The sequence below is a fragment of the Streptomyces sp. NBC_00878 genome (genome assembly GCF_026341515.1).
Taxonomy (GTDB): Bacteria; Actinomycetota; Actinomycetes; order Streptomycetales; family Streptomycetaceae; genus Streptomyces.
In genome coordinates, this window is the sequence record NZ_JAPEOK010000001.1 from 4,079,603 (window position 1) to 4,137,273 (window position 57,671).

Here is a 57,671-nt window from a genome sequence, read left to right on the forward strand (position 1 = left end):
CGGCACAGCTCGTGTACCGCGACTACTACACGTGCGTGAACGACTCGCTCACGAACACGGCCAAGAAGTCCTGCGACAAGCTGCTGCCGGAGGAGCTGCGGGGACTGCTGGGGACACAGAACTGACGGGTCCCCTCCGTACAGGTCTCCTCCGTACAGGTCTCCTCCGTACAGGTCTCCTCCGTACAGGTCTCCTCCGTACGGGTGGCCCGCGAGTCGGCAGGGTTATGGCCGGGGGCAGCCGAAGACAGCCGAAGACAGCCAACTGCAGGCCGTGGGTTGACTTCGAGTGCGCTTCAAAATCCATGCTCCTCTCAACGTCCGCCGCTCGGCGGGCCGTAAGGGGAGGACACCCGCATGCGCTACCGCACGATCGGCACGGCCCCGGAGACCCGCCGTGAGGTGAGCGTCCTCAGCCTCGGCGCGATGCTGTTCGGCACGGTCACGGACGAGGCGACCTCGTTCGCGATCCTCGACCGTTTCGTCGAGGCGGGCGGCACGTTCATCGACACGTCCGACAACTACGCGTTCTGGGCCAACGGTACGCAGGGCGGTGAGAGCGAGGCCCTGCTCGGCCGCTGGCGGCGCAGCCGTGGCATCGGCGACGAGATAGTCATCGCCACGAAGCTGGGCGCACGGCCGCTCGCCCCGGGCACGAGCTACCTCGACAACCCGGAGGGCCTGTCCGCCAAGGCCATCCGCGAGGCGGCGGAGGGCAGCCGCGAACGGCTCGGCGTCGCGAAACTGGACCTTCTGTACGCCCACATCGAGGACACGGCCGTGTCCCTGCGGGAGACCGTCGAGGGCTTCGCCGAACTAGTCGCCGAGGGCACGGTCGGGCTGCTCGGCGCCAGCAACCACTGGACCTGGCGCCTGGAGCGGGCGCGGAACCTCGCCGCGGCGGCCGGCCTGCCCGGCTACGAGGTCCTCCAGTACCAGCACAGCTATCTGCGCAAGCGCGCCGACCTGCCCAGCCGGCTCTCGCCGGACGGCGACCAGGGTGTGACCGGCGGTCACCTGCTCAGCTATCTGCGCGCCGACCCGTCCCTCACGCTCGTCGCCTACACCCCGCTCCTGTCCGGCCGTTACGTCCGCGAGGACAAGCCGCTCGGTCCCGAGTTCGACCACGCGGGCACCCCGGCCCGGCTGGCCGCACTCCGCTCGGTCGCCGAGGAGACCGGCGCGACCGTCAACCAGGTGGTCCTGTCGTGGCTGATCGGCGGCGAGATCCCGGCGATCCCTCTCGTCGGCTGCTCCTCACTGGCCCAGCTGAACGAGAACCTGGCAGCGGTGGACCTGGAACTGACGGCGGAACAGCGGGCCCGGCTGGACGCGGCCCGCTGACCCTGTTCAGCCCGTTCGATCCCCTCGGTCCCTTCCATTCAGGGGATCGATGGGGGTGGACGCCTGCTTGAGAGCAGCCCAGCGGGTCTCCCGCGAGGCGTCGTCGTGCCAGAGCGAGCCGAACGAGTCGGAGGGCGGCAGGAAATCGTACGGCTCGAAGTCCGGGTCCGGGGTGGTGCGGCGGCTCTCGGCGGGGATGGCGGGCGGTGTCTCCGGACGCCGCCGGAACCGTACGCGCGAGAACCAGCTGGTTCGTGGGGTGCGCGGGGGCTCGGAGTTGTCGGGGTTGAGGGCCGGCTCGGAGGGTTCGTCGGCCAGGAGCGAGGTTCCTGACGGCTCATGGCCCGGGGGCCGCGCCTGCGGCTCCTGGGCCGTCGGCTCCCGGAGAGACAGCTCCACGGCTGAAGTCATCCGGACTCTCACCGGAGGCTCATGCGCTGGAGGTTCCTGGGCCGAGGGTCTCTGGGCCGGGTGTTCGTGGGCTGGGGGTTCCTGGGCCGGGTGTTCCTGGGCTGGAGATTCCTCGACCGGGGGTTCCTGGATCCGTCGGCTACGGCTGAGCGTCCAGGGCCTCCGTACCCAGGACGCCCGACCCCCGAGCCCACGCGCACGAGAAGCCCGTACGCGAGGGACCTTCGCCTGAGGCGCCTTCACCCGAGGCGTCTTCACGCGAGGCGTCCTTACCCGAGGCACCCGTACCCGAGGCTCTCGCAGTCGCCATGCCCGCAGGGTCAGCGCCACGGGCACGCCCACCGCCGCGGTCCAGCCGGCCGCCGCGGGCCCCGTCTGCCACCAGACGGGGCCCAAGTCGGCGAGTGCGTGGGTACCGAGGGGGCCGTCCGCCAGCGTGGCGAGCGCGGCGAGGGCCAGCCCGCAGAGGAGCGCCGCGAGCGTCACGTTCCCGGCGGTCCGGGCGCGTGACCACGCCCCACGCCGGAGGGCCGCCGTCGGCACTTGGCCCTCTTTCTCCCCCCGCCTCTCCCCCTGGGCCTCCCCCTGACTCTCTCCCTGGCTCTCTCCCTGTCCCTTTCCCTCCGCCGCGTTCTTCCGTGCCGGCACCCCCGCTCTCACCGTGAACCAGGCCACCACCACCCCCGCCACCAACGGCACAGCCCCCGCCGCCCAGTTCACCGGAGTGCCAGGACCCGCTCCCGGAATCGCCGCCAGCAAGGGGAAAGGCGGAAGCGTCGGACCGGGCGACGACACCAAGGGATCCACCGCGTGCCCGGCCCCGAGCACGAAGCCGGGGCCGAGGGCGTACGCGGCCCCCCACACGGCCGCGTTCGGCACGAGGGCCAGTGCCAGCAGCAGCACCGCGAACCGGCCCGACCAGCTCTCCGTGACCTGCAAGAACGACGCGCGGGCCAGGCCCCCGTGCCACACCACCGAGGCACCGACCAGCACGGCCCCGCCCCCGACGAGCGCCGCCGCACCCGCACTAGCGGCGCGCACGGCGACCGGGAGCCGCGTTCCAGCGGCGGACGAGGCGAAGGGGAGGGCGCGGAGAGCCCGGCGCACGCGCGGCGGCAGGGGCCCCCGCGGGCGCCCGTACGCCGTCCACACGCCCACCCCCGCGGCGGTCACCACGAGCAGCGGCGGCCATACGGCGGCCGATGCCCACGCCGGACGCAGCGCACCGCCCGAGGCGTACACCACGGCGGCCGCGCCGACCGTCAGATAGCCCGCGACGACACCGCCCCAGGCCGTACGGACGGCGGGCGGTGCCAACTCCTCGTCGCCGTCAGCCGCGTCGCGTCCCGCGCGGTGCAGCAGCCACGCGGGCAGCACTACCAGGAGCAGCGGAGTCACACCTACGGGCGCGGGTACGCCGGACAGCGTGTCCGTGCGGACGAGTTCGCCGCCGTGCGCGAGCAGCCACAGCCCGGCGGCGACGTGCAACGCCCCCTCGGGACCGCTGTCCGGGTAGGGCGAACTGATCCACAGGACCATGACAAGTACGGTCACTGCCCCGAGTCCGAGCCCCGCCGCGAGCACGCCGCCGACCAGGCTCGCGGCCAGTCCGGGCGACCTCACACGCGATCGGGCGGGCGGGGGCGGCAGGGAGGGAGTGCGGTCCGGGCTGCGGTCGGTCGTCTGGGTCACGCCGCCATGCTCCCAACGACACGCGCTTTCTTCGCGTAACAGCTGAACTCCGGATGTGTCGCTCAACATACGTTTTATGCATTTTTACGCACGAAGGGGCGCCCGGTGACGCTGACCGCTGTTCCTGCCGATACCGACGCCGATACCGACGCCGATGTCGAAGCCGATGTCGAAGCCGATGCCCACGCCGATGCCCACGCCGACGCCAATGCCGCGGCTCGCCCTGCCGATCTGACGCCCGCTCAGGCCTTCGACGCCCTCTACGCGTTCGCGGCCCCCGACCTCGTACGGCAGGCCTATCTGCTCACCGGGCGGCGCGAGTTGGCGCGCGAGTGCGTGCAGCGGGCCTTCCAACTGGCGTGGCAGCACTGGCCGGAGGTGGCGGTCGACCCGGATCCGGCGGGGTGGGTGCGGGCGGCGACGTACGAGTACGCGATGTCCCCCTGGCAGCGGCTGAGTCTTCGTCACCGGCTCCCGGAGCCGCCACCCCTCGCCACGGACGACCGGTGGCTGCTCTCCGTACTGCTCAGCCTGCCGCCCTCGTACCGCCGCACCCTGCTCCTCTGCGACGGCCTCGGCATCGGGCTGCCGGAGACCGCGGCCGAGACGGAGGCGAGCACGCCCGTGGCGGCGCACCGGCTGCTGCACGCGCGCGAGGCCGTCGCCGCGCGCGTGCCCGAGCTGGCGGATCCGCGGGAGCTGCGGCGGAGGCTGACGGAGCTCGGCAGCAAGGAGTCGCTGCGGACCCCCGCGAAGCCTGTCGTGGTGCGTTCGGTGAGCGAGTGCCGCGCCCGCCGCTGGACCCGTACGGCCATCGCCCTCACGGTCCTGCTCATCGGTTCCACCGCGCTCACGCTCCGTACGGCGCCCGACCACTACGAGGCCCCCCAGGCGCCCGCCGCGACGATCAGCGGAGTTCCGCCGCGGTCGGGCCCCGGCCCGCTGTCCGAGTCGGAGCGGAAGCTCCGCACCAAGCTTCGCTGGATGTTCGAGTCGGGTCCGGAGAGGCTCCGGCCGGAGCTCCGCTGAGGAAGCCGAGGAGGCTGAAGAGGCTGAAGAGGTCGAGGATGTCGAGGAGGCTGGGGGGCCGAGCAGCGCGAGCAGGAGCTGGTGCCGGAGGACCGCCGAACGCCCACTCGGCAACTCGGCAACGCCGATGGGCCCGCACCCCCGTATTCCAGGAGTGCGGGCCCATCCGCGTACGGCCCGCAGGCAGCCGTGCTATGCCGTGCTGTGCTGAGCTCAGCCGGCGAGGATGGCGCGGGCCAGCTTCGCCGTCTCGGTCGGCGTCTTGCCGACCTTGACGCCGGCGGCCTCAAGGGCCTCCTTCTTCGCGGCGGCCGTGCCGGAGGAGCCGGAGACGATGGCGCCGGCGTGGCCCATGGTCTTGCCCTCGGGCGCGGTGAAGCCGGCGACGTAGCCGACGACCGGCTTCGTCACGTTCTTCGCGATGAAGTCCGCCGCGCGCTCCTCGGCGTCGCCGCCGATCTCACCGATCATGACGATCAGGTCGGTGTCGGGGTCCGCCTCGAACGCGGCGAGCGCGTCGATGTGCGTCGTACCGATGATCGGGTCACCGCCGATACCGACGGCCGACGAGAAGCCGATGTCACGGAGCTCGTACATCATCTGGTACGTCAGCGTGCCGGACTTCGAGACCAGGCCGATACGGCCCGGCTTCGTGATGTCGCCCGGGATGATGCCGGCGTTGGACTGGCCCGGGGTGATGAGACCGGGGCAGTTCGGGCCGATGATGCGGGTCTTGTTGCCCTTCGACTTCGCGTACGCCCAGAAGGCGGCGGAGTCGTGGACGGCGATGCCCTCGGTGATGACGACCGCGAGGGGGATCTCGGCGTCGATGGCCTCGACGACGGCGGCCTTGGCGAAGGCCGGCGGCACGAAGAGGACGGAGACGTTGGCGCCCGTCTTCTCGATCGCCTCGGCGACCGTGCCGAAGACCGGGATCTCGTTGCCGTCGACGTCGACCGAGGTGCCCGCCTTGCGCGGGTTCACACCGCCGACGATGTTCGTCCCGTCGGCCAGCATGAGCTTGGTGTGCTTCATGCCGGTGGCACCGGTCATGCCCTGGACGATGACCTTGCTGTCCTTGTTGAGGAAGATAGCCATGGCTGTGGTTTTCCCTCGTCCCTTACTTGGCCGCGGCCAGCTCGGCGGCCTTGTCGGCCGCGCCGTCCATGGTGTCCACGCGCTGCACCAGCGGGTGGTTGGCGTCGGACAGGATCTTGCGACCCAGCTCCGCGTTGTTGCCGTCGAGACGGACGACCAGCGGCTTGGTGACTTCCTCGCCCTTGTCGGCGAGCAGCTGCAGCGCCTGGACGATGCCGTTGGCGACCTCGTCACAGGCGGTGATGCCACCGAAGACGTTGACGAACACGGACTTGACGTCCGGGTCGCCGAGGATGATCTCCAGACCGTTGGCCATGACCTGCGCCGAGGCGCCGCCACCGATGTCCAGGAAGTTGGCGGGCTTGACGCCGCCATGGTCCTCACCGGCGTACGCGACGACGTCGAGGGTGCTCATGACGAGCCCCGCGCCGTTGCCGATGATGCCGACCTCGCCGTCGAGCTTGACGTAGTTGAGGTTCTTCTCCTTGGCGGCGGCCTCCAGCGGGTCGGCCGCTTCCTTGTCCTCCAGGGCGGCGTGGTCGGCCTGGCGGAACTCGGCGTTCTCGTCCAGGGAGACCTTGCCGTCCAGCGCCAGGATGTCGCCGGAGGCGACCTTGGCGAGCGGGTTGACCTCGACGAGGAGCGCGTCCTCGGCGATGAAGGTGTCCCACAGGGTCACGAGGACCTCGGCGACCTTCTCGGCGACCTCGGCCGGGAACTTCGCCTGGGCGACGATCTCGCGGGCCTTCTCGATCGAAACACCCTCGACGGCGTCGACCGGGACCTTCGCGAGGGCCTCGGGGGTCTTCTCCGCGACCTCCTCGATGTCCATGCCGCCCTGTACGGACGCCATGGCGAGGAACGTGCGGTTCGTGCGGTCGAGGAGGTACGAGACGTAGTACTCCTCAAGAATCTCCGGAGCCGTCTCGGCGATCATCACCTTGTGGACCGTGTGGCCCTTGATGTCCATGCCGAGGATGTCCACCGCGCGGGCGACGGCCTCGTCCGGGGTGGCGGCCAGCTTCACGCCGCCGGCCTTGCCGCGGCCACCGACCTTGACCTGGGCCTTGACGACGGACTTGCCGCCAAGACGCTCGGTCGCCGCGCGCGCCCCCTCAGGCGTGTCGATGACTTCACCGGCCAGCACCGGTACACCGTGCTTGGCGAAGAGGTCCCTCGCCTGGTACTCGAACAGGTCCACGCGCGTCCGTCCCTATCAGTGATCTCGCCGCTCTGCGGTTAGCTGTCTGCGTGGGCGTGCCGCGAGGGCAACGTGACTGCGCGGTCACAAGGAGGGCGTGGGCACGATGGCCGACACGCGGCATGTCCGCCTCGCAGGTTATCCCCGCTCGTGGTGGGGTCGTAAATCGCAGGTCACACCTGGGCGGTGATTACGGTCACAGACTGCCAAGCAAAAGGGCCTCACCAGGCTGGGGTTTGCCTGGTGAGGCCCCTCGAACAGCCCCTGAGGCTGACCTAAGGGGCGCAGGGCGGCCGGTCCCCACCCCAATGAGGACCGCCCGACCCGGACCGCAGGGTTTCGGTCGCACGGACCGACGGATTTCGGCCGTACGGGGCCGTCGCCCTGCGGGGTCGGATGGGTGCCGTACGACCGGCCGCCGGGCACGGTCGTACGGCGGGGGCGTCGGTCAGACGCCGTAGGGGGAGCCGTGCTGCCCGTACGGAGCGGTCGGCGCGTGACTCGGAGTGATCCCGTACTGGGTGGTCGGCAGATAGCTCGGGGTGACGGACTCGGCGACGTCCTCGACTCCGCCGACGGCGTTTTCCGCCAGCGGGCCCGCGGCCGACTCGACGGTTCCGGTCACGTTCCGCGCGAACGGCCCGACCTGTCCGGTCACGTGGGCAGCGAACGGGGCAACCTCGCCGACGACACCGTCCGCGAAGGGGCGCACGTCGCCCGTGACGCCGTACGCCAGCGTCGTGGCGCTCCCGCCGACCCCGTCCACGACGGGCCGGACGTACTGGACGACCGTGTCCACGACCGGCCGCACCGCGCCGACGGCGCCCTCGGCGAACGGCGGCACCTGGCCGACGACGCCCTGCGCGAACGGGTCGACCTCGCCGACCACGCCGTACGCGAGCGGCGGCACCTCGCCGACGACGCCGCCCACGAAGGGCCGCACGTCACCGACGACACCGTCGGCGAGCACGGTCGCGTCACCGACCGCCTGCCCGGCGACGGGCACCACACCGTCCACCAACGTGGCGGCGACGGGCGGGAGCACGGAGTCGACGGTCTCGTCGGTGACCTGGGTGACCACGGCGGTGGCGTACGGGGGGACGTCCGCGACCACGCCCGTCGCGTACGGGGCAACATCGCCGACGACGCCGGTCGCGTACGGGCCGACGTTCCCGACCACGCCCGTCGCGTACGGGGTCACGTCGCCGGTGACGCCGTCGGTGTAGGTGCGCACGTCGGCCACCACTTCGTGGGCGAGACCGGTGGCGTTGCCCACGGCCTGTCCGGCGACCGGGACCACGCCGTTCACGGCGCCGGTGGCGACCCGGGTGACTCCGGTCACGGCCTGGTCGGCGACGGGGGTGACACCGGCGACGGCCTGCCCGGCTATCGGGGTGACGCCGTGCACGGCGGTGGCGGCGACGGGTGGCAGCGCGGCGGCGGCCGTCTCGTCGACGACCGGGGTGACGGACCGAGTGACGGTCCCCTGCATGCCGCGGACGGCGGAGGGGAGGCCGGTGACGGTGGCGGCCGCGTCGGCCTTCACGGAGGTCACGGTGGCCTGGGCCCGGCTGCCGAACGTGGCGACGGTGCCGCGGACTTGGCCCTTCGCGCCGGTGACCGTGTTCTGGAGGCGGGTGGGGGTGGTGTCGAGGGTGACCTGGAGCCGGGCGGGCACGTCGTTCGCGGTGGCGCGGGCGTCGGGGACGGTCCGGCCGGCGGTGGCGACGGTCTGCCACACCTCGGCACGGGCGCCGGAGGGGACGGCGGTTGTGGTGCGCCGGGTGGCCCCGAGCTTCGTCTGCATAGCGGCGAGGGCCTGCTCCAACTCCGGCGCGAACGCGGAGAGGGGGCCGAAGAGGTAGTCGACCTCGCCCTGGGGACAGGGGCCGCAGGCATCGGACATTGCGTCGGTGGCCACGGCGGTCGTGTCGGCGGCGGACTCGGCGACAGTCTCGGCCTTGGCCTTGGCCTTGGCCTGGGTCTGGGTCTGGGTCTGGGTCTTCTGGGCCGGCAGCTCGGCATCGACGTACCGGCGGGCCTGGTCGGCCGCCTTCGTCTTCGTGTCGGCGGCCGGCTGGGTCCTGGCGATGGTGTCGGTGCTCGTGCCGGTGACGTCGGTGACGGTGTCCTGCGCCTTGGCGGTCGTGCCGCCGGTGACGTCGGTGAGGGTGTCCGTGGTCGTGCCTGTGGCCGGGGAGACGTCGGTGCGGACGTCACCGACCACCCCGTCGACGGTGTCGGTGACCGTGCCGACCACGTCGTCCACGGAGAGGGACGCGTCGGGTACGGAGGCGGACGTGGCGGGCAGTTCGTCCGCGCCGGCGACGGTTGAGCCGAGCGCCCAGGCGCCGGTGACACCGGCGGCTATGACGACGGAACGGCGGATGTTCTTGTGCATGCGTGCGTCAGTCCTTCGGAAGACAGGGAGTTCGGGACGTGGTGTGGGCAGGGACCGGGCGTCCGGATGGGCCGATGCGCCCCGTCGGTGAGGGGAGTCGAGCACCGACGGCCTTGGCAGCGGCCCGCGTCCGGGGTGTGTCCGGCCGATCGCGTCCGGAGAGATCGGAGGGATGTCCGGACGGGTGCGGGCAGACCTGTTCCGCCCCCGCGCGGCAGGTCTCAGCGGGGGAAGGCCGGCCCCAGGGCCTGTCTGACAATTCCCGTCGTCGCCCGGAGGGCGGCCTCGCGGCGTCCGGTGCGTGCTCTCGGGGTGCCGGGCGTAGATCCTCGTACTGGACGTACTTGGGTCTGCGCCGGTGCGGCGAGAGTGTGTGCATGGCGTCGCGAGACTGGGGGCACTTCCCGGCCGGAGGCTGGGGGCTGGGGGCTGGGGGGAGGGAATTGTCAGACAGGCCCTAGCCGGGGAATGCCGGAATGTCCCGGTGCCTGTCCCGGATCCCGGCCGCGGTGACGTCCGCGGCGGCGCCGGGCACCAGCGTCGGCCGGGCCCTCTCGTTCAACGCGACGGCCTGCGCGTCGCCGTGCCGCGGCGACCCGTTGTCGACCGCGGAATGACGCCCCAACGCACCGGTGGGGTCGCCGTCGGGAACCTGGTGCACGGGTGCCTGCACGGCCCGCGTGCCTCGGGTGTCCGCGTGGTGGCGTACGTCGTCACCGGCCGCCGTGTGGCCACCGGCGAGCTGCGGCCCGTACGCCGTCGCCGCGCTCTCGTCCCGCGACTGCTTCTCGGCAGCCCGGTGGTTGTCCGTCGCCCCGCCGGGCTGCTGCGGCGCCGTACCGACCGGCAGGGTCTGACCGGGAACCGCGGGCAACGGCAGGCCTGGCAACTCCGGCAGCCCGGGAAGGCCCGGCAGCGCGGGCAGTTGAGGCAGCGACGGCCACCACTGCGGCGGGGCCGGCCGCTCGACGATCCCGCCGGTGATCTGATCCACCAGATCACCAATGGGCCGACCGATGGGCCGTACGACGTCCTCGACGGCCGGCGCTGTCACGCGCTCGGTGACCGGGCGCACCACCTGCTCGGTGACCGGCCTTACGACGCGCTCGGTCACCGGCCGCACGGCAGGCTCAGTGACCGGCCGTACGACTCGCCGGACTTCGTCGGTCACGGGCGTGATCGCCTTGGCGAGTCCAGGCTGTTCGGAGCCAGAGCGGGAGCCGGAGTCAGCGGTGGAAGCGGAGCCGGGGGCAGCGGTGGAAGCGGACGGCGGCAGGGCGGCCGGCGATGGTGAGGTGGCCGACGAGGCGGTCGCGGACCGGGAGTTCGAGTCCGGGGACTGCTCTCCGAACCGCTGCGGCAGCTGCTGCCGCTCCGAACCCTTCGCCATCTGCGTCTGCTCGGCCGAACTCGTCACCGACCGCACGACCTCTGCGGGCTTCCAGGCCGGCACGACACCGTCCGCCGCGCGCGCCTGCTCCCCGCAGAGGAGCCCCAGCACGAACAACCCGCCCACCAGCAACGCCACTTGCAGCGCACGCCGTGCCGCCGCCGTGCGCGTCACGCGCAGGGCGACATCGGGCAGTACGGCTGAAGGGGCCAAGGCGGCGAGAGCCTCCCGTGCGGAGGGACGAGGTGAAGCGCGACGGAGCGGGGCGGGATGGAGCGGCCTGGGGCGCGGCTACCAGGCTGCGCGCCCCCTGAAGACGCGCCGATCCTTGCACGGGACTCCCGAGGTTGCGCAAGTCCCCTGCTACCGATGGACACTCATGTCCGCTTTTTCCGTCGTCTTTCAGCTCCGCCGCGTCTCCCCCGCTGCCGCCTCTACTGCCCCGGGTTCCCGGCGTCCGGTATCGGCAGCGGGCGCTTCTCGATCGCCGCGGCCATCACGTCCGGGAAGAGGTCGGGCGTACAGGCGAACGCCGGTGCGTCCAGCGCCGCGAGCGCCGCCGCGTGCTCACGGTCGTACGCGGGAGCCCCCTCGTCGGACAGCGCCAGCAGCGTCACGAACTGCACCCCCGATGCCTTCATCGCCGCGACCCGCTTCAGCATCTCGTTCCGGATGCCGCCTTCGTAGAGGTCGCTTATGAGGACGACCACGGTGTCGGCCGGGCGCGTGATCTGCGACTGGCAGTACGCCAGCGCCCTGTTGATGTCCGTACCGCCGCCGAGCTGCGTACCGAACAGCACGTCGACCGGGTCGTCGAGTTGGTCGGTGAGATCGACGACCGCCGTGTCGAACACTACGAGCCGGGTGTTGATGGACCGCATGGAGGCGAGCACCGCACCGAACACGGACGCGTAGACGACCGACGCCGCCATCGACCCCGACTGGTCGATGCAGAGGATGACCTCCTTCTTCACCGACTGCGACGCGCGCCCGTACCCGATGAGCCGCTCGGGCACGATCGTGCGGTACTCGGGCAGGTAGTGCTTGAGGTTGGCCGAGATCGTGCGGTTCCAGTCGATGTCGTGGTGGCGTGGCCGGTTGATACGGGCACTGCGGTCGAGAGCACCGGTGAGCGTGGCCCTGGTACGGGTCGCGAGCCGCTTCTCCAGGTCCTGAACCACCTTGCGTACGACCGCTCGTGCCGTTTCCTTGGTCGTCTCGGGCATGGCCTTGTTGAGCGACAACAGCGTGCCGACCAGGTGGACGTCCGCCTCCACCGCCTCCAGCATCTCCGGCTCCAGGAGCAGGGCGGACAGGCCGAGCCGGTCGATGGCGTCCCGCTGCATGACCTGGACGACGGAGGACGGGAAGTACGTCCGGATGTCCCCCAACCACCGGGCAACGGACGGCGCCGACGCCCCGAGCCCCGCCGAACGCTCCCTCCCCGCCCGCGCCGTGCCCCCCTTGCCGTTCCCGTACAACGCACCGAGCGCCCCGTCCATCGCGGCGTCCTGCCCGGCGAGCGAGCACCCAGTGCCGTCCGCGTCCTCCCCACCCAGCACGAGCCGCCAACGCCGAAGTCGCTCGTCGACGGCGAAGGCGAAGGCGAAGGCGTCGGCGTCGGCGTCGGCGTCGGCCGGATCGGGCGCGCCGGCCTCGTCAGCCGCTTCCGTGTTCACCGCTCCCGCGCTCATCGGCCCACCCCCACAAGGTCGTTGTCATCGGCGTCGTTGTCGTTGGTGCTGGTACTGGTGCTGGTGTCATTGGTGCTGCTGTCATTGGTGCTGCTGTCGGCGGCGGCGTCCGCGGCTTCGTCCAGCCCCAGCAACATGCGCAGCACCGGCAGCACCGCGTCGGCGCGCCCGGTGTCGAGATCGGGCGCGAAGCCAGGTATGCCCGAGGCGGCGGCCGTGGCGCTGCCGCGGGTTCCCGGTCCGCGCCGGACCAGTTCGCCAAGGGTGCGGCGCACTCCGGGCTCGTACGCCGAGAAGGTGCGCCGCAGCAACGGCAGCACGTCGGTGAACGCGTCCCCCGGCACCCCCGTCAGCCAGGCGTCGACCAGCCCGAGCAGCCGCTCGTCGTGCACGAGCAGCAGCCCGCCCCCGGAACCCCCGCCGACGAACCCCTCGATCCACGCCGCCGCGTCCCCCGGCTCCGTCCCCGGCGACAGCACGAGCCCCATGAGCCGCGCAGCCTCCTCCTGCCCCAACTCCCCGTCGTCCAGCAGCAACCGCACAGCCCGCCCCCGGATGACCCCGGGAACCGTGTCCCGCCCGGACAGCGTGCCCAGAACGCCGTGCCAACGGCCACGTATACCCACACGGGAGCCGCCCCCTGTCCGGGCCCTCTCCCCGGCCCGCGCGGAGGCGTCCTCGGCCCGCGCGGAGGCATCCTCGTCCCCCTCCCCCAGCAACCCCACTGCCCCGTGGACCGCGTCCACATGGCCCCGCATCTCCTCCGCGGCCTCCGTGTCGAGCGCGGCGCAGGCCGGGGGCAGCCCGACGAAGACGCGCTCGGCCAGCCCCGCGGCGACCTCGGCCAGGGCCTGCGTACCGGTGCCGCGCACGTCGCCGTAGCGGAGGGAGCGGACCAGGGCGGGCAGTGCCTGGGCGAGGTGCCCGACGTCGGTGTCCAGGGCGGCGCGGTCGGCGAGGATCCGCATCACCACCGGGAGCGCGTCCGGGAGTTCGGCGAGGAGGCAGCGCTCGGCGAGGCCCGTGACGTCGGCGAGGGAGCGTGCGCCGACGGCGTCCGCCTCGGCCTTCGCGGTCGCGGCAGCGATCACGGTCGTGCCCCACACCCCGGCCTCGGCCACCCGCACCGCCAGCTCCGGCTCCCACCGCAGCCGCCAGGTCTCCCGGAACGTACCGGTGCTGCCGCGCGACGCGGCCGGCTCGCCCCACTCGACGCCCAGAAGGCGCAGCCGGTGCAGCAGCCTGCTGCGCCCGGCGTCGTTCTCCTTGCGCAGGTCGAGCTCCAACTCCCGCTCCTGCGCCTCCGGTTTGAGCCGCAGCCGCCGCTGGAGCCGGTCGAGGTCTCGCTGCAACGGCACGGCGGGCGCCGCCGCGGGCACCTCGCCCAGGACATCACCGACGACGAGCCGGTCGTGCACGAGCGCGAGCGGCACGTCCGAGCCCTCGCACATCACGGCCCGTACGGCGTCGGTGGTCTCGGTCAGGCCGGGCAGGGGGCGGCCCCGCATCGCGGCGAGCGTGTCGGCGAGCCGCACCGCCTCTATGACGTGCGCCGACGAGACGAGCCGGTCCTCGTCACGCAGCAGCCGGGCCACCTTCGTCATCCAGCGCTCGATCGGGCGGTCGGCGGCGCCGAACAAGTGCCCGTACCAGCCCGGTGAGTCGATCCCCGCGCCGTAGCCGCTCATCCGCGACAGCCGCCGGTGCGTCCAGGGCACCCACGTCATGTCGGCCTTGGCCTTGGGCAGTCCCTTCAACAGCGCCCGGTCGGCGGCGACGGTGGTCCGCTGCCGCAGCGCGGGCACGTGCCAGGCACCGCACACCACGGCCACGTCGTCCCCGAACTCCCGCTGAGCCGCCCGCACCTGGAGCCGCATGTACGCCTCCCGCACGAGATCCCGCTCGTGTCCGCCGGTTCCGTACGCCTCCCGCAGCGCCCCCATCGCCTCGCCGAGCACCTCGAACGGCACAAACGGTGCCAACGCGTCCCCGTCGTGCGCCCCCCGGTGCTCGATCACGTCCTCCCACCACCGCTCGGGGTCGTCGTACCCGGCGGTGTGGGCGAGCACGGCGAGCGGGTCGATCCGCACGGCCTCCTCGGGCTCGGCCGGAAGTCCGCCCGGCTCCCGCGCCCTCGCCCCCTCCCCTCTCTCCGACGCTTCCTCCTCCGATGCCTCCTTCTCCTCTTTCCCCTCCGTCTCCTCCCGTCCCCATGCCAGCGTGTGCGTGGCCGGGAGGTCGATGAAGCGGGCCGGCACCCCGTGCTCCAGGGCCCAGCGGATGGCCACCCATTCCGGCGAGAACTCGGCGAGCGGCCAGAACGCCGACCGCCCCGGCTCGTCCACGACATGCGCGAGAAGGGCGACGGGCGGCCGCATGTCCTCGTCGGCGGCCAGCGCGATCAACGCGTCGGCCTCCGGCGGCCCTTCGATGAGTACGGTGCGCGGGCCCGCCGCCTCCAGCGCGGCCCGTACGGCCCGGGCCGAGCCGGGGCCGTGGTGGCGCACCCCGAGCAGCAGGGGCCCGGTCGTCCCGTCGCGTCCGCTCACGCGCTCACCTCCCGGCAGGCGCGGTAGAAGTCCTTCCAGCCGTCGCGCTCGCGGACGACCGCTTCCAGGTACTCCTGCCAGATGACGCGGTCGGCCGCCGGGTCGCGGACGACGGCACCGAGGATGCCCGCGGCGACGTCGCTCGCGCGCAGAACTCCGTCCCCGAAGTGGGCGGCCAGGGCGAGCCCGTTCGTGACGACGGAGATGGCCTCCGCGGTGGACAGTGTGCCGCTGGGCGACTTCAGCTTCGTACGCCCGTCGGCGGTGAGGCCGTCGCGCAGCTCCCGGAAGACCGTGACGACACGGCGGATCTCGTCGACGCCGTCGGGCACGGAGGGCAGGTCGAGGGAGCGGCCGATCTGGTCGACGCGGCGCGAGACGATGTCGACCTCGGCGTCGGCGCTCTCCGGCAGCGGCAGGACCACCGTGTTGAAACGGCGGCGCAGGGCGCTGGACAGGTCGTTCACGCCGCGGTCGCGGTCGTTGGCCGTGGCGATCAGGTTGAACCCCCGTACGGCCTGAACCTCCGAGCCCAACTCCGGTATCGGCAGGGTCTTTTCCGACAGGATCGTGATGAGCGAGTCCTGTACGTCGGCGGGGATACGGGTCAGCTCCTCGACCCGGGCCGTCATCCCCTCCGCCATGGCCCGCATGACCGGGCTGGGCACCAGCGCGTCCCGGCTCGGCCCGTTCGCGAGCAGTTGCGCGTAGTTCCAGCCGTAGCGGATCGCCTCCTCCGGGGTGCCGGCCGTGCCCTGCACGAGCAGGGTGGAGTCGCCGCTGACCGCCGCCGCCAGGTGCTCGGACACCCACGTCTTCGCCGTGCCGGGCACGCCGAGCAGGAGCAGGGCCCGGTCGGTGGCGAGCGTGGTGACGGCGACCTCGACGATGCGGCGCGGGCCGACGTACTTCGGCGTGATCACCGTGCCGTCCGGCAGCGTGCCGCCGAGCAGGTAGGTCGCGACGGCCCACGGCGACATCCGCCAGCGGACCGGACGCGGGCGGTCGTCCTGCGCGGCCAGTGCCCCGAGCTCGGCGGCGAACGCGTTCTCGGCGTGCGGCCGCAGCGCCTCGCCCTCCGCTGCTTCCCTCGTGTGCGCGGAGTGGTGCTGGCTCGGTTCGACGGACGTCTGGTCGACGGACACGGACATGGAGCGGTCCCCCTTGCGGCTCGGCCGGTTCGGATCTGGTTCCACCGTGCACTACGCCACTGACAATCGCTCTGACCTGCACAAACGCACTCGCCGAGGCCGATTGTCAGTGGTGGGACCTACCTTCGATGACATGACTCAGCAGGGGGTGCGCTGGACTGCGGATCAGGTGCTGGCACTGGCGCCTGACGTCGCGTCACGCAAGGCGGGCAGCAAGCTCGGCGCGGCAGGGCCGTGGTCGGAGGCGGGGAGTACGGACGAGGGGACGGTGTGGGGACTGTGCAGGGGAAGTGGCAGCAGGCCGTATCAGACGGTGATCGACATCGCGGACTCCGCCGGGCCCGCCTACAAGTGCAGTTGCCCGAGCCGCAAGTTCCCGTGCAAGCACGCGCTGGGGCTGCTCCTGCTCTGGGCGGGCGAGGACGGCGCGGTGCCGCGGGGGCAGGTGCCGGACTGGGCGGAGGAGTGGACGGAGGCGCGGAGAAAGCGCGCGGACGACAAACGGGCGGCGAGCGCGGCGGGTTCCCCGGCCTCGGGTGATCCGGAGGCCGCGCGGCTCAGGGCGGAGCGGCGGGCCGAGCGGATCACCGCGGGGGCCGCGGAGTTGGAGCAGCGGCTGACCGACCTGCTCCGGGGCGGCCTGGCCACGGCGGAGCGGGCGGGGTACGGGCTGTGGGAGGAGACGGCGGCCCGGATGGTCGACGCACAGGCGTCCGGACTGGCCGCGCGGGTGCGGGAGTTGGGGGCGATCCCGTCGTCGGGGCCCGGCTGGCCGGTGCGGCTGCTGGAGGAGTGCGCGCTGCTCCATCTCCTCGACCAGGGCTGGCTGCGCCGCGAGCGGCTGCCGGACGGCCTGGCCTCGACGGTCCGGTCCCGGATCGGGCTGACCGGCTCGGCGGACGGCCCGCCGGTCCGCGACCACTGGCTGGTCCTCGCCCAGTACGACACGTCGGACAGCCGCCTCACCACCCGCCGCATCTGGTTGCACGGGGCGGAGTCGGGGCGCACGGTCCTGCTCCTGTCGTACGGGGCGGCCGGCCGCGCACCTGAACTGGCCCTGCCGGTCGGGCTGGCGTTCGACGCGGAGATGTCCGCGTATCCGGGTGCGGGGCAGCTGCGGGCCGCGCTCGGCGAGCAGTTCACGTCCCCGGCACCCACGGCCGTTCGCCCGCCGGGAGTGAGCGTGGCGCGGGCAGCCGCCCAGTACGGCGAGGCACTCCGGGACGACCCGTGGCTGGACTCCCGCCCGGTGGTACTCGGCCGCGTCATACCCACCCCGGACGGCGACGACTGGCAACTGGCCGACGCCGACGGCGATCTGGCGCTCCCCCTCACCCCGGCGGCCCGGTCCGGCTCCGGCCTGTGGCGCCTGGTCGCCCTCTCCGGCGGCACACCGGTCACGGTCTTCGGAGAGTGCGGCCACCGCGGCTTCACTCCCCTCACGGCCTGGCCGGAGGGCCCGGGCAAGGCGGTGCCCTTGTGCTGACGTCACCATCACCGCACTCGCCCTCGCCCTCGTCTCCGACCGCGGCCCTGCCGCTCCTTACGGGCCTGACCGACTTGCCGGACCTGATGCCCCCTACGGACCAGGTGAACCAGACGAACCAGGTGAACCAGACGGACCAGGCGGACCAGGCGGATCCATGGAAGGGACTCTCATGAACAGGACCCCCGCCCCCACGGACGCGGCCGGCGGCAGCCGCTGGGAGGAGCTCGTGACCGCGGCGCTCCTGGGGACCGCGCGGCGTACGCCGTCGGGGGTGCCGGCCGGCCGGGAGGCGCCGTCGGCGTTGCTGGACGCGGCGGCCGTCGAGACCCTGCGACGGCGGGCCGGGATGCGGCCGGGGCGGGCGGCGGCCCTGGTGGAGCCCGCGGCGGCGGACCCGCGTCCGGCGTTGCCGACCGCGGCCGTACACAGACTGGGGATGCTGCTCGCCGACCGAACCGGGACGGGCGGAGGCAGCGGTGGCGGTAACGGCGGCGGCCGCAGAGGGTCGACTCCCGACCTCATGGAGCTGCTGCCGCAGTGGCTCGCCACGGCGAACCAACGCGGGTTCGCACCACCCCCGGAGACGCTGCCCGCGCTGCTGGACGCGGCCCGGGGGCGTACGGACCTACGGCCGGCGGTACTGACGTTCGCGGGGCCGCGCGCACTGTGGCTGGCCCGGCTGAACGCGGACTGGCGGTTCGCGCTGCGCTCGACACCGGGCGGCGGGGCAGCTCTGCCCGGGCCCGAGGAGCCCGATCGCATACGGGAGTTGTGGGAGGAGGGGCTGTTCGCCGAGCGGGTCGCGCTCCTCTCGGCGATACGGACGCGGGACGCGGCAGCCGCGCGGGACCTGCTCGCCGCGACGTGGGCGACGGAGCGGGCCGAGGACCGGCTGATGTTCCTCGACTCGTTGCGGACGGGGCTGTGCGCGGCGGACGAGCCGTTCCTGGAGCGGGCGTTGGCCGACCGGAGCCGCAACGTACGGGCCACGGCGGCGGAGTTGCTGTCCGCGCTGCCCGGTTCGGCGCTCGCCGGGCGGATGGCGGAGCGCGCGGAGTCCTGCGTGGCCGTGGACCACACGCACGGCACGCCGACGATAGCGGTCGAAGCGCCGCACGAGTGCGATCCGGGCATGGAGCGGGACGGAGTCGTTCCCAAGGCTCCGGCGGGGCGGGGTGAACGGTCCTGGTGGCTGGGCCAGTTGGTGGAGGCGGCACCGCTCGGTACGTGGTCGCGGCGGCTCGGGGGACGTACGCCGGAGGAGATCGTGGCGTTGCCCGTGGCGGACGACTGGCAGGGCGAGTTGCATGCCGCGTGGTGCCGGGCGGCGGTGCGCCAGCGCGACCCTTCCTGGTCCAGAGCGCTGCTGGGAGCCCCCGCCGCGCCGGAGGCGGGCGGCCCCGGCGCGGTGTCACTCGCCGAGCGGGCGAAGCTGCTCGGCATGCTGGGGGCCGCGGAGCGGGCCGACTGGGTGGCGGGGTTCATAGCCGTGCACGGCCTGTCCGAGGCGTTCCAGCTGCTCGGAGTGTGCGCGGTGCCCTGGGCGGGGCCCTTGGGGCGGGCGGTGGTCGACGCTCTCAACATCGCGCGCGACGCGGGGAGTTATCCATGGAGTTTCAGCGGAGTCATGGGCCTGGCCGAACGCTGCCTGGACCCTTCGGAGGCGCCCCACCTGGAAACCCTCACAGCCGTCCCCGACGAACAGGAGAACGCGGCCCCCGGCGCCGGCAGCTACTGGGCGGAGTCCTTCCAACGCCTGGTCACAACGTTGCGCCTACGGGCGGCCATGCAGAGAGAACTCACGGAGGAATAAGCACTCAGGCGTCGACCGAACGAAGACACCGACTCGCAGCAACCTCACAACGGGCTCACCCCCACCCACCCAGGGGCGCGGGGAACTGCGCGACCAGCCCCCACCAACCCGCACCCACCCACCCACGCGCAAGCCCCGCCAACCCCCCAGCCAAACCGGCGGAGCCCTACGCCGGCTGACGTACGTTCGCGCGAACCCACTCCACGATCGACGCCGTCGTGGCCCCGGGCGTGAAGATCTCCGCCACGCCCTTCTCCTTCAGCGCCGCGATGTCCCCCTCGGGAATGATCCCGCCCCCGAACACCTTGATGTCCTCGGCCTCCCGCTCCTTCAGAAGCTCGATGACCGCGGCGAACAACGTGTTGTGCGCGCCGGACAGGATCGACAGCCCGATCGCGTCGGCGTCCTCCTGGATCGCCGTGTCCACGATCTGCTCGGGCGTCTGGTGGAGACCGGTGTAGATGACCTCCATACCCGCGTCCCGCAGCGCCCGCGCGATCACCTTCGCCCCGCGATCGTGACCGTCGAGCCCCGGCTTGGCCACCACCACACGGATCGGACCGGTTGCCACACCCATCTCTGCCTCCATGAACCGACTACACCGAGCTATGAAGCATGCGAACTCCGTAAAGATCTACCCAGACCTGTTCACACACGCACAAACCATACGGACCTGTACCGACTGATAACACCCAAGGACCGCCGTGGCGACTCGCCGCCACCGCCCCCACAGCAGATATGCCCCGCCGGCACAGCGATCCCGCACCGCACGCCCCCGAGAAGTGAACGAACGTTATGTCCAACATCCCGCAACCGGCAGTTTCGCGGTGTGGATCGAGGGGGAAATCACACGGTGGGACAAGTTCGCCGCGCACGGTCCCGCAGGATGCGGCACACGGGCCGCATCCTGCGGCCAATGGACCGCAGTCGGACCGGGCGCAAGGGGAGCCGCTACGAGGTCGCCCGCACCTCCGCGCCGACAGCCGCGCGGCATGGTGGTGCGGCGCACCGGTGATCGCACGACGACGGGCACTCCCGTCGCTCCACCGGCGTCACACACGCCGTACGTGCACGGTCACCGTCCTTGCCACCGGCTCCTCACGAGGGCACACGGGGGACGGAGCCGTCCTCTCGTGCGCCGACGGGAGGTCGGCCATGAAGGTCACCAGGGCAGTAGCGCCCCTGATTCCGCTCTGCCAAAGCCTGCTCCCCGGCAGACTGGCCGGACTCTCGCTGACCCTCCTGAAAGCGACCGCCCTGGAGATCGCGATCCTCGCGGGCCACCTCCTCCTCTACCCCACCGGCATCACCCCGGAGCGCCGCCCGACCCCGATCCCACCCGGGCCCCCGACCGACCTGGCCGACGCGGACACGGGCGTCGACGACACCCCCGGTACCAATACCGGCACCAGGCCCAGCGCCGACGCGGGCGCGGGCACCACCCGGCTCCCCACCCCCGCCAAACCCCCGGTAGTCCTGCTGCACGGCTTCATCGACAACCGCTCCGTCTTCGTGATGCTGCGCCGCTCCCTGGCCCAGCACGGCAGGCAGCAGATCGAATCGCTCAACTACTCTCCGCTGACCTGTGACATACGGACCGCTGCCGAGCTGCTCGGCCGGCACATAGAGGAGATCTGCGAGCGCACGGGCAGCCATGAGGTGGACATCGTCGGACACAGCCTCGGCGGACTGATCGCGCGCTATTACGCGCAGCGCCTGGGCGGTGACCTCCGCGTCCGGACGCTCGTCACGCTGGGCACACCGCACTCGGGCACCCGGGTCGCGCCTCTGATGGACGCGCACCCGATCGTCCGCCAGATGCGCCCCGGTTCCGGCGTGCTCGACGAGCTGCGCAAGCCGACCCCGCAATGCCGGACCCGGTTCGTGAGCTTCTGGAGCGACCTCGACCAGTTGATGGACCCGCTGGAGACGGCGTGCATCGAGCACCCGGACCTGCTCACCCAGAACGTACGGGTGAGCGGAATCGGGCATCTCGCCCTCCCCGTACACCCGGCCGTAGCGGCCGGCATACGGCAGGCCCTGGACGCCGAGGAGCCAGAAACCCACACCGCCGCCCACACCAACGGCCTGACCGTGGCGTAACGGACACCGGCGTAACGGACACCGGCGTAACTGACCGCGGCGGGAACGGAAGGCGTCACAACGGGCAGCGGCGGAACAGGCAGCGCGGTAACCGGAAGCAGCGGAGCGTAAGCGGCGCAAGAGGGAGCCAACACAACCGGAAGCCGCCGCCGGGCCCGTTCGCCCCGCCCCAAAGACAGACGTTTCTTCGAACACCCATCGAACGCAAGGCCAAAGCTGTGCCCGGCCTCCGCCGAAAGGCGGCCGAATGCCCGTTTCCCGGGATGGAGAAAGCCGCCGAAGATTGTCGCGCCCTCATACCGCCGGGTACAGTCGCCGCACTGCTTTGCCAGCCCCTGTCGTCGAGGCGAAAGAGATGTTGGTGAACGACCGTCACCCGTCGGGGACCGCAACTCCCCCGGCTCCGGCCCCCGAGGCCGCCTCGGCGCATTACGCGTCCCATGGCGAACAGGGCGTCCAGTACGGCGACTTCACCATGCACGACGGCTACTCCGCGACCGGTTTTGACGCGAACGCCTCCGGTACGTACGGCACGACGGGCAGCTACGACACGACGGGCGCCTACGTGACCTCGACCTTCGCCACCGACCCCCTGTTCGGCGACCTCCCCGGCAACAGTGGCGGCAACGGCAACAGCGGCGGAACCGACGGCAGCGGCGCGGGCACCGGTTCGTACGACGCCACTCAGTGGGCCACCGGCAGTCATCACACGCTGAACTACGACCCGTACGCGGCCCAGCACCACGCCGCGTTCGAGACCGGCAGTTACGACACGAGCGGTGTCTGGCCGGACTCCGGTTACCAGCACCTCGGCGAGATCCCGACGCAGGCCGCGAGCCCCGAGGGCACCGGCCAGTGGGACGCGAACGCCTGGCTCCAGGCCGATCCGGTCGACCACACCCAGCAGTGGACCGCGCCGACCTTCGAGACGGGTACGTACGACGCGACGGCGTGGAACTCCGACGGCGGCGACCAGAACCAGACTCAGGTCCACCATCAGGTCCAGCAGGCCCAGGCAGAGCACGAGTCGTATCCGGCCGACCAGCACACGTCGTACGACCAGCACACGTCGTACGACCACCACGAGTCGTACAACCAGCACGAGTCGTACGACCAGCAGGCCACCTCGGCCTTCGAGCAGGTCCCGTACGAGGAACAGGCCACCGCGGAAGGCGAGTTCACCCCCTCCCACGACGCCGACGCGGACTCCGAAACCGGTACCGATACCCGTACCGGTGGCTACAGTCACAGCTACGCCCACGACGAACCCGCGCCTTTCGACGACGTCGAGGAGACCACCTCGGTCGACACCTCCGTCGCCACCGCCGCCCCGGCCGGCCGCTCCGCGTCACGTGCGGCCGGCCGTTCCGCGCCCCGTTCCCGTCGTCGCCCCCCGCCGAAGCGTTCCGCCCTGCTGACGGTCGCCGTGCCCTCGGTATGCGTGATGGGGGTGGCCGGAATCGCGGCCGCGACCGTGACCGGCGGAACCAGCAGCAGCAACAACGACGACGTGCGGACGACAGCCGCCGCGCCGGACGCGAGCGCAGTGAAGCCGTCGACCGCGAACAACCAGCTGGACACCCAGCTACAGAACCTCTCCGCGGACGCGGACGACTTCGCCGACCGTGCGAGCCGTACGCAGGAACGTATCGACTTGAAGGCGCAGCAGGTCGCCGACAAGCAGAAGGCGGCGGCGGAGGCGGCCCGCAAGGAGCGGCTGCGGCCGAAGTTCGCGCTGCCGGTCGCGCAGCAGGGGCTCAGCGCCTACTACGGACAGGCCGGCATCAACTGGATGTCCGTGCACACCGGCATCGACTTCCCCGTCTCGTACGGCACGACGGTGATGGCCGCGACCGACGGGACCGTCCGTACGCAGTGGAACAGCGCGTACGGAAACATGGTCATCGTGACGGCCAAGGACGGTACGGAGACGTGGTACTGCCACCTCTCCACGTACAAGGTCGCCTCGGGCGCCACCGTGAAGGCCGGGGACCCGATCGCGTATTCCGGCAACTCCGGCAACTCGACGGGCCCGCACCTCCACTTCGAGGTGCGACCGGGCGGCGGCGCGGCGATCGACCCGCTGCCGTGGTTGCGCAGCCACGGGCTGGACCCCTCGTAAGAGAGCGCCTGTTGAGGCCTTGAGGCCGGAGCCCTGGGGGCTCCGCCCCCAGACCCCCGTATCGGCCTGAACGGCCTTGTCCTCCAACGCCGGACAGGCTGGTTGTTCCCAGCCTGCCTACAGCTTCTCCACCGGTGCGTACCGCAGCAGCAACCGCTTCGGCTTCTCCTCGCCGAAGTCGACCGTCGCCTCCGCGTTCGCGCCCGTGCCCTTCACTCCGACCACCGTGCCGAGGCCGAACTGGTCGTGCGTGACCCGGTCCCCGACCGCGAGCGACACCACCGGCTTGTCCGTGGCGCCGCGTCGTGTCGCGAAGCCGGACGCGCCCGAGGCCGCCGAGCGGGAGCGCGAGGAGGACAGTGAGGCCGCCACACCGGACGCCGGACCGGAGGCAACCGGGCCCAGGGAGCCCGTGCGCTTCCATTCCAGATGCGTCTCCGGGATCTCCTCCAGGAAGCGCGACGGCGGATTGTACGAGGGCTGCCCCCACGCGCTGCGCATCGATGACCGGGTGAGATACAGCCGTTCCCGCGCGCGCGTGATGCCGACGTACGCGAGCCGGCGCTCCTCCTCCAGCTCCTTGGTCTGGCCGAGGGCGCGCATGTGCGGGAAGACTCCGTCCTCCATGCCGGTCAGGAACACCACGGGGAATTCGAGGCCCTTGGCGGTGTGGAGGGTCATCAGCGTTATCACGCCGGACCCGTCCTCCGAGCCCGATGCGTCAGCATCATCATCAGGTGCAGTCGGGATCTGGTCGGAGTCGGCGACGAGCGCGACCCGCTCCAGGAAGGCGGAGAGCCCGCCCGGCGCCTCGCCCTCGTCGGCCTCCTGCTCGAACTCCAGGGCCACGGCGGCCAGTTCCTGGAGGTTCTCGATACGGGTCTCGTCCTGCGGGTCGGTCGAGGCCTGCAACTCGGCGAGGTAGCCGGTCCGTTCGAGCACGGCCTCCAGGACCGTCGCCGGTCCTGCGCCCGACTCGACGATCGTGCGGAGGTCCTCCATCAGCGTGTTGAACCGCTTGACGGCGTTCGTCGAGCGGGACGCCATGCCGTACGCCTCGTCGACGCGGCGCAGCGCCTGCGCGAAGCTGATCTTCTCGCGCTGGGAGAGCGCGTCGATCATCGCCTCGGCGCGGTCGCCGATGCCGCGCTTGGGGACGTTGAGAATGCGGCGCAGCGGTACGGAGTCCTCGGGGTTCGCGAGCACGCGCAGGTACGCGAGGACGTCGCGGACCTCCTTGCGCTCGTAGAAGCGGACGCCGCCGACGACCTTGTAGGGCAGGCCGACGCGGATGAAGACCTCTTCGAAGACACGGGACTGCGCGTTCGTACGGTAGAAGACGGCGACGTCGCCCGCCTTCGCGTCGCCCGCGTCCGTGAGCCGGTCGATCTCGTCGGCGACGAACTGGGCCTCGTCGTGCTCGGTGTCGGCGACATAGCCGGTGATCTGCGCGCCCGCGCCCGCGTTGGTCCACAGGTTCTTGGGGCGGCGGCTTTCGTTGCGCTCGATGACCGCGTTGGCGGCGGTGAGGATCGTCTGCGTGGAGCGGTAGTTCTGCTCCAGCAGGATCGTCGTCGCGTTCGGGTAGTCCTCCTCGAACTGGAGGATGTTACGGATGGTCGCGCCGCGGAAGGCGTAGATCGACTGGTCGGCGTCGCCCACCACGCACAGTTCGGCGGGCGGGAGGTCGTGCGCGCTGGGCGGTACGTCGACCGGGTGCTCGGAGGTGCCGACGAGCTCGCGGACGAGGGCGTACTGCGCGTGGTTCGTGTCCTGGTACTCGTCGACCAGGACGTGCCGGAAGCGGCGGCGGTAGTGCTCGGCGACGTCCGGGAAGGCACGCAGGAGGTTGACCGTCGTCATGATCAGGTCGTCGAAGTCCAGCGCGTTCGCCTCGCGCAGCCGTGACTGGTACATCGCGTAGGCCTGGGCGAGGGTCTTCTCGAAACCGTCGGCAGCCTGGGCGGCGAAGTCCTCCTCGTCGATCAGCTCGTTCTTCAGGTTCGAGATCTTGGCGCTGAAGGATTTGGGCGGGAAGCGCTTGGGGTCGAGGTCCAGGTCTCGGCAGACCAGGGCCATGAGGCGCTTGCTGTCGGCGGCGTCGTAGATCGAGAAGGAGGAGGTGAAGCCGAGCTGCTTCGACTCGCGCCGCAGGATCCGTACACACGCGCTGTGGAAGGTCATCACCCACATCGCGTTGGCGCGCGGGCCGACGAGCTGCTCGACGCGCTCCTTCATCTCGCCCGCGGCCTTGTTCGTGAACGTGATCGCGAGGATCTGGCCCGGGTGCACCTTGCGCTCGCCCAGCAGGTGGGCGATCCGGTGCGTGAGCACACGGGTCTTGCCGGAGCCGGCGCCGGCCACGATGAGCAGCGGCGAGCCGTGGTGGACCACCGCCGCGCGCTGGTTCTCGTTCAGCCCGTCCAGGAGCGCGGCCGGGTCCACGGGCGGCCGGGAGGCGCCGTCGCGGTAGTACCCGTCCCTGCTCGGCGGCACGTCGAACCGACCGCCGAACAAATCGTCCGGAACCGGCTCCGAATCCGGCGCCTCGTCCTCGGGCGGCGGCGGGGGCTCTTCCTCGTGGGCCTGCGAGGGCTTGAGGTCCGCCAGGAAGCTGTCATCAAAGAGGCTGCTCATCGCTCTCCGAGTCTAGGCGCCCCCACTGACAGCCCGCCGCCACCCTGGAAACTCGGCGGAATTCGCAACCCGCCCCCAGAAGGATGAACGAATTTCACGCTCCCCCTCCCCGCTCCCCCCTCTCCCCCTGAACCGACGCGATCCAACGCCATCCGGCGGCGTGTGACGTGGATCACACCGCCGGGGAAAACCAGGAGTCGCCGTGCTCCGTCAGACCAGGACGTGAAACGTTCACCGGCCTCGTTGACCGAGGCGCAGCTGGTCCGGCGGATCTCCCGCGGAGACACGGCGGCCTTCGACGAGCTGTACCGGCGCAGCGCCCCGTGGCTGACGGCGCGGCTGCGTCGGCGCTGCGCGGACGACGAGATCGTCGCCGAGGTCTTGCAGGAGACGTACATGGCGGTGTGGCGGGCGGCCGGGTCCTTCGCCGACAGCATGCGCGGCGAGGAGGCCGGCGGCTGGTTGTGGACGGTCGCCGCCCGCCGGCTGGTGGACGCCTTCCGGGTACGCGGCCGGCACAGCACCCTCCCGCCGGCGTCCGCCGCACCGGACCTGGCGCCTTCCGCCGAGCACGAAGTGCTGGATGCCGCGATAGGGGGCGACCTGGGCGCGGCACTGGACCGGCTGGCCCCCGAGCTGCACCAGGTCCTGACCGCGATGGTGCTCGACGGGCTGACGGTCCGTGAGACCTCCGCACTGCTGCGGATTCCCGAGGGCACCGTCAAGACCCGTGCCCGCCGCGCCCGCCTCGAAATGCGAAAGGCCCTGTCATGACTCCACACGTCCCCCGGGAGCTCCTGGTGAGCTACGTCCTGGACCCCGGCGCGCCGGCCAGTCCCAGCGCCGCGGCGTTGTGGACGCTGGAGGCACATCTGGAGCAGTGCACTGCCTGCCAGGCCGAATTGAGGGAGGTGTCCCTCGCTCACCGCCCGGCCGACACCGCGCTGATGGAGCAGGTGCGCGAGCGCCTGTCGGCGACGCTGCCGCCGGTACCCCGCCGCCGGTGGCGCCGGGTGCGGGGCGGACTGGCCCGGTGGGCGGCCCCCGCGCTCGGACCGTGGACCGCGGCGGTCGTCCTCGTCGTTCTCGGCGCCCTGGTCCTGTCCTCGGCCGTCGCACACAACTCCCCGACCCTCCTGCTGCTGGCCCCGGCGATGCCGCTGCTGGGAGTGGCCGTGAGCTGGGGCCCGCACTCCGACCCCGTCCATGAGCTGATCGCCACCACCCCGAGAGCGGGGCTCGGCCTCGTCCTGCGGCGGACCCTGGCCGTGCTGACCCTCGTGACCCCGGCCCTCGCAGCCGCCGGCTGGGTCACCGGCACCGCACCCGCGCTGGTCCTGCTGCCGGCCCTCACTCTGACCTGCGCGAGCCTGGCACTGGGCAGCGTGGTGGGCACCCAGCGCGCCGCCACCGCGCTGGGCACCGGGTGGGCCCTGTTCGTGGTCTCCCCCGCCCTCGGCGGGGGCACCGTTCCCTCCTACCTACAGGAGTCCGCCGCCCCGGGTTGGGCGGCCGCGACCGCTGTCCTGGGCGCCGCCGTCATCCTGTGCCGCAACGCCTATCTGCACGCCCCTGAGGCCCGCACACGCCACCGCTGACCCCCACACCGTCCTTCACCTGCGACGCGGTCCTTCACCCGCACCGCAGTCCTTCACCTGCACCGCAGTCCTTCACCCGCACCGCGAGGAGACACCGCCATGCCCAGAACCGTCACCGCGAGCGAGACGGCCCCCACCCGCTACGCCCATCACATCCAGGCTCACGCCCTGACCGTGCGGCACGGCCGCCGCGCGGCGGTCGACGGGATCGACCTGGAACTGGGCACCGGAGTGCACGGTCTGCTCGGCCCCAACGGGGCGGGCAAGACGACCCTGATCCGCACGCTCGCCACCGTCCTGACCCCGCACAGCGGCGACCTGGAACTCCTGGGCAACGCCCGTCGCAGCGGTGGCGAACTGCGCGAGCTGCGCCGTCGGCTGGGCTATCTGCCCCAGGCTTTCGGACACTACCGGCGCTTCACCGTGCGTGAGTTCGTCGAGTACATGGCCTGGCTCAAGGAAGTGCCCCGCCGCCGGGTCGCCGACGCGGTGCAGCACTCCATCGACCGGGTCGACCTCACCGACCGGGCCGATGACCGTATGGGATCGCTCTCCGGCGGCATGCTGCGCCGGGCCGGCATCGCCCAGGCGATCGTCAACGACCCCGACATCCTGCTGCTCGACGAACCCACCGTCGGCCTGGACCCCGCCCAGCGCATGGAGTTCCGCACTCTGCTGCGTGACATCGGCGCACAGTCCTGCGTCCTGGTCTCCACCCACCTTGTCGAGGACGTCGGTGCCGCCTGCGCCAGCGTCGTGCTGATGGACGAGGGCCGCACGGTCTTCGCGGGCCACCTCGACCGCCTCCGTACCGCAGGCACCGACGCCGACCCGGGCGACAGCGACATCGAGCGCGGCTACTCCGCCCTGCTGCGCCGGCACCGCGAGGGCAAGGCCGGGGCCGGGCGATAGGCGACGCAGCACAACCGCCGCCCGAAGCCCCTGTATGTCCTCCTACACCCGACTACTGGCTACACCCGACTACTGGAGACTGTGATGTTCCGAATAGTGCGCCTGGAGGCGAAGCGCTCGATCGCGCTGCCGCTGTTCCTGGTGCTGGCCGCCCTGACCCGTGTCTTTCTGTGGATGGACATCGGGGAGTGGGCCGCCAGTTGGGCGCCCCTGGTCTACTCGATGCGGGGAACCGCCTGGATCGTGCTGCCGGTGGCACTGGCCGCCGGGATCTGGCACGGCGGGCGGGAGCGGCGCAGTGAGGTCTCCGAGCTGTTCGCCGCCACGCCACGGCCGCGCTCGGTGCGGCTGCTGCCCGCCTTCCTGGTGATCGCCGGCGCGGTGGTGCTCGCCATGGCCGCGATGGTCGGGTGGGCAGGGGTACTGGTCTCCCGGCACGCGGCCTACGGTGACGGCCTTCAGCCTGCGGGCCTTGCGGTGGGACTGCTGGCCGCCATCGCCGTCACCCTGCTCGGGTTGGGTGTCGGGCGGATGGCGTCCGCGCCGGTCGTGGCGCCGCTGGGCGCGGTGGTGCTCTTCCTGATTCTGTCGGTGAGCCAGGACAGCCGGCCGGCCAACCGTCTGGTGGACACCGTGCTGCCGATGCTGCCGGTGACGGACGACTTCCACCGGGTGCTGCCCTCGCTGTCCGCGGCCCAGGGCATCTGGTTCGCCGCCGTCGCTGTCACCGGTGTGCTGCTGGCCGTCGCGGCCACCGCGCGTGCCCGGGTGCTGGCCCTGACGCCCGCCGTGGCCGGGGTGGCCCTCGGAACCCTGCTGGCGCCATCGGGCGCGGTCGTCCCCGACCAGCAGGCCACCGCCATGGTCTGCGCGCCGAGCAACGGCCGGATCTGTGTCACCAAGGTGCACACCCGCACATTGCCCGATCTCACAGCTCCCGCCCAGAAGGTGCTCGACGCCTTCGCCAAGGTGCCCGGTGGCCCGACGCGGGTGGAGGAGGACACGGTGAGCTGGATGCTCGACGACGGCAAGCCTGCCGACGCCAAGGATCTCGGTACGGTCCGTGTCCAACTCCCGTACCGGACACAGGAAGGCGGCATCAGATGGAAACCGGCCTCGGTCCTCGACACCGTGGCCTCCGGAGCCGTTTTCGACGAGGACTGCTTCTCCGACGAGGAGGACGGGACCGGCAGGGAGTGGACCCGCGCGCAGGACGCCTCCGATGCGATGGCCGCCCTGCTCCTGGCCACCCCCACCGACGAGCTGAGCCCTGTCGCCCGCGAGGCCTACGACACGCTGCGCGCGCTGCCTGCCAAGGAGCGCTACCAGCGGATAGGGGACGGCCGGAAGGCCGCACTGACCTGCGGGGACCCGCTGGCCGTCGTCATGGGTCAGGGAGCGGGCCGATGACCCCGGGCCTGCACGGCATCGTGCTGCACCTGCGCTGCCGGGCGGTTCCGGCGACCGTACTGGTCTTTCTGGCCGCGGCCGCACTCACCTGGGCCGCATACCTGCCGGACGACCCGGCCATAACCCATAGGCTCGGCCTGATCGCCGTCGTGCTGGGCATCGCCCCCACCGCCCGCACGCTCGCCGGCCCGGACGAGGAACTGGAACGCGGCACGCCCGCCCCCTGGCGGCTGATCCGCGCCGTCCACCTGTTGCTGCTCGGCGGAGTCCTGCTCGGTCTGCTCGTCGTCGTCCACCGGATCGCCGGGCAGCAGTCCCACGCCGTGGCCTACGGCACCGTCGTACAGGCCGTCCTGGCACTCACGGCCCTGACCGCCCTGGGCGCGGTGCTCGTCGGTGCCCACGCGGCCTGGGTCCTCCCCATCGGCTGGGCCATGCTCATGCTGGCGGTGGGCCCCAGGGAATCGGTCATCGGGCAGGCACTGACCTGGATGGTCCAGGACCCCGGCACCGTCACCTCCACCACGGTGGCCGTCCTCCTGACAGTCGTCGGCGCCGCCGCCTACACCCAGCGCGGGAGCCGCCTGTGAGCCCGCTGCGGCCGGCCACATATTGATCATGTGACCGGCCGGCCGCGGATGGCTTCCTCTGCCCCACGGCACCTGACCGTGACTGCTGGAAGCCGGCGCCCCCGACCAGTCGGACGCCGCCACTCCGGACAACTCATCGCAGATCATTCCGGATTGACCTCGGAGAGCGAGGCCCAAGGTCAAGGTCACGAAAATGTATCGGGCATATCGCACATCAAACTTCACAGGGGCCACACGAATTAGCTAAATTTCCTGTAGGCCGCACGACCCGCACCGGCGAACATCGCCGGGCCGAGCGGCCTCCGCCGAGTCCGGTACGCCCTTGTGGCCGCCGGAGCCGAGGACCCACCGACCTTGGGGTGAATCGGTCCAACTCCCATCCGGGAACCGGACCGTAGGGCAAACCTTCCGAAGCACCAGCCCGAACCCGACAGCTAACTCGGTAGGCGGATGACGGAAGGAGACGCCCTCGTGGCGCCACACCGCAGGTCCCGGCCCCTCAGCCCCATGGGCATACGGACTCCGGCCCTCGCCACCGCGGCTCTGACCTCGGTGGCTCTCCTCTCCCAGACGGCGAACGCGTCGCCCGCCGAGGAGCCCAAGCCGAGCCTTGAGGAAGTCGAGAAAAAGGTCGGCGACCTCTACCGCCAGGCAGAGACGGCCAGCGAGAAGTACAACGCGGCCAAGGAGAAGACCACCAAGCAGAAGAAGCGCGTCGACACCCTGCTCGACGATGTGGCGCGGCGCACGGAGAAACTGAACGACGCGCGCGAGGAACTCGGTACGTTCGCCGCCGCGCAGTACCGCACGGGAGCCGCCGCCCCCGACACCGCCTCCCTCCTCCTCGCGGACAACCCGCAGGACTACTTCGACCAGACCCACCTGATGGACCGGCTGACCAGCCGCCAGAAGCAGTCCGTCGACGACTACGTCACGCAGCAGGCCGCGACGGCGGAGAAGCGGCAGGAGGCGTCCGAGAGCCTGGAGACGCTCACCGCGACGCAGAGCACGCTGAAGACGTCCAAGGCGGACGTCCAGCGGAAGCTCGCCGAGGCGCGCGACCTGCTCTCGAAGCTGACCGCCGAGGAGAAGGCGCGGCTCGCCGCGATCGAGCGGCAGAAGCAGGAAGAGGCCCAGCGCAAGGCGGACGAGCTGGCGCGGCAGCAGGCGGCCGAAGCGGAGCGGCGGCGCCAGGAGGCGGCGACGCAGAACACCGGGACCTCCTCGGGCACCTCGGGCTCCGGCTCGTCCACCTCCACTTCCACCTCCACGGCCAAGGCCGACAAGGCGCTCGCCTTCGCCCGCGCCCAGATCGGCAAGCCGTACGTGTGGGGCGCGAGCGGCCCCGAGTCGTACGACTGCTCCGGCCTCACCCAGGCCGCCTGGAAGGCCGCCGGCGTCACGCTCCCGCGTACCACCTGGGACCAGGTCAACGCGGGCACGACGGTCTCCTTGAACAGCGCCCAGCCCGGTGACCTGGTCTTCTTCTACGACGACATCAGCCACGTCGGCATCTACATCGGCGACGGCATGATGATCCACGCGCCGAAGCCCGGGGCGTACGTCCGCGAGGAGTCGATCTACTACATGCCGATCCACAGCGTGGTACGCCCGGCATGAGGGGCTTTTCGTAGTCCTGTTTCGCACTGACCGGAATTGGGGCTGCCCGAGGCTGAGAGGGACACGCGCGTGTCCCTCTCAGCCTCGGGCAGCCCACGCGCCCCATCCCGGCGGAGCCCATAGCACCAGCCGCTCGCCCGCTCCCCCACAACTCGCGCATCGGTCAGCCCACCACGTCAAGTCGGCGGCGCCGGGCCCGGATCGCGGTCGTACCCGGTCAGCTCGTGCCCGAATCGCACCACTTCCGTACATGCCGTTACCCGGGCCACGGTCCCAGGTTTAGCGTCCTTCCCCAGGTGACCGGACTTTCCCACCGCCGCCCGGGCCAGGGGCGGCATCCGGACACCACCGCCGAGAAAGGTCCGGCGGCGGCCCGCTCCCCTGTGCGGGCCGCCGCCGGACGTGCAACCGGCCCCTGAGGGCCGCCGCCGCGGACGCACCAACGCCCGGGCGGCCGTACGGAAGGACGTGGATCGCACGTGGCAGCGCACCGCAAGCCCAGACAGCGCTCAATCGGCGGCAGTACGGCCCGCACCGCCTTCACCATCGCGCTCGCGGGCGCGGCGAGCGCGACCGGGTTCGAGGGGACGGGGACCGCCGCGCCGGAACTGACAGCCGCTCAGGTCAGGGCGAAGGTCGACAAGTTGTACCAGGAGGCGGAGGTCGCCACCGAGAAGTACAACGGGGCGAAGGAGAGGTCGACGAAGACGCGGGGCCGGCTGAACACGCTGCAGGACGAGGCCGCGCGCAGGACGGATCGGCTCAACTCGGAGCGGGACGCGCTCGGTTCGCTGGCCACCGCGCAGTACCGGGACGGCGGCGTCGACCCCGCGCTGCGGCTCATGCTCTCCTCGGATCCCGATCAGTACCTGGACGGGGCCGCGTTCGCCGAGCGGGCGGGCGGCAGGCAGGCCTCGGCGGTGTCGCGGGTACGCGAACAGCTGCGCGAGATCGAGCAGTTGCGCGGGGCCGCACACGTCGAGCTCACCTCCCTCCAGGCGCGGCAGGCGGAGTTGAAGCGGAACAAGCGGACCGTCACCGGGAAACTGGGAGAGGCCCGGGATCTGCTGTCACGGCTGTCGGACGCGGACCGGGCACGCATCGGCGCCGACGACGCGGACACCGCCCGCGCCTCACGTTCCGCTGCCGAACCGCGCGAACTGGGCGCCACGGGCGGCATGGGCGGCACAGGCAGCAACGGCCCGTCGACCGCCGCTCCGAACTCCCGCGCCGCGAGCGCGATTTCGTATGCGTACGGGAAACTCGGCAGCCCGTATGTGTGGGGTGCCACGGGCCCGGACGCCTTCGACTGCTCGGGCCTGATGCAGGCCGCGTACCGTGAAGCGGGCATCTCGCTGCCCCGCACGACGTACGCCCAGATCAACGCGGGCGAGCGCGTCTCACGGTCCGAACTCCGGCCCGGAGACCTGGTGTTCTTCTACTCGGGCATCAGCCATGTGGGCCTGTACATCGGCAACGGGCAGATGATCCACGCGCCCAACTCCGCGGCACCGGTACGGGTGGCACCGATCGACGAGATGCCGTTCGCGGGGGCTACGCGCGTGGCGTGAGCGGCCGGGCCGACGAGGGAGAAGACGGGCGGGCCGACAAGGGAGGAGAACGGCAGGGAACGGCGACGGTAGGGAACGGGGGAGTTCAAGCCGTTCGGGCGTCGGTCCGGCTTGGATGGACATCGCATGGGTACTGCGGCGGGGTAGCGTCGACGCGGCACGGTTCGACATGCCGCACCACACGGTCACGATCCGCTCCACCCCGTTCGTCCACCCCGTTCGTCCGTCCCGTTCGTCCGTCCCGTTCGTCCGTCCCGTTGCTTCCACACAGCTCCGCTCCTCCGTACCGTTCCGCCTGGTTCGCCGTCGCCCTCCAGAAGGATTCGATGCCCGGCCCCACGCTGCCACCTCCGCCGCCGCCCGCGCACATCAGCGGCTGGCCCGACCGGGCAGCGCTGCTGGCCGACCGCGGGCGGGCCTTGGAGGAACTGCGCAGACGCAGTCTCGGGGTGCACCGGGTGCTGCTGCTGTGGCTGCTGGCGGTCGCGGCGATCATCGGATGGGCGCTGCTCGTGCTGCCGTTGCAGCAACTCGAACAGCGGGATCCCACCGGGTTCATCCTGGGACCGCTCTTCGCGGTCCTCGGCCTGGCCGCGCTCACGCCCTCCGTCATCGCCGTCGTCCTCGCCGTCCGGCGGGACCGCCACATCAGCCAACTCCTCGACGCCTGGCTGCGGTTGGCCAGCCATCCGCCCACCGACGCCCGCCTGCGCTCCCCCGGCCTGAGCCTCTTCTGGCTGCTCTCCTCACTCAGCCTCTGCGCGTTCGGGCTGTGGACAGCGTTCGCGGGGGCGGCGGAGGCGAGGCCGGGGCAGGACGCGTACAGCGATGTGGTGCTCGTGATGGGAATCGGCTTGATTCTCTGGCTGACCGGCCTGATCGGCGTGGTGAAGGCGGTACGTCACTATCGGTGGGCCGTACGGGCGCTGGGGCCTCGGACGCCGACTGAGCGGGGGACAACAGGAGCGACACCGGCTCCGGAGGATCAGGCCGACTGACAGGGCGGTTCATCCCGCCAAGGGCAGCACCGGCACGCCGAACCCGCGATACGCGCCAGGCTCCGTGGTGGCGACTTCCCAGCCGGTTGCCATACTCACGGCGGCCACATGAACGGCCGACCACCCGTGCTCGGGGAAGAGCGTGGTCGCGATACGCCCCATGGTGTCGGCGACGATCCGGTCGACCGACGCCACCTCCACGGCGGGAAGCTGGGCCAGGTGACCCGAAATACCTGGGCGACTCCTCGTTGCCTCGGCCAGGCTGAGAGCTGGAACCACCACCGTGTACAGCGGATCCTCGTGCGCTGCCACGATGAATCCGGACAGCACACGATGCCCGCGCCCGAGGGCAAGCAGACCGTGATGGTCCAGGATGACGCCGTCGCTCACGCCGCCGCACCCTTGCGGCGAGCGTCGGTGCGGGCCTTGCTCGCGGCCAGCATGCCGCGCGCCTCGACGAGTTCCTCGTCCGTCAGCGCCTGACCGCGCAGCAGGGTTTCCTCGACGTACTCCCGCGCCTGCTCAGCTCGCCGTCGACGTTCGACACGGCTTCGCAGGGTCTCGTTGATCACCGCCGAGATCGATGCCGCCTCGCCCGCGTCGACGAGCCGCTGCAACTCTTCGAGCAGGTCCGGGTCGAGAGTGACGGAGATGGGCTTCTTGGCAGCCATGATGCGAGGGTATCGCATGGCCATACGAGAGATTCCTATTGAGAGTGATGGACAAGCTGCGGGCCGTGCGCGGAAACGGCTCACACTCGCAGCGGCAGCGCGGTACGGATCGCCCCGCGCACTTGCGCGGCTCGGACCTGTACGGCCGTCGGAGGCAGTGCGCGCGGCACTTCGGCCGTGGTGCCGCCACGGCAGGCACGGCAGAGACCTCCTGGCAGGGCCTCCGGGCGGCCGGGTACGCGGCACTCGGTGCACTCCATGATCAGACGCGGAGGCGGGGGCTGCCGGGGCGCGGCGGCTCCCTCGGCGGCGGCCAGGTCGGGCGGCATCTTGTCGCGGAGCCGACGCTGGACAAGTGCACGGGGTGAGTACACCGCCTCGGGGAGGCCCGCGACGAGGACCTGCGTGAAGCGAGCGGTATCGGCACCACGGGCGAACCACTCGGCGGCGAGGCCTTCGAGCGCCGCACAGTCGGCGTGGGAGAGCGCCAAGCGGGGTTCGGCGCGGCCGAGTTGGGCGAGGGCCACGTACGCGGCTGAGGGTTGAGGCTCCTGTGTCACGTCGCTGGGGGCGGCCTGGGACATGGAGGCCGGGGAGGATGTCGTGACCGGGGAGGTCGTGATCGGCGTCTCGGGCGATGCGGCACCGGGTACGTCACCGTCGAGGAACCGGGCCCACCATTCGTTGTCACGTGCGGTACGGGACCAGTAGGTGCGGAAGACCCACCGCGTGCCGGTACCGGTATCGGTGTCGGTGCCGGTGTCGGTCGGCTCGACCCGGTGGCGTACGCGGCGCAGGTGTCCTGCCTCGCCGAGTTCGTTGAGGGCGGAGCGGACCGCCTGCTGCCCGTAGAGGGGCTGGGCCTTCGCGATGGTCTTGGCATCCATGGCCGCGTTCTCGCAGAGCCGGTCGAGAAATCCGGCGATGTACGCGGCGCGGGCGGGGAGGTGACCGAAGTCGCCGGGGCGGGAGGGCGGCTGGTCCGGTACGGAGCGTTTGCCGTAGCCGGGCTTGGCCATGGGGTGTGCGGGCGCGGGCAGCGCAGCGCTAAGGTCTTCACAAGCCATGAGATCGGTCCTCGTTCGATCTTGAGGTCAGACCCCGGTTTGGTGCTGGTAACACCTGCCGGGGTCGTTTGTTGCTGCGAACGCTAAACGTTCGCCACGGCGCGTGGCAAGCCGATCACGAAAAGTCATGTCCGCTGGTGTGTACGGGGGTTGGGAGGGAGGGTGGGTTGAGCCCAACCACCCAATCCTCACAAAAGGAGCTCGGATCTCGGGGTCCGAAGCCCGGGGCTCGGGCGCCGACGTTCAGGCACGCCGAGTGTGCGCTATGAAGGCCGCCCAGGCGTCAGCGGGTACGGCGAACCGGGGGCTCCGAGCCCCGAGCTTCGAGTCCCGGACGTGGATGGAGTGGGGGCAGGCGGCGACTTCGACGCAGTCACTGCCCTGGGAGTCGCTGTAGGTGGACTTGCGCCAGGCGTAGGCGACTTCGAGGCAGGCACTGCCCGAGGAGTCGCTGTAGCTGGACTTGAACCATGACAGGTCGGCGCTCATCGTTCCTCCGCCACCTTTCTGATGAACCGGGCAGACTCCTCAACGCTAAGCGCCTGCGTGCGGATCATGCCATGGCGTTGAGTCAGCGTGCTGAGCTTGTCCCCACTGCCGTAGAGCGCACCCGTTTCCTGCCCGTCGGCGAAGGCGTACTGCTCATGGTCCGCCGTTTCCACCAGCACGATCGGTCCGCTGAGCGCCGCAGCGGGGGCGAACTTGAACAACAACACTTGGATTGAGACGTTACGCCGTTGTCCCACCGTCAGCAGATGCTCAAGTTGCCTGCGCATCACGCCCTCGTCGCCCACCACGGCATGCAGCGCTGCCTCATGAATCACATAGTTGAAGAGCGCGGGCGGCTTGCTGGTCAGCTTCTCCTGTCGTTTCAGCCTTGCCCCGACCCGTTCCTCGACCGTCTCCTCATCGAGCGGCGGGCAGTCATTGCTGATCAACTCCCGTGCGTACTCCTCCGTCTGCAACAACCCTGGAATCAGCAGAGGCTCGTACCACTGCACCGTGATCGCCTCGGCCTCCACCAGTACGTACTGCTGCGTACGCTGGGGAAACGACTCCGGCTTCAGGTACTCCTGTGCAGCGACCAACTTCCCCTTGGCCCCACACAACTGATCCGCGACCTGCAACAACCTCAGCGTCGGCCGTCTCCGCCCGTTCTCCATCGACTTGACGTACTCGTAGTCGTAGTGGGTCTCCTTGGCCAGCTCCTGGCCAAGGAGACCCACTACGACTACGAGTACGTCAAGTCGGGTCTCCTTGGCCAGCTCCTGGCGGCTGACCCCCGCTTCTTCCCGCCACAATTTGATCTGCCCGCCGCAGTACCGCCAATTCTGCTGCGCCTGCTGAGTCTCCCCAGAAGTCACCACGCCCGCCTGCCTCCCGCCGACACCCCGTGTACAAGCACGCTGTGTACCCACGTCGCTACTCGCGAGGCTACGCGCCACCCACCAGCCTGATCTCGGCAAATGACGGAGAATCACACGCAAGGAACGAGTCACGCATGCCGATGTCCGGAGGCCCAACTCCCCAGCCCGCCCCTGCTGCCGCCCCCCAGGACATCGAGTGGCGCCTACCGCGCCACGCCCGCAGCGTGAGCAGAGCCCGAACCCTCCTCCGGGAACAGGCCACTTCGTGGAAGCTCCCCGACGACGTGACGGAGACGGCGGTCCTGCTACTCAGCGAGCTGATGACGAACGCATACCGCCACGCGAAGGTCTCCCCGGGCAGGGAGATCTGGGCCCGCTGCGTCCTGGACGCGGACCGCCTCCGCGTATCGGTGACGGATGCGAGCGAGACGTACCCGGCACCCCGACAGGCATCGCCGGACGACGAGTCGGGCCGGGGGCTGTCGCTGGTGGTCGCCCTGGCGGACAAGTGGGGCGCAAACCTTCGGGACTGTGGAATCGGCAAGACGGTCTGGTTCGAACTCGATTGCCGACTCTCCGCAATCGGCACTGCGCACTGTGACGGACGATGACACATGGGGTCGTCTACGTGGGGATACGCCCACGCACCATGAGCGTGCCCATGTCTTGGGGGTCCGGGGCTTTGAGTACGTGCGCCTCGACGTCCGTGAAGCCATGCCGTTTGAGGATATCCGCCCACGTCTCGGGGGCGTACTGCCAGCGCAACACCGTCAGTTCGCGCTCGCGGCCCTCAAGCCATTTTCCGCGCATCTGCTGAGGACCGTAGGCGTGCGCGGTCGGCTCGGCCTGGGAGAATGCGAAGACCCCGTCGGGAGCGAGGCGCTTGGCGATGCGCGGGAACAACTCCTCGGGATCGGTGAACCACACGGCGCCCCACACCGAATAGACGGCGTCGTACACCGTGGTGGTGGACGCGAGAAAGTCGCACGCTTCGGCGCGGATGAATGACAGTCCAGAAGTGTCCTGCCAGAAAGCGCGAGCCCGCTCGATCTGGACCGCGGAAAAGTCCACTGCCGTCACATCGACCCCCCGATGGGCCAAGTAGGCGGCTTCCTTGCCTTCCGCCGGCCCCAGCTCCAGCACCCTGCGGGGTTCCCCCAGGAATTCGGCACCCGGCCCGTGACCGGGAAACTGCGTCCATTCGAACCGGTCGGCCTGCGGAGCAGCCTGGACGCCCTCACCCCGGAACGGCTTGTACTTGTCCCAGTATTCGGCCGGTGTCGTGGGCACGTGGGACATGGAACTCCTCAGGAGGCTGGTGAGAACGGTATCCATCGGGCTGGACACCGTATCGACGCCTCCTCCCACGCACGGGCAATTGGCACAACGTCACCCGATCCGCTCACACAGAGGCCCGGGAGCGCTCGAAGCGCTCCCGGGCCGACTGCTTCCGAGGGTTCAGTGACAGTTCGCTCCAGGACTGCACGGACCACACTTGCCGTAGTCCCGCTCCCACAGCTTCCAGTCCACGTCGAAGCCCGCATCCGCGATGATCTGCGCGGTGCGCTCCACCGAGCCGTCGTACTTGAACTCGACCTCCGGGATGTGCTCCAGGAACTTCCCGTCGAAGTGCTGCGCACAGAACTCGCGGTAGTTCTTCGTGTCCAGGATGAAGACATGGACCGCCAGGTCGACCAGGCGACCACAGCACATCTCCAGACCCTGGCCCCACTTCTCCATGGCTGTGATCAGGTAGGAGACGGCCGCGCCGAACAGACGGTTGGCCATCACCTCGTCCACGGGGTGATCCCGCATCAGGAGCGTGATCTCCCGGTCCCACACGCCACGATTCACGTAGTCCCGGGGTTCACGGACCTCGGTTTCCAATGCTGTTGCCATGCTGTCCTCCGTGATGTCGTTCGGGTCAACCGCCCAGAGCGGGCCCGTGAGGGAACGACACCACCGGGCAACGGTTGCCGGTTGTCAACTGCCCAGGCGTGCAAGCGATTTGCAGAGCTTGCACACGCCGTCGACCGACCGTCGAACGGCCGCTACGGTGAGTAGGCCTGGTCCTGTCAGCAGACCTCCCTTGGCGGAGCGAAGCCGAGACCTCGGGGAAGCGAGGTGCGATGCGCACCACCGACCCGCTGTGGAGTTCCACCAAGGTTCGTGCGCTCGTCGACCACAACGACCCCGGAGGGCTCATCCGCATGGGCCGTATCGGTCGGGGATGGCGGCAGGCCGATCTCGGTGCACGGCTTGGCTGCTCCGCCTCTACAGTCTCCCGATTGGAGCAGCGCGGAGGCCGAACAGTTGACCTGCGCCTCCTACGGCGAGCCGCCCAAGAGGTCGGCGTGCCGACAAACGTCCTGGGTGCGGCACTCGGAATAGGCACACTCCAAGCCACTAGAGTTGCGTCGGACGGTCCACGTTGCGTCGAGGAGGACCCAATGCGCCGCCGCACACTGCTCGCAGCCGCCGGGCTGGCGGCCCCCGCCCCGCTCCTCGTGGGCATGGATGACGCTCTCGCGATCACACCCACGCCCACCGGCTCGGACGTTCCCCTCGACGCCCGCCTTTCCCGGGCGCGCACCCTCTTCGATTCGGGCAAGCACGCCGATCTCTTGGCAGCGCTCCCAGGGCTGCTCGCGGACGCGCACGAGGCCGCCCGGACCCGCTCGGACCTCGCGCATGCCCGCTTGTCCGCCTGTTACAGCCTGGCCGCTCAGGTACTGATCAAGATCGGGCGGTACGACCGAGCACGGCTCACCGCCGACCGGGCCACTGTGTACGCAGACCTCTCCGGTTCTCCGTTGGCGGCCGCAGCCGCGGCCCGGGAGCTGAGCATCGTCCTGCGTCACCAGGACCAAGCCGTCGCCGCGCAACGCCTCATCACTGACGCCGCGATCAAGGTCGAGGCCACCGGCCTGACGACACCGGCGCAAGCTGCGGCCTATGCGCAGATGTTGTGCACCACTTCCTACACCGCAGCACGCGCCGGAGACCGCGATCAGGCACAGGCCATGATTCGCGAGGCCTCCCAAGCCGCGCGCCAACTCCACCAGCAAGTCCCGGCGGGGCGCTTGTTCCCCATCACCCCCGCCGCCGTCAGCCTCTACGAAGTCGGGGTCCACTGGGCGCTCGGCGACGCAGGCGCCGCACTTCAGGCCGGCCGCGCACTGAGCGCGGAGCAGTTCCACACGGCCGAGCGCAAAGGACGGATGCATACCGACCTCGGCCGCGCCTGGTGGCAATGGGGCAAGCCCGAGCAAACCACGCAAGAACTCCTCTCCGCTCTGCGCGTCTCACCGGGCGAGGTGCGCGACCGCCCGGCAATCCGAAAGATCGTCACCGACCTCTCCACGCGGCACCCGCGAGTGAGCGGCGTTCGCGAGCTGGCAGCGGCTATCGGCGTACGGGGCTGATCCGGCGACGCGGCCACGCACCCACCGGACGGTTCAGACCAGTCCGCTCAGACCAGTCCGCAGCGTGGCCAGGTCACACCAGCCGTCGCGCCGTAGCCCACCGTGTCAGCTCGTGCCGGTTCGACAGTTGCAGTTTCCTCAGGACCGCCGAGACGTGGGACTCGACCGTCTTCACCGAGATGAACAGCTGCTTGGCGATCTCCTTGTACGCGTACCCGCGGGCGATGAGGCGCAGGACCTCGCGTTCGCGCTGGGTGAGGCGGTCGAGGTCCTCGTCCACAGGTGGGGCGTCGGTGGAGGCGAAGGCGTCGAGGACGAAGCCTGCCAGGCGGGGCGAGAAGACCGCGTCGCCGTCCTGGACTCGGAAGATGGAGTCGACCAGATCCGTGCCGGTGATCGTCTTTGTTACGTAGCCACGCGCTCCGCCGCGGATCACGCCGATGACATCCTCCGCGGCGTCCGACACGGACAGCGCGAGGAACCGCACCGGCCGCTCGGCGTCCGCCATCAACGGTGAGCAGCGGCGCAGGACTTCGACCCCGCCGCCGCCCGGCAGGTGCACATCGAGGAGGACGACCTCGGGCCGGGTCGCCGTGATGACCGTGACCGCCTGGTCGACGTCCGCCGCCTCTCCGACCACCTCGACACCGGTCCGCTCGGTCTGCCCGATCTCCGCCTGGACTCCCGTACGGAACATGCGGTGGTCGTCGACGAGGACCACGCGTACGTGTCGCCCGGGCGCCGAGCCCGCCGGATCGGGGGCGCCCGCCTGGTCGTTGGCCGTGGCGGCCCCTGAGGGCGTGTCGGCTCCGGCCGAACCGGCCGGCGTGGCAGGGCCGCCGGCCCTGCCCGCGTCGGCCGCGCCCGCGCCTGTCGCGCCGGCGTTCGGCTCGACCGCTCCGGTCGGTTCGCTCGCGTCGCTCATGTCTCCGCCCTCTCCATCTCCAGCTCGACCTCCGTGCCGCCGTCCGGCACCGCACGCAGCCGCGCCGTACCCCCGTTGCGCTCCATGCGGCCGATGATCGATTCTCTGACGCCCATGCGGTCGCCGGGTATCGAATCCAGGTCGAAACCGGGACCGCGGTCCCGGACCGACACGAAGACGGTCCTTCCCTCGACCTCGGCGAAGACCTGCACCGCGCCGCCCTCGCCACCGTACTTGGCCGCGTTCACCATGGCTTCCCTCGCGGCCTGCATCTGGGCGCCGATCCGGTCGTCGAGCGGGCAGTCGCCGACGACCACGACCTCGATGGGGACGCCGTGCTTGTCCTCCACCTCGGCGGCGTTGCGCTTCACCGCCTCCGCGAGCGTGCCGGGTTCGTCGTCCTCGTCCTTGCCGGTGCCCTCGGGCTTGTAGAGCCAGTTGCGCAGGTCGCGCTCCTGGGCGCGGGCGAGGCGTCGGACCTCGTTCGCGTTCTCCGCGTTTCGCTGTATCAGGGTCAGGGTGTGCAGCACCGAGTCGTGGACGTGGGCGGCGACCTCCGCCCGCTCCTGGGCGCGGATGCGCATCAGGCGCTCCTCGGAGAGGTCCTGGGTCATGCGGACGAGATACGGGCCGGCGAGCAGCGCTATGCCGACGAGGACCGCGAGCGCGGCCTGGAGGACCGAGCCGAGGTGTGCCGCGGAGCCCTGGAGGACGAAGATCGCGGAGACGCCCGTGGCGACGAGCAGGACACCGGCCGCGGAGCGGAGCAGCGTGATCGTGCGCTTGCGGCGGCCGACCTCCATCCAGCGGGCCCGCCGCGCGTTGTCCGCCTGGCGCCAGACCAGGGCCACGCCCGCGCCGACGAGGACGGCGGGCCAGAGGTAGGCCTTGGCGCCGCTGCCCAGGTTCACATTGCCGACGAAGACCATGGTCACGACGACCAGGGCGAGCAGCGCGACGATCTGGCCCTTGTCCGGCTTGCGGGCGACGAGTCTGCGGCGGCCGTCGGGCGCGGTCTCGGTGGCGAGGGCCGGGGGCCGCTCGACATCCACGCCGCCCACACCCAGCGGGACGAAGAACCAGAACGCGGCATACAGCAACGAGCCGAGGCCGTCCGCCAGCATCAGCCCGACGAACACCAGCCGCACCCAGATCACGGGCAGCCCGAGATGGCCCGCGAGCCCCCGCGCCACCCCTCCGAGCCAGCGTCCGTCACTGCTGCGGTAGAGCTTGCGCGGCGGCCGCGGGTCCTCGACGGTCAGGGTTGCGGCTTCCGGCATGCCATCGATGTTCACACGCCGCAGAGCCCCGGGCATCAGGGTCGGCCCCTTAGACTCCCCTGATCTTCGAATGCTCTGCGGATGCGCTGCGAATCAGGCTCCCCCTGATCTTGGAATCCGCACGGAGTTTCCTCCGCGGTCATCGTCTGAGGGGCCGTACCAGGGTCGAATTCAGGGTTCGGCCAGGGTCGTACCGACTCCCGTCCGGCCGTCGTGGCCGTCACCATGGACACATGACAGATCACCAGCACGCCGCGGCGGGTCCGGGACCCGGCTCCGGCCCGTCCGGGAGTGGAGCCCCGGGGGCGGAGCCGCAGGACGCCGTGCCCGCGGCGGACGCCCCGGCGCCCGCGGGTGAGGAGCCGCGCGCGCCCGGCGAACCACACGCGCCCGGAAATCCGGGCACGACCGCGAATCCGGGCAGGACCGCGAATCCGGGCGGGGCCGGAGAGCCCGGCGTGCCTGGAGAGCCCGGTGTGCCCGAGGTGCCGCGGAAGTTCCGGCGCGACCGGCGGCACAAGATGCTGGGCGGTGTGTGCGCGGGGCTCGGGCGGCACTGCGACATGGACCCGGTGATCTTCCGCATCGTGCTCGCCGTGCTCTCCGCGACCGGCGGCCTCGGCCTCATCTTCTACGGCTTCGCCTGGCTCTTCGTCCCGAACGACGACGAGGACGAGAACGAGGTGCGCAAGCTCCTCACCGGCCGCGTGGACGGCCAGGCGCTGGCGGGCGTGCTGTTCGCCCTGGTCGGCTGCGGTGTGTTCCTCTCCATGCTGAGCAACAGCGGCGTGCTGACCTTCGCGGCGACGCTCTCGCTGCTCCTCGCGGGCGCCGGGTACTGGTCGCGGCAGCGCGGCGCGGACGACCCCGACCCGCTCGCCGCACAGGCCGTCTCCGACGCGCCGCCGGAGGCGCAGGCACCGCCCGTCCCCGCCTCCTTCACCTCATGGTGGCGCGAGCCCATCGTCAAGGACGGCACGTACGTGGGCGGCACGGGCTATCTGTGGGGCCCCAAGGACGCACGGGACCGCGACATCGCGGCGGCGATCACCATCGCGCACGGCGGCGGCCCCGGCAGGGACATACGGGCGCAGGCGCCCAAGCCCCGCGGCCCCCGCTGGATCGGCGGCTGGGTGTTCCTGCTCGCCCTCCTCGCGGGCCTGCTCGGTACGCGCGTGACCTGGGACGACCGCACGCTGGGCGCCAGCCTGCAGACCGGCCTGGCGTGCTCGCTCGTCGTGTTCGGCATGGGCATCGCGGTCAGCGCGTTCCGGGGGCGCACGGGCGCGGGGTCGATCTTCCTCGCGATCGTCACGGCGGGCCTGCTGGCGTGCTCGGCGGCACTGCCGCAGAACATCAACACCCACTGGGTGCGTACGGACTGGACACCCGCCACGGCGGCCGCCGTACGGGAGCAGTACGACCTCGGCACCGGCGTCGGCACGCTCGACCTCAGCCGGATCGACCTCGCCAAGGGCCGGACCGTGACGACGAACGCCGAGGTGGGCCTGGGACAGCTCAAGGTGGTCGTGCCCAAGGACGCGTCGGTGAGGCTGGTGATCGAAGTGGGCATGGGCGACATCCAGTTGCCGGGCGACGACAAGAAGGACGTGGACGTGGCCCCGGGCAAGCACAAGCAGCTGACGCTCACCCCCACGGACAAGAGCAAGGCGGGCGGCACGCTCGACCTCACCCTCGAAGTCGGCATCGGACAGGCGGAGGTCACCCGTGCTACGTCATGAGTTCCAGCCCGGACGGCTCATCGCGGGCTGCTTCCTCGCCCTCACGGGCGTCATCTACGCCGGCGACGCGGGCGACGCCTGGGACACCCCGTGGTTCGTGGTGATCCCCCTCGTCACCGGAGGCCTGTTCCTGGCGGCCGCGGCGGGCACTCTGGCCGGCGGGATCCGGCGCCGTCGCCGCCGCGCACTGGCCAGACAGAAGGACAGCGCCGCGTAGCCGCCATAAGGGCGACCGCCTTTGAGGGGCGCGGGGAACTGCGCGACCAGCCCCCACCGGCCCGCAGGTCAACAACACCGCGCCGCCAACCCAGCTCCCAGCGGAGCGCACCCGCTCAGTACGCGCCCGACCGACGCCTCCGCCGCGATCGCAGCATCGCATCCACGGAGAACACCGAAGCACCGGCGAGCACGATCGGCAGCCAGGCCATCAGGTAGGGCAGGTCGTTGCCGTAGTAGTACGGATCCGACGCCCAGCTCACCGTCAGCCAGAGGCTGAGGGAGATCAGGGCGCCGCCGACCGCGGCGAGACGGGCGAGGAGACCGATCAGCGTGCCGATACCCACCGCGAGCTCGCCGAAGGCGATGGCATAACCGAAACCGACGGGATTCTTGAGCGCCAGGTCCACCAGCGCCGGAATGGCCGACGAGTCACGCACCGCCCGCATCAGGTCGCCGACCGACCCGGCTCCGGCATCGTGCATGAAGGCGCTGTCGGTGAGTTTGTCGATGCCCGCGTAGATGAAGGTGACGCCGAGGAAGACCCGCAGCGGAAGCAGGGCGTACCGCGTCGCGGAATCCCGCCAGTTCCCGCCGCCGTCGTCCCCGTACCCGGAGTGCGTGTCCATGCGCATGCCGTGAGCCATCGCTCTCCGCCGCCTCTCGCCGCCGCCGAACGGTTCACCCCTCAACAGACGATACGTATGACTACAAGATCCCGCTCAAGACCGGACGCACAAATTTTCACCAGGTCCCACCGAACAATCCCTTTTGGGCCTTTACGGGCACGAGAGTTCCGCGTGCACACACGCCCCCAGAGAGAGGCCATGCGGGTGGCGGGAGCCGCCGGCCGCCAGCCGCGCGACAACCCGGGCGCCGCGAGCCGGGCGCCGCGAGCCGGGCGCCGCGAGCCGGGCGCCGCGAGCCGGGCGCCGCGAGCCGGGCGCCGCGAGCCGGGCGGCACGGGCCGGGCGGCGCGGTCACTCCGTCACATCGATGCCCACCCGGTTCGTCTCCAGCCCCGCCGCGGTGACGACCTGTACCTCCACCCGCCCGGGCTCCACATCGGCCGGCACCGGCACGGTGAGCACGGCATCGGACGGGTTGCTGAATCCGCCGGGCACCGGAACCAGCGGCACATGCACATGCACCGCCCCGATCCGCACGACCATCCGCGACAACCGGTCCGCGCCCTGCGCGCCGGGCGGCACGAACCCGGCGCCCCGGATCTCGATGTCGTCCCCGGTCCGGATCGGCGCGTCCAGATCCCCCGCCTCGCGCGCCCGCACGACCGACAGGATCACCGGCCGCCCGCCCTCCGCGTACTTCCCCGCGACATACGTGGCGGCCGACACCAGCACCATCACCGCCAGCCCCCACGGCAGGTCGGGCAGCTGCTCGGGCCGCCGGGCCAGCCGCACCGCCGCGAACACCAGGGCGACGGCGCCCAGGACCACGTACTGGATGTCGGCGAAGCTGCCCCGGCCGGAGTCGTCGGTGAGCAGGTCCGCGGCCCGCGGCCGGTCGGCGCGTACCTTCTGCAGCCGCTGGCCGAGAACCCGCAGGCCCACCACCCGGCGCACGAGTACGGCGATCCCGCACACGACGGCGAGTACGGTCACGATCCCGGCTCCCCGGGCGAGGTCGAGCCCGGCGATCAAGGCGTCCCGCTCGGCGGGGGAGGACGCGCCGGCCAGCCGTCCCGCCAGCACGAGCACGGCGTAGACGACGAACAGCACCCAGCCGACCGCCACGGCACGGGAGGTGGACAGCCGGTTGTCCTCGCCGATGACGGGCGCCAGCACCCCGCCCCGCGCCCGGTGGAACCACGAGGCCCCGGTCAGCAGCCCGCTCACGACGACCGCGGCGACCAGACCCGCGGTCCGCGCGGCCGTCCAGCCCGCCCCGATCGCGGTGATCGTCTGCGCCAGGAGCAGGGCCCCGGCGACCCCCCACACGGCGATGACGGTTCGCCGCCACACCAGTCCGAGCCAGACGTCGCCCTCGGCCCGCCCCCGCTCGGCGACGAGGTCCGCGGACTGGGTCAGCTCGTCCGACACCCACTGCCGCGACGCCCCGGCCGAGTACGCGACGGCCGCGGGCAGTCCCCGCCCCGACGCCAACTCGTCCCGCTTCGAAAGGAATTCGGCAACGGCGCGCCGATGCCCCTCGCGCGCCCCGTGCGGACAGTTCCCGCAGGTACAGCCACCCTCGTGCACGCCCCGACCGGCGCCGCGCCCGGCGTCACGCCCCGCGCCCTGTCCAGCCTCCTGCACCGCCACGCCCGTTGCCGCCTTCCAGACCATTGGGTCGAACCATCATTGGCCGCACGCCATTACCGACGCGCGACTACCAAGTACCGAATACCTGCACACCACTGCGAAATACCTGCACACCACCGCGAATCACCGGCCCGCCATCACCGGCACGCCAGTTCCGATACGCCACACTCACACGCCACCGCCGCGCCACAGACAGCGGGACAACCACCGGCCTCACGGCCACCGGTCGCACAGTCACCCCCCGCACATCTGCGCAGCCGCACAAATGCCTCGCGACGACAGGGCATTGTGCCGTACCCCACACCCCGCGCGTCCGCCAGGTCTGGTCAGCGCGGGTGAACCGCCCACCCCCGTGTTGACCCGGGCTGCGAGAATTCCCCTATGGCCGAGATCATCCAGCGCGACGGGACCTGGGCCTTCGACGGCAGCACGGTCCGGATCACCCCGGGACTGCACCGCTCCGTGCCGCTGTTCCGGCAGACGTACGGAGAGATCGCCGTGCCCCTCGAAGCGGTCGCGGGCGTCGCCTACGAGCCCGAACGCAAGCGCGGCCGGCTGCGCCTGAGACTCCGCGAGGGCGCGGACCCGCTGCTCCAGGCCACCGGGGGCCGCCTGCCCGAGCCCGCGGACCCGTACCGGCTGGCGGTGGACATCGACCGCTCGGGCGTCGCCGAGTACGTCGCCGAGGAGATCCGGCACTCCCTGCTCCTCGAACAGATCCCCAAGGAGCCCGCCAAGTCCTACCTCGTGCCCGGCCCGCCCGTCCCGGTCTCGGTCCGTTCCAGCGACGGCACGGTGTCCTTCGACGGTTCCCAGGTCCGTATCGACTGGAGCGACACCTCGGACCGGGTGAAGCGCGCGACGGGCCCGCGCATCATCGAGCTGCCGGACCTGGTCCAGGTGGAGTGGCTGCCCAACTCCGGTTACGAGGACGGCTTCCTGCGCTTCGTGACCCGCGACTCGGTGTTCTCCAAACTGCCGCCGGAGAAGGACCCGTTCGCCCTCGACCTGTGGGGCAGCGCCCGGCGCGACCTGCTCACGGCACTGGTCGCCACCGCGGTCATGGCCCGCCTCCCGCACCCGTCCACCCGTTCCGGCGAGTACGCACGGGGCGATCCGCCCCACCTCACGGCCGCACCCCAGGACTCCGTACCGCCGCATCCTCCGCAGCCGCCCCAGCAGGACCTCCACGACGTACTCCTGCGCCGCCTCAGGCAGTTGGGCGAACTGCACCGCGACGGCGTACTCACGGACGAGGAGTTCGCGACGACGAAGGCGGCGGTGCTGCGGGACTTCTGACGCGGGTCTTCTGATTGAACTCGGGCCTTCTGATTGAAGAGTTCGGGCTAGTGTCCTGCGCCAGAGATCCGTCGGCAGAAGCGGGCGAGGGAGTCGAGGATCTCTTCGGCGGTCTTGGTCCAGATGAACGGCTTGGGGTCTTGGTTCCAGTCTTTGACCCAGGCGCGGATGTCGGCTTCGAGGGCCTGGACGTTCTTGTGTGCGCCGCGGCGGATCATTTGGTGGGCGAGGTAGCCGAACCACCGCTCGACCTGGTTGATCCAGGAAGAGCCGGTAGGGGTGAAGTGCAGCTCGAACCGCGGGTGCTTGGCCAGCCATGTCTTGATCGCCGGGGTCTTGTGGGTGCCGTAGTTGTCCACGATCAAGTGGATCTGCAGGTGAGCGGGCACCTCCTTGTCGATCCGGATGAGGAACTTCTTGAACTCCACGGCCCGGTGCCGGCGGTGCAGGGCCGTGATGACCTCGCCGGTGGCGACATCGAAGGCGGCGAACAGAGTGGTCAGGCCGTTGCGGACGTAGTCGTGGGTGCGCCGCTCGGGCATGCCCGGCATTATCGGCAGCACCGGCTGGGACCGGTCCAGGGCCTGGATCTGCGACTTCTCGTCCACCGAGAGCACCACCGCACCCTCGGGCGGGTTGAAGTACAGGCCCACGACGTCGTAGACCTTCTCCACGAACAGCGGGTCTGTCGACAGCTTGAAGGTGTCCGCGAGATGCGGCTTGAGCTGGAACTGGCGCCAGATCCGGCCCACGGTCGACTTCGACAGGCCGCTGTGCTGGGCCATCGATTTCCTGGACCAGTGGGTGGCGTTCTTCGGCAGCTGTTCCAGCGTGGTGACCACTACCGCTTCCACCTGGTCGACGCCGATGGTGGGCGGCCGGCCCGGCCTGGGCTCGTCGACCAGACCGTCCAGCCGCTCGGCGAGAAACCGGCGCCGCCACTTGCGGACCGTGTCCGCGGCCACCCGCAACTCCCGGGCGACCGCGACAATCGGCGGTACTTCCGGCCCCGCACACGCCAGGACAATCCGAGCCCGCAGCGCCAGGGCCTGGGCCGATGTCGCCCGACGTGTCCACCGCTCCAACTCCGCCCGCTCCTCCCCGGACAGCAGCAACGGCTCCAATTTGGGACCCCGACGAGGAACTGACGCACCAGCAGTAGTAGTCACACAACTACTAACGATCAACTACTGGCGCAGGACACTAGCTGAGGAGGTCGGGTTCGCCGCGGCTGATGTCCTGCCACAGCGGCTGGTAGTTGATCCATGCCACCAGATCCCCGCCGAGCTGCTCCCGCGTCGCGACCGCCTGCTTGTGGTCGATGAGTACGGGACGGCCCGCCGCGCACGCGGTCAGCTGCACCTGGCACGACCGCTCCATCGACAGGAACCACCAGGCCGCCGCGTCCACCGAGTCGCCGACGGTCAGCAGCCCGTGGTTGCGCAGCACGAGCGCCTTGCGGGTGCTGAGCGCGGAGGCGATCCGCCGCCCTTCCTCGGCGTCCACGGCGACCCCCGAGTACGCGTCGTACAGCGCGTGGTCCTCGTAGAACGCGCAGCTCTCCTGGGTGATCGGGTCGAGCAGATCGCCGAGCGCGGCCAGCGCGCGCCCGTGCACCGAGTGGCAGTGGGCGACCGCGACGACATCGGGCCGGGCGGCGTGCACCTGGGCGTGCACGGTGAACGCCGCCTGGTTCACGTGGTAGCGGCCCTCGATCACCTGCCCGTCCTCGTTGGCCATGACCAGGTCACTGACGGTGACATGCTTGAACGGCATACCGAACGGGTTGACCCAGAAACAATTGCTGTACTCCGGGTCGCGCGCGGTGATGTGGCCGGAGACCCCGTCCTCGAACCCGAGCCGCCCGAACAGCCTCAGCGCCCCCGCGAGGCGCTCCTTGCGGTGCCGCCGCTCGTCGTCGAGCGATTCGTGCATGGGCGGCATGGCGAACCGCAGCCGGTCGGTGGGAAGGGGCAGGGGCGGCGTGGGCCCGTGCATATGTCCTCCAGCCCTGAGGTAAGGACTCCGTACATGTTTACGGGCGGGAAGTTACCGTCGGTCAGCGTAGGAAAACAGAGATGTTCGTGAAGAGAATGCACAACCGTTGCACGCGGTCGCTGGTCTGGCTGACAGGAGCCAACCAACCGGTAACCGGTCGGGCCACCTGCACCGAACGCCCCCTGGAGGATCCCCATTGCGCAGTCACCCCCCTACGCTGCGCGGACCGCACCCCGCGACCGCACCCCCCGCCCGCCCATGAAGAGAGCCGAACGCCTGATCACGGACATGCTCAGACAGATCGCCACGCGCGACGTGGTCGTCCTGGACGACCTCGGCGGATCCCGCCGCCGCCTCGCCGCGCTCACCTACATCGCCGTGCAGTACGGATTCCGGTACGAGGAGACGCGCAGGCTCGGCCAGACACTCCAGGTCCGCCTGGTGCGGGACCCCCGTCCCGAGGCCCGCGAACGCAGCACGGCCGCCCTCGGCCGCCTCGCCGCGGGCCGCGCTCCGGGCATGCGCCCCGGCACGCTCAAGCCCCTGCCCGACGTGGCGCCCGCGGTCGGGCTGATCCAGGCCCGTATCGAGTTCGACGCCCTGAACGACGACCTGGACTGGCGCCGCAAGGCCGTCTTCATGACCGCCAGCACAGCCCTCGTAGCGCTGCTGCTGATCCCCGCGGGCTGGAAGGCCTCGCTCGCCGCGAGCGCCACGATGGCCGCGGTGTTCCCGGTCTTCCTGCGCCTGGAGGTGCTACGGAAGGACCGGCTCGCCCGGCGACTGCGGTCGGCGGGCCTGATCTGAGGCACGCCTCACGCCATCCGAGGCACGCCCCGCCGCAAAAGGCGACAGAGGATGTCGGGTTACGGCGCCAGAGTGGTCGTATGGCTCGCATGACTGGCATGACTCGCGCGACATCGAACTGGGCGGCGTTCACGACCGCGGAACCGGACCTCGCCACAACCGTCGAGGCACGGTTCGCGGCCTTCACGCACCACATCGTGGCGACCCTCCGCAAGGACGGGTCGCCCCGCACCTCAGGCCTCGAAGTCCGTTTCCTGAACGGGGAGTTGTGGCTCGGCATGATGCCGGACTCGCTCAAGGCGCTCGATCTGCGCCGCGACGCGCGCTTCGCCCTGCAGACGAATCCGGGCTCCGGTACGGAGATGGCGGGCGGCGACGTACGGATCGCGGGCCGGGCCGTCGAGGTCCACGACCCGGCCGAGCGGGCCCGGTACGCCGAAGAGGTGGAACCGCCGGAGCCGTTCCACCTCTTCCGCACCGAGCTGACGGAGGTCGTACGGACCTACGTCGAGGACGACACGTATCTGGTCGTCGAGATCTGGAAGCCCGGAGAGCCGGTGCGGACTCTCAAACGGACGTGACCTTCACGGCCTGCGGGTTCACTCCCACTCGATGGTGCCCGGGGGCTTCGACGTCACGTCGAGGACGACGCGGTTGACGTCCGCGACCTCGTTCGTGATCCGCGTCGAGATCTTCGCGAGGACGTCGTACGGCAGGCGCGACCAGTCGGCGGTCATGGCGTCCTCGGAGGAGACGGGCCGCAGCACGATCGGGTGGCCGTACGTCCGGCCGTCGCCCTGGACACCCACACTGCGGACGTCCGCGAGCAGCACGACCGGGCACTGCCAGATGTCGCGGTCGAGGCCGGCCGCCGTCAGCTCCTCGCGGGCGATGGCGTCGGCCTCGCGGAGCAGGTCGAGCCGCTCCTTGTTGACCTCGCCGACGATGCGGATGCCGAGGCCGGGGCCGGGGAACGGCTGGCGCTGGACGATCTCGTCCGGCAGGCCGAGCTGCTGGCCGACCATCCGGACCTCGTCCTTGAAGAGCTTGCGCAGCGGCTCGATCAGCTTGAACTCAAGGTCTTCCGGCAGCCCGCCCACGTTGTGGTGGGACTTGATGTTGGCGGTGCCGGTGCCGCCGCCGGACTCGACGACGTCCGGGTAGAGCGTGCCCTGCACCAGGAAAGCGACCTCGGGACCCTCGTCCGCGATGATCTCGGCCTGCGCCTGCTCGAAGACGCGGATGAACTCGCGCCCGATGATCTTCCGCTTCTCCTCGGGGTCGCTGACTCCCTTGAGCGCGGTGAGGAAGCGCTCCTCGGCGTCCACGACCTTCAGCTGTACGCCGGTCGCGGCCACGAAGTCCTTCTCGACCTGCTCGGTCTCGCCCTTGCGCATCAGACCGTGGTCGACGTACACGCAGGTCAGCTGCGAGCCGATGGCCTTCTGGACGAGGGCTGCGGCCACGGCGGAGTCGACGCCGCCGGACAGACCGCAGATGGCGCGCTTGTCACCGACCTGCTCGCGGATCGCGGCGACCTGCTCGTCGATGACGTTGCCGGTGGTCCAGGACGGGGTGAGTCCCGCGCCCCGGTACAGGAAGTGTTCGAGCACCTGCTGGCCGTGCGTGGAGTGCATGACCTCGGGGTGGTGCTGGACCCCGTACAGCTTCTTCTCGTCGTTCTCGAAGGCGGCGACGGGGACGACGTCCGTGGAGGCCGTCACCGTGAAGCCCTCGGGGGCCGCGCTGCACGCGTCGCCGTGGGACATCCACACCGACTGCTCGTCCGGGGTGCCCTCGAAGAGGGTCGAGCCGGACTTCGACACGTGCAGCGGCGTACGGCCGTACTCGCGGGCGCCGGTGTTGTCGACCGTGCCGCCGAGGGTGGTCGCCATCAGCTGGAAGCCGTAGCACATGCCGAAGACGGGGACGCCGGCGTCGAAGAGCGCGCGGTCCAGGCGGGGGGCGCCCTCCGCGTACACCGAGGAGGGGCCGCCGGAGAGGATGATCGCCGCCGGGTTCTTGGCGAGCATCTCCGCGACCGGCATGGTGCTGGGCACGATCTCGCTGTAGACACGGGCCTCGCGGACTCGGCGGGCGATGAGCTGGGCGTACTGCGCACCGAAGTCGACGACGAGGACGGTGTCGGGGGCGACGGGGGACGCTTCTGGCACGGTTTGCCTTCCGGCGGTTCAGCAGGGATGTGCTCCTGAGTCTAACCGGGCGCCCCGAGCGGACGTCCCATCCCTTCGTGCGCCCCTCCACGCTGGGGCTTCGCCCCAGACCCCGTTGTCGGGTGCGGGTTGGGTGTGGCTGGTCGCGCCCACGCGGCGGAGCCGCAAATGTCACAGCCCCGCGCCCCTGGAAGACGGGGCTGCGCCCCTACTTCCAGGGGCGCGGGAATGGGTAGGGGCGGCGGGGGCGAGAGAACCGTCTCAGCATCCGAACCCGCTTGGCCCCCGCCCGCCGCCCAGGCATACTGCTCCCATGCTCACGCACGAGACCTTCGTCTTTACCTATGGCAACCGGCCCACCGGCTGCCATGGTCGTGCTGCTTGAGCAACTGACAAGCGACTTCCCAGGCGCCCCGGGCCGACAAGGCCCGGGGCGCCTCGCGTATCCGGACCTTGCCGCTCCGGGGCACCCCACTCGATGAGGAGCCCCCAAGATGAGCACAGCCGCCGAGACCACCACCGCCACCTCCACGAACACCGCCACGAACTCCGCCACGGACAAGACCGGCGCCCGTACCGAAGAGGCCGCCGATGTGATCACCGGCGCCCGCGAACGCATCGACGCCCTCGACGACCGGATCATCGGCCTCGTCCAGGAACGCATGGCGATCTCGGCGGTCATCCAGGAGGCCCGGATCGGCTCCGGAGGCCGCCGGGTGAACCTGTCACGCGAGATGGAGATCCTCGGCCACTACAGCGACGCACTCGGCAAGCCAGGAACCTCGCTCGCGATGACCCTCCTGGAGCTGTGCCGGGGCCGCGTCTGAAGGTGAAGATGCTGAGGTCGTACGGGATCCGCGTACGACATCCCCGTACGACATCCGCGTACCACGGACGTCCGGTGCACGCACGTACGCATGCCCTCTCACCCGTACGGCACGTGACCGCCTCGCGGCGGGCTTCGTTGGTCCCGATGTCCGTGCCAGCCAGGGGCGGGCCCGAAGAACCACGCGTGGCTCCGCTGGAACGATGAGGCGTACGGACGTGCGCCGTGGGACCTCGTTCCAGAGAAGTGACCGGACGGCAGGGGACAGCGGCCCGGTCACCCAAGAGAGGTCGGCTCCGGGGACGCTCGGAGCCGACCGGCGGAATCTGTGCAAGGGCGGTCGAAACGGTTGCGGAGGCCGCGGCCCATCGAGCACGATGCCTAGAACAACCCCGAGTCCCAGAGCAGACAACCGCATTGGACCGTCTTACCGCCATTGGTCGAGACCACGCGCACTCCCCCCGTGCGCCGGGGCGCCGACCGGCGGAAAAGCCAGTACGCGGCGCTACCCCCCGGCGCCGTTCCCCAGGCACCGGCGCTGCCCTGACGTCGGTGCTGACCACGAAGGGCCCCGCGGATCCTCCCCCACTCTCGACTTCGCTCGAGCGGGGGGACCCCATCGCGGGGCCCTTCGCTTGTCCGGGACGGATTCCGGGCTGCCTCAGCCCGTCGTCGTCTCCTGCTTCAGCTTCAGCTTCGCGAGCTGCGCCTTGACGAGTTCGGCCGGGACCTCGACCTCGTCGGCGTCCAGCATGTTCATCGAGCTGAAGGCCACCAGCGTCGAACCGTCGCGGACGACCGTGTACGCGGTCGGCACCTCCGCCCCCTCGATGGAGGCGACCAGCCGGAACGCGACGGACTCGTCGCCCAGCTTCGGGTCGGCCAGCGCCTTGACGCCGGAGTACTTGTAGCCGACGTACCGGTACGCGGTGCACTCGCCCGTCGCCTTGCGCAGCCCTGCGAGCACCTCGTCGGCCTCGCCCGGCCCGAACGCGAGGAGCGCGAGTGTGGTCACCGAGGCGTTCGTCTCGGCCTTGGCCGTGACGCCGCGGCTGACGGAGGCCCGTGAGGCCGGGTCGGTGGTGAACAGGAACATGTCGGCGACCGGTTGGCACTTGGCCGGGCCCGCCGGGGAGGACTCCCCCTGGAGGTCGGCGGAGCCCGCACCCCCGACCTCGTACCCCTTGACGTCACCCGTCACGAGGGCCGCCTTCTTCAACTGCGCCTGGGTCAGGGGCTCGTCCGCGTCCGGAGCGGCCGAAGGGGCCTCGCTCGGCGCCAGATCCCCCTTGCCCTCCTTCTCCTCACCCTCCTTCTCCTCGTCGGCCGAGTGTGTGGTGGCCGGTGTCCGCGACGACTTCTCGTCCTTTTTGTCGTCGTCGCCCGCGCACGCCGAGGCGCATCCGAGGGCGGCCACGACCGATGCGGCCACGAGGGTCCGCGAGATCCGTGTGCTCAAGTCTGTACTCAGGTCCGTCCTCATGCCCGTGCTCATGCCCGTACCCATGTCCGTGCTCACGTCCGGGACACCGTCCCACAGGACTCCGTCCTGGACTGCCCGATGTCCCGGCTGCGGTCGTACGGGTCGGTCGTGGGCCCGGTCGGCGGCGCGCCCGTGGGCCCGGTCGAGTCGAACTCCGGGTGCAGGAAGCCGTCGTAGACGTCGCAGGCGGTGTTGGAGAGGTCCTGGTCGAAGCGGGTGATCGCGAGCTTGCCCGGGGTGACCTCGTACTTCGCCGGGTCGGCCAGCTCCAGATCGATGACCCGGCGGACGATGGTACGGGTGACCTCGATGGACTCCGGGTCGGCCGGGGCCAGCGGGTAGACGAAGGTGTAGTCGGCGTGAATGGCGAGGGCGCCGTCCCGGCCGGCCTTGAAGGTCGTACGGCCATGGGTCTTGACCACGTCGCCGACGAGCCGCACCTCGTCCCGGTCGAAGCGGCTGAAGAGCCAGAGCGGGTCGCTGTCCTTGCCGGGCTTGCGCAACCAGGACCTCGCGTCGTCGAGCATCTCGGGCTGCTTGGGGTCGAGGACCTTGTCGAGCACGGTCTCCGGAGTGCCGCCGAGCAGGGTCTCGCGGTCGATGTTCGCGTCGACGAGCAGCGACTTGGTCTGCGCCAGGGCCCGGGCCACGTGGGCCTTGCTGAACGAGCCGACCGGCTTGGCCTCCGGCAGGACGATTCCGGCGGCGCCGTCGGCGTACCGCTCGGCCGGGGAACCTGCGAACGGCTTGTCCAGCGTGGGCGTTCCGGGCGCGGCGGCGGGGGCAGTGGTCGGAGCCGCGGTCTCGTCGGGCAGCGGGGCCGCGGACTGCGTACCCGCACCTCTGCCCGTGTCCGTGTCCGTGCCGAACGGGTCGCCCGGCAGCAGGGACGGCTTCATGGCCACCACGGCCACGGCGATCGCGAGCGGGACGCCGATGATCGTCCACATCTTGCGGCGCCGGGCCGCCCGGCCGTTCATCTCCTGCCAGGCAGGACCCGTGCGCCAGCCCGGGGGCAACTCGCCGCGCGCCTCCTGTTGGCGCAGCCGCTCGGTCACCATGCGGGCCCGCGCGGAGGGCTCCTTGGGCGCCTCGGACATCCGGATGTCCCGCTCGCTGTCCTGGACGAGACGCTCCCACACGTCATCCGGTATGGATTCCTCGGACTTCCCGGATCCCGCAGACTCTCCGGACTTCCCGGATTCTCCTGACTTCGCGGATCCTCCGGACTCCTCCGGTGACTTCCCCGACGGCTTCTCGGCCATGGCGCTCGCGCCTCTCCCCCAT

At 70.9% G+C, this 57,671-nt stretch carries 49 protein-coding genes and 1 riboswitch (1 of these 50 cut by a window edge); of the genes, 23 read left to right on the forward strand and 26 right to left on the reverse strand.

What is annotated here, in order from left to right; all coding sequences use genetic code 11:
• Both OHA11_RS17005 and OHA11_RS17010 read left to right on the forward strand, forming a co-directional pair.
• Positions 1-125: the 3' end of a hypothetical protein gene (locus OHA11_RS17005; protein ID WP_266497102.1), read on the forward strand. The gene continues 877 nt to the left of window position 1, outside the view; the window shows 125 of its 1,002 coding nt (coding positions 878-1,002); the start codon falls outside the window, past its left edge; it ends in the stop codon at positions 123-125.
• A gap of 231 nt (positions 126-356) precedes the next feature.
• Complete coding sequence (locus tag OHA11_RS17010) at positions 357-1,343, forward strand: aldo/keto reductase (RefSeq protein WP_266497104.1); 987 nt, start codon at positions 357-359, stop codon at positions 1,341-1,343.
• Positions 1,344-1,349: 6 nt separating this feature from the next.
• Here OHA11_RS17010 and OHA11_RS17015 read toward each other — a convergent pair whose 3' ends face one another.
• Positions 1,350-3,404 (reverse strand): DUF6350 family protein, encoded by a 2,055-nt coding sequence (locus tag OHA11_RS17015; RefSeq protein ID WP_266507242.1) that lies wholly within the window; start codon positions 3,402-3,404, stop codon positions 1,350-1,352.
• A 147-nt stretch (positions 3,405-3,551) separates the two neighbouring features.
• Here OHA11_RS17015 and OHA11_RS17020 point away from each other — a divergent pair, with 147 nt between their 5' ends.
• The gene (locus tag OHA11_RS17020; protein ID WP_266497106.1) at positions 3,552-4,475 is read left to right on the forward strand and encodes an RNA polymerase subunit sigma-70; all 924 of its coding nucleotides are present in this window, start codon (positions 3,552-3,554) and stop codon (positions 4,473-4,475) included.
• A 213-nt stretch (positions 4,476-4,688) separates the two neighbouring features.
• On the opposite strand, the gene sucD is transcribed toward OHA11_RS17020, so the two are convergent.
• The 7 genes from sucD to OHA11_RS17055 form a co-directional block, all read right to left on the reverse strand.
• Positions 4,689-5,573, reverse strand: coding sequence for a succinate--CoA ligase subunit alpha (gene sucD / locus OHA11_RS17025; RefSeq protein WP_266497107.1), 885 nt, complete (start codon positions 5,571-5,573; stop codon positions 4,689-4,691).
• Between the two features lie 22 nt (positions 5,574-5,595).
• Entirely contained in the window at positions 5,596-6,774 is a 1,179-nt protein-coding gene (gene sucC / locus OHA11_RS17030; RefSeq protein WP_266497109.1) for an ADP-forming succinate--CoA ligase subunit beta, read from the reverse strand.
• Between the two features lie 448 nt (positions 6,775-7,222).
• Positions 7,223-9,175: a hypothetical protein gene (locus OHA11_RS17035; RefSeq protein ID WP_266497111.1), complete on the reverse strand. Its 1,953-nt coding sequence runs from the start codon at positions 9,173-9,175 to the stop codon at positions 7,223-7,225.
• A 457-nt stretch (positions 9,176-9,632) separates the two neighbouring features.
• Positions 9,633-10,778 (reverse strand): hypothetical protein, encoded by a 1,146-nt coding sequence (locus tag OHA11_RS17040; RefSeq protein WP_266497112.1) that lies wholly within the window; start codon positions 10,776-10,778, stop codon positions 9,633-9,635.
• Positions 10,779-10,999: 221 nt separating this feature from the next.
• Positions 11,000-12,259, reverse strand: coding sequence for a VWA domain-containing protein (locus tag OHA11_RS17045; protein ID WP_266497113.1), 1,260 nt, complete (start codon positions 12,257-12,259; stop codon positions 11,000-11,002).
• Positions 12,256-14,808, reverse strand: coding sequence for a DUF5682 family protein (locus tag OHA11_RS17050; protein ID WP_266497114.1), 2,553 nt, complete (start codon positions 14,806-14,808; stop codon positions 12,256-12,258). Before OHA11_RS17050 ends, OHA11_RS17045 begins: the two co-directional genes overlap by 4 nt.
• Complete coding sequence (locus OHA11_RS17055; RefSeq protein ID WP_266497115.1) at positions 14,805-15,959, reverse strand: AAA family ATPase; 1,155 nt, start codon at positions 15,957-15,959, stop codon at positions 14,805-14,807. The genes OHA11_RS17050 and OHA11_RS17055 overlap by 4 nt, the downstream gene beginning before the upstream one ends.
• A 133-nt stretch (positions 15,960-16,092) precedes the next feature.
• Between OHA11_RS17055 and OHA11_RS17060 the strand changes: the two genes are divergently transcribed.
• Together OHA11_RS17060 and OHA11_RS17065 are read left to right on the forward strand one after the other, a co-directional pair.
• Positions 16,093-17,445 (forward strand): SWIM zinc finger family protein, encoded by a 1,353-nt coding sequence (locus OHA11_RS17060; RefSeq protein ID WP_266497116.1) that lies wholly within the window; start codon positions 16,093-16,095, stop codon positions 17,443-17,445.
• A 172-nt stretch (positions 17,446-17,617) separates the two neighbouring features.
• Positions 17,618-19,261, forward strand: coding sequence for a DUF5691 domain-containing protein (locus OHA11_RS17065; RefSeq protein ID WP_266497117.1), 1,644 nt, complete (start codon positions 17,618-17,620; stop codon positions 19,259-19,261).
• A gap of 166 nt (positions 19,262-19,427) precedes the next feature.
• On the opposite strand, the gene OHA11_RS17070 is transcribed toward OHA11_RS17065, so the two are convergent.
• Positions 19,428-19,838 carry a cobalamin B12-binding domain-containing protein gene (locus tag OHA11_RS17070; RefSeq protein ID WP_266497118.1) on the reverse strand — a complete coding sequence of 137 codons (411 nt, stop codon included), beginning with the start codon at positions 19,836-19,838 and terminating at the stop codon, positions 19,428-19,430.
• A 578-nt stretch (positions 19,839-20,416) separates the two neighbouring features.
• Here OHA11_RS17070 and OHA11_RS17075 point away from each other — a divergent pair.
• Entirely contained in the window at positions 20,417-21,364 is a 948-nt protein-coding gene (locus OHA11_RS17075) for an alpha/beta fold hydrolase (RefSeq protein WP_266497119.1), read from the forward strand.
• A gap of 361 nt (positions 21,365-21,725) precedes the next feature.
• Positions 21,726-23,486 carry a M23 family metallopeptidase gene (locus OHA11_RS17080; RefSeq protein WP_266497121.1) on the forward strand — a complete coding sequence of 587 codons (1,761 nt, stop codon included), beginning with the start codon at positions 21,726-21,728 and terminating at the stop codon, positions 23,484-23,486.
• 117 nt (positions 23,487-23,603) lie between these two features.
• Here the strand turns inward: OHA11_RS17080 and pcrA are convergent, their stop codons facing one another.
• Positions 23,604-26,123: a DNA helicase PcrA gene (pcrA, locus tag OHA11_RS17085; RefSeq protein WP_266497123.1), complete on the reverse strand. Its 2,520-nt coding sequence runs from the start codon at positions 26,121-26,123 to the stop codon at positions 23,604-23,606.
• Positions 26,124-26,345: 222 nt separating this feature from the next.
• Between pcrA and OHA11_RS17090 the strand changes: the two genes are divergently transcribed.
• The 8 genes from OHA11_RS17090 to OHA11_RS17125 all read left to right on the forward strand — a co-directional run bounded on the left by OHA11_RS17090 (position 26,346) and on the right by OHA11_RS17125 (position 34,822).
• Positions 26,346-26,897, forward strand: coding sequence for an RNA polymerase sigma factor (locus OHA11_RS17090; protein ID WP_266497125.1), 552 nt, complete (start codon positions 26,346-26,348; stop codon positions 26,895-26,897).
• Complete coding sequence (locus OHA11_RS17095; RefSeq protein WP_266497126.1) at positions 26,894-27,721, forward strand: zf-HC2 domain-containing protein; 828 nt, start codon at positions 26,894-26,896, stop codon at positions 27,719-27,721. Before OHA11_RS17090 ends, OHA11_RS17095 begins: the two co-directional genes overlap by 4 nt.
• A 99-nt stretch (positions 27,722-27,820) precedes the next feature.
• Positions 27,821-28,633, forward strand: coding sequence for an ATP-binding cassette domain-containing protein (locus OHA11_RS17100; protein WP_266497127.1), 813 nt, complete (start codon positions 27,821-27,823; stop codon positions 28,631-28,633).
• Between the two features lie 84 nt (positions 28,634-28,717).
• Complete coding sequence (locus tag OHA11_RS17105) at positions 28,718-30,043, forward strand: hypothetical protein (RefSeq protein ID WP_266497128.1); 1,326 nt, start codon at positions 28,718-28,720, stop codon at positions 30,041-30,043.
• Positions 30,040-30,633: a hypothetical protein gene (locus OHA11_RS17110; RefSeq protein WP_266497131.1), complete on the forward strand. Its 594-nt coding sequence runs from the start codon at positions 30,040-30,042 to the stop codon at positions 30,631-30,633. Before OHA11_RS17105 ends, OHA11_RS17110 begins: the two co-directional genes overlap by 4 nt.
• 293 nt (positions 30,634-30,926) lie before the next feature.
• A riboswitch (cyclic di-AMP (ydaO/yuaA leader) is annotated at positions 30,927-31,098 on the forward strand.
• A gap of 6 nt (positions 31,099-31,104) precedes the next feature.
• A complete protein-coding gene (locus tag OHA11_RS17115; RefSeq protein WP_266497132.1) occupies positions 31,105-32,253 on the forward strand; it encodes a C40 family peptidase in 1,149 nt (382 codons plus the stop codon).
• Between the two features lie 479 nt (positions 32,254-32,732).
• Positions 32,733-33,824, forward strand: a complete 1,092-nt coding sequence (locus OHA11_RS17120; RefSeq protein WP_266497133.1) for a C40 family peptidase — start codon at positions 32,733-32,735, stop codon at positions 33,822-33,824.
• Between the two features lie 326 nt (positions 33,825-34,150).
• Complete coding sequence (locus tag OHA11_RS17125) at positions 34,151-34,822, forward strand: hypothetical protein (RefSeq protein WP_266497134.1); 672 nt, start codon at positions 34,151-34,153, stop codon at positions 34,820-34,822.
• A gap of 9 nt (positions 34,823-34,831) precedes the next feature.
• On the opposite strand, the gene OHA11_RS17130 is transcribed toward OHA11_RS17125, so the two are convergent.
• From OHA11_RS17130 to OHA11_RS17150, 5 genes are all read right to left on the reverse strand, one after another.
• Complete coding sequence (locus tag OHA11_RS17130) at positions 34,832-35,212, reverse strand: hypothetical protein (RefSeq protein WP_266497136.1); 381 nt, start codon at positions 35,210-35,212, stop codon at positions 34,832-34,834.
• Complete coding sequence (locus OHA11_RS17135) at positions 35,209-35,493, reverse strand: ribbon-helix-helix domain-containing protein (protein ID WP_266497137.1); 285 nt, start codon at positions 35,491-35,493, stop codon at positions 35,209-35,211. The genes OHA11_RS17130 and OHA11_RS17135 overlap by 4 nt, the downstream gene beginning before the upstream one ends.
• 80 nt (positions 35,494-35,573) lie before the next feature.
• Positions 35,574-36,560: a hypothetical protein gene (locus OHA11_RS17140; protein ID WP_266497139.1), complete on the reverse strand. Its 987-nt coding sequence runs from the start codon at positions 36,558-36,560 to the stop codon at positions 35,574-35,576.
• 243 nt (positions 36,561-36,803) lie between these two features.
• On the reverse strand, positions 36,804-37,049 hold the full coding sequence (locus OHA11_RS17145; RefSeq protein ID WP_266497141.1) for a DUF397 domain-containing protein: 246 nt from the start codon (positions 37,047-37,049) through the stop codon (positions 36,804-36,806).
• On the reverse strand, positions 37,046-37,927 hold the full coding sequence (locus OHA11_RS17150; protein ID WP_266497142.1) for a DUF5753 domain-containing protein: 882 nt from the start codon (positions 37,925-37,927) through the stop codon (positions 37,046-37,048). The genes OHA11_RS17145 and OHA11_RS17150 overlap by 4 nt, the downstream gene beginning before the upstream one ends.
• A gap of 140 nt (positions 37,928-38,067) precedes the next feature.
• Between OHA11_RS17150 and OHA11_RS17155 the strand changes: the two genes are divergently transcribed.
• The gene (locus tag OHA11_RS17155; RefSeq protein WP_266507243.1) at positions 38,068-38,538 is read left to right on the forward strand and encodes an ATP-binding protein; all 471 of its coding nucleotides are present in this window, start codon (positions 38,068-38,070) and stop codon (positions 38,536-38,538) included.
• A 13-nt stretch (positions 38,539-38,551) separates the two neighbouring features.
• Here OHA11_RS17155 and OHA11_RS17160 read toward each other — a convergent pair whose 3' ends face one another.
• Together OHA11_RS17160 and OHA11_RS17165 are read right to left on the reverse strand one after the other, a co-directional pair.
• Complete coding sequence (locus OHA11_RS17160; protein ID WP_266497143.1) at positions 38,552-39,226, reverse strand: trans-aconitate 2-methyltransferase; 675 nt, start codon at positions 39,224-39,226, stop codon at positions 38,552-38,554.
• 159 nt (positions 39,227-39,385) lie between these two features.
• Positions 39,386-39,826, reverse strand: a complete 441-nt coding sequence (locus OHA11_RS17165) for a hypothetical protein (protein ID WP_266497146.1) — start codon at positions 39,824-39,826, stop codon at positions 39,386-39,388.
• A 230-nt stretch (positions 39,827-40,056) separates the two neighbouring features.
• Between OHA11_RS17165 and OHA11_RS17170 the strand changes: the two genes are divergently transcribed.
• Complete coding sequence (locus OHA11_RS17170; protein WP_266497147.1) at positions 40,057-41,352, forward strand: helix-turn-helix domain-containing protein; 1,296 nt, start codon at positions 40,057-40,059, stop codon at positions 41,350-41,352.
• A 73-nt stretch (positions 41,353-41,425) separates the two neighbouring features.
• Here OHA11_RS17170 and OHA11_RS17175 read toward each other — a convergent pair whose 3' ends face one another.
• Both OHA11_RS17175 and OHA11_RS17180 read right to left on the reverse strand, forming a co-directional pair.
• Entirely contained in the window at positions 41,426-42,277 is an 852-nt protein-coding gene (locus tag OHA11_RS17175; protein ID WP_323186578.1) for a response regulator transcription factor, read from the reverse strand.
• A complete protein-coding gene (locus tag OHA11_RS17180; RefSeq protein WP_266497148.1) occupies positions 42,274-43,557 on the reverse strand; it encodes an ATP-binding protein in 1,284 nt (427 codons plus the stop codon). Before OHA11_RS17180 ends, OHA11_RS17175 begins: the two co-directional genes overlap by 4 nt.
• Positions 43,558-43,790: 233 nt before the next feature.
• On the opposite strand from OHA11_RS17180, the gene OHA11_RS17185 reads away from it, so the two are divergent.
• Together OHA11_RS17185 and OHA11_RS17190 are read left to right on the forward strand one after the other, a co-directional pair.
• Positions 43,791-45,299 carry a PspC domain-containing protein gene (locus OHA11_RS17185; protein ID WP_266497149.1) on the forward strand — a complete coding sequence of 503 codons (1,509 nt, stop codon included), beginning with the start codon at positions 43,791-43,793 and terminating at the stop codon, positions 45,297-45,299.
• A complete protein-coding gene (locus OHA11_RS17190) occupies positions 45,286-45,516 on the forward strand; it encodes a hypothetical protein (protein WP_266497150.1) in 231 nt (76 codons plus the stop codon). The genes OHA11_RS17185 and OHA11_RS17190 overlap by 14 nt, the downstream gene beginning before the upstream one ends.
• A gap of 115 nt (positions 45,517-45,631) precedes the next feature.
• On the opposite strand, the gene OHA11_RS17195 is transcribed toward OHA11_RS17190, so the two are convergent.
• Positions 45,632-46,162, reverse strand: coding sequence for a DoxX family protein (locus tag OHA11_RS17195; protein ID WP_266497151.1), 531 nt, complete (start codon positions 46,160-46,162; stop codon positions 45,632-45,634).
• Positions 46,163-46,495: 333 nt separating this feature from the next.
• Positions 46,496-47,797 carry a hypothetical protein gene (locus OHA11_RS17200; RefSeq protein WP_266497152.1) on the reverse strand — a complete coding sequence of 434 codons (1,302 nt, stop codon included), beginning with the start codon at positions 47,795-47,797 and terminating at the stop codon, positions 46,496-46,498.
• A 381-nt stretch (positions 47,798-48,178) separates the two neighbouring features.
• On the opposite strand from OHA11_RS17200, the gene OHA11_RS17205 reads away from it, so the two are divergent.
• Entirely contained in the window at positions 48,179-49,096 is a 918-nt protein-coding gene (locus tag OHA11_RS17205; RefSeq protein WP_266497154.1) for a DUF4429 domain-containing protein, read from the forward strand.
• Positions 49,097-49,143: 47 nt separating this feature from the next.
• Here the strand turns inward: OHA11_RS17205 and OHA11_RS17210 are convergent, their stop codons facing one another.
• Together OHA11_RS17210 and OHA11_RS17215 are read right to left on the reverse strand one after the other, a co-directional pair.
• Complete coding sequence (locus tag OHA11_RS17210; RefSeq protein WP_266491290.1) at positions 49,144-50,220, reverse strand: IS630 family transposase; 1,077 nt, start codon at positions 50,218-50,220, stop codon at positions 49,144-49,146.
• A gap of 79 nt (positions 50,221-50,299) precedes the next feature.
• Positions 50,300-51,094, reverse strand: coding sequence for a class II aldolase/adducin family protein (locus OHA11_RS17215; RefSeq protein ID WP_266497156.1), 795 nt, complete (start codon positions 51,092-51,094; stop codon positions 50,300-50,302).
• Between the two features lie 258 nt (positions 51,095-51,352).
• Between OHA11_RS17215 and OHA11_RS17220 the strand changes: the two genes are divergently transcribed.
• Both OHA11_RS17220 and OHA11_RS17225 read left to right on the forward strand, forming a co-directional pair.
• Complete coding sequence (locus tag OHA11_RS17220; RefSeq protein ID WP_266497159.1) at positions 51,353-51,901, forward strand: hypothetical protein; 549 nt, start codon at positions 51,353-51,355, stop codon at positions 51,899-51,901.
• Between the two features lie 98 nt (positions 51,902-51,999).
• Positions 52,000-52,482, forward strand: coding sequence for a pyridoxamine 5'-phosphate oxidase family protein (locus OHA11_RS17225; RefSeq protein ID WP_266497162.1), 483 nt, complete (start codon positions 52,000-52,002; stop codon positions 52,480-52,482).
• Between the two features lie 18 nt (positions 52,483-52,500).
• Here OHA11_RS17225 and guaA read toward each other — a convergent pair whose 3' ends face one another.
• Positions 52,501-54,075 (reverse strand): glutamine-hydrolyzing GMP synthase, encoded by a 1,575-nt coding sequence (gene guaA / locus OHA11_RS17230; RefSeq protein ID WP_266497166.1) that lies wholly within the window; start codon positions 54,073-54,075, stop codon positions 52,501-52,503.
• 494 nt (positions 54,076-54,569) lie between these two features.
• Between guaA and OHA11_RS17235 the strand changes: the two genes are divergently transcribed.
• Positions 54,570-54,902: a chorismate mutase gene (locus OHA11_RS17235; protein WP_266497168.1), complete on the forward strand. Its 333-nt coding sequence runs from the start codon at positions 54,570-54,572 to the stop codon at positions 54,900-54,902.
• 660 nt (positions 54,903-55,562) lie between these two features.
• Here OHA11_RS17235 and OHA11_RS17240 read toward each other — a convergent pair.
• Positions 55,563-56,360 carry a hypothetical protein gene (locus OHA11_RS17240; RefSeq protein ID WP_266497170.1) on the reverse strand — a complete coding sequence of 266 codons (798 nt, stop codon included), beginning with the start codon at positions 56,358-56,360 and terminating at the stop codon, positions 55,563-55,565.
• A gap of 56 nt (positions 56,361-56,416) precedes the next feature.
• The gene (locus OHA11_RS17245; protein WP_323186579.1) at positions 56,417-57,526 is read right to left on the reverse strand and encodes a hypothetical protein; all 1,110 of its coding nucleotides are present in this window, start codon (positions 57,524-57,526) and stop codon (positions 56,417-56,419) included.
• Between the last annotated feature and the right edge of the window lie 145 nt (positions 57,527-57,671).

What these genes read in the sequence shown, in the direction of transcription:
- OHA11_RS17145 (WP_266497141.1), bottom strand. Translation starts at nt 37,049, where the DNA reads ATGAGCGCCGACCTGTCATGGTTCAAGTCCAGCTACAGCGACTCCTCG.
- OHA11_RS17060 (WP_266497116.1), top strand. Translation starts at nt 16,093, where the DNA reads ATGACTCAGCAGGGGGTGCGCTGGACTGCGGATCAGGTGCTGGCACTG.
- OHA11_RS17165 (WP_266497146.1), bottom strand. Translation starts at nt 39,826, where the DNA reads ATGGCAACAGCATTGGAAACCGAGGTCCGTGAACCCCGGGACTACGTG.
- OHA11_RS17140 (WP_266497139.1), bottom strand. Translation starts at nt 36,560, where the DNA reads ATGGCTTGTGAAGACCTTAGCGCTGCGCTGCCCGCGCCCGCACACCCC.
- OHA11_RS17035 (WP_266497111.1), bottom strand. Translation starts at nt 9,175, where the DNA reads ATGCACAAGAACATCCGCCGTTCCGTCGTCATAGCCGCCGGTGTCACC.
- OHA11_RS17225 (WP_266497162.1), top strand. Translation starts at nt 52,000, where the DNA reads ATGACTCGCGCGACATCGAACTGGGCGGCGTTCACGACCGCGGAACCG.
- OHA11_RS17135 (WP_266497137.1), bottom strand. Translation starts at nt 35,493, where the DNA reads ATGGCTGCCAAGAAGCCCATCTCCGTCACTCTCGACCCGGACCTGCTC.
- OHA11_RS17010 (WP_266497104.1), top strand. Translation starts at nt 357, where the DNA reads ATGCGCTACCGCACGATCGGCACGGCCCCGGAGACCCGCCGTGAGGTG.
- OHA11_RS17180 (WP_266497148.1), bottom strand. Translation starts at nt 43,557, where the DNA reads ATGCCGGAAGCCGCAACCCTGACCGTCGAGGACCCGCGGCCGCCGCGC.
- OHA11_RS17065 (WP_266497117.1), top strand. Translation starts at nt 17,618, where the DNA reads ATGAACAGGACCCCCGCCCCCACGGACGCGGCCGGCGGCAGCCGCTGG.
- OHA11_RS17215 (WP_266497156.1), bottom strand. Translation starts at nt 51,094, where the DNA reads ATGCACGGGCCCACGCCGCCCCTGCCCCTTCCCACCGACCGGCTGCGG.
- OHA11_RS17055 (WP_266497115.1), bottom strand. Translation starts at nt 15,959, where the DNA reads ATGTCCGTGTCCGTCGACCAGACGTCCGTCGAACCGAGCCAGCACCAC.
- OHA11_RS17105 (WP_266497128.1), top strand. Translation starts at nt 28,718, where the DNA reads ATGTTCCGAATAGTGCGCCTGGAGGCGAAGCGCTCGATCGCGCTGCCG.
- OHA11_RS17155 (WP_266507243.1), top strand. Translation starts at nt 38,068, where the DNA reads ATGTCCGGAGGCCCAACTCCCCAGCCCGCCCCTGCTGCCGCCCCCCAG.
- OHA11_RS17195 (WP_266497151.1), bottom strand. Translation starts at nt 46,162, where the DNA reads ATGGCTCACGGCATGCGCATGGACACGCACTCCGGGTACGGGGACGAC.
- OHA11_RS17045 (WP_266497113.1), bottom strand. Translation starts at nt 12,259, where the DNA reads ATGAGCGCGGGAGCGGTGAACACGGAAGCGGCTGACGAGGCCGGCGCG.
- OHA11_RS17110 (WP_266497131.1), top strand. Translation starts at nt 30,040, where the DNA reads ATGACCCCGGGCCTGCACGGCATCGTGCTGCACCTGCGCTGCCGGGCG.
- OHA11_RS17205 (WP_266497154.1), top strand. Translation starts at nt 48,179, where the DNA reads ATGGCCGAGATCATCCAGCGCGACGGGACCTGGGCCTTCGACGGCAGC.
- OHA11_RS17235 (WP_266497168.1), top strand. Translation starts at nt 54,570, where the DNA reads ATGAGCACAGCCGCCGAGACCACCACCGCCACCTCCACGAACACCGCC.
- OHA11_RS17125 (WP_266497134.1), top strand. Translation starts at nt 34,151, where the DNA reads ATGCCCGGCCCCACGCTGCCACCTCCGCCGCCGCCCGCGCACATCAGC.
- OHA11_RS17095 (WP_266497126.1), top strand. Translation starts at nt 26,894, where the DNA reads ATGACTCCACACGTCCCCCGGGAGCTCCTGGTGAGCTACGTCCTGGAC.
- OHA11_RS17075 (WP_266497119.1), top strand. Translation starts at nt 20,417, where the DNA reads ATGAAGGTCACCAGGGCAGTAGCGCCCCTGATTCCGCTCTGCCAAAGC.
- OHA11_RS17070 (WP_266497118.1), bottom strand. Translation starts at nt 19,838, where the DNA reads ATGGGTGTGGCAACCGGTCCGATCCGTGTGGTGGTGGCCAAGCCGGGG.
- OHA11_RS17185 (WP_266497149.1), top strand. Translation starts at nt 43,791, where the DNA reads ATGACAGATCACCAGCACGCCGCGGCGGGTCCGGGACCCGGCTCCGGC.
- OHA11_RS17175 (WP_323186578.1), bottom strand. Translation starts at nt 42,277, where the DNA reads ATGAGCGACGCGAGCGAACCGACCGGAGCGGTCGAGCCGAACGCCGGC.
- OHA11_RS17100 (WP_266497127.1), top strand. Translation starts at nt 27,821, where the DNA reads ATGCCCAGAACCGTCACCGCGAGCGAGACGGCCCCCACCCGCTACGCC.
- OHA11_RS17170 (WP_266497147.1), top strand. Translation starts at nt 40,057, where the DNA reads ATGCGCACCACCGACCCGCTGTGGAGTTCCACCAAGGTTCGTGCGCTC.
- OHA11_RS17160 (WP_266497143.1), bottom strand. Translation starts at nt 39,226, where the DNA reads ATGTCCCACGTGCCCACGACACCGGCCGAATACTGGGACAAGTACAAG.
- sucD (WP_266497107.1), bottom strand. Translation starts at nt 5,573, where the DNA reads ATGGCTATCTTCCTCAACAAGGACAGCAAGGTCATCGTCCAGGGCATG.
- OHA11_RS17220 (WP_266497159.1), top strand. Translation starts at nt 51,353, where the DNA reads ATGAAGAGAGCCGAACGCCTGATCACGGACATGCTCAGACAGATCGCC.
- pcrA (WP_266497123.1), bottom strand. Translation starts at nt 26,123, where the DNA reads ATGAGCAGCCTCTTTGATGACAGCTTCCTGGCGGACCTCAAGCCCTCG.